The following is a 57,127-nucleotide window of genomic DNA, read 5'->3' as shown; positions in this document are numbered from 1 at the left end:
GCCGCGCAGGCGATCGCCAGCACCTCGGCCGTCCCCGCCGTGCCCGCCGCGTCCGCCTCCCCGTCCGGCCAGGCCACCCGGAGCACCCCGCCCGCGGCCAAGCCGGTCACGGCTCCCCCGAGCCCGCCGCGCGGCGCCGCCCCGTCGGCACCGACCGTCGAGGCCCCGGTCGCGGTGGCGAGCAGCCCGGCGCCCGGCAGCGCGGCGCCGACGGCCCCGGCCGCCACCCCGTCGAGCTCTCCCACCGCCCCGGCCTCGCCGATCGCCGCCGCACCGCCGGCCGCCAAGCAGCCTGCCAGCGCCGCGCCGGACCTGCTGACCGGAACGGCCGAGCGCCGGCCGCTCGGGCCCTCCGGCACCCGGCACACCCTGGAGCTGACGGTGACCGCGCCGGTCACCGCGCTCCAGGTCGAGTTCCGGCTGGAGCGGCCGGCCGCCCTGCCCGGCACCCTGCCCTGGAGCAACGTGCCCGGCGCGGTGGTGACCGTCCTCCAGGAGCGCGGCACCGTGGTCTACCGCTTCACCCTCGCCCCGGGCCTGGACGTCGGGCCCGGTGCGTACGTCTTCGCCGTGCACGGCGCCGGCACCGCGCCGGACCGGTCGGAGGTCCGGAAGGACCGGGCCGCGGTCGAGGAGAGCTGGACCGCCTCGGCGTTCGGTCTGCTGGACCGGCCGCACGCGGTGGCCGTCCGCGGCCTGTTCGGCTGACGCCCCGAGCCCGGAGCCCGTACGCGGGGGCCCGGGTGGGCCCCCGCGCGGCGGAGCGTCAGCCCCGGATCCGGGCGGCCCGGGCCAGGTCGTCCAGCTGGTCGGCTAGCACCCGGCGCAGCACCGGGGTCAACTCGCCCTCGGCCAGCGTCCGTTCGGCCAGCGCGACGGCCTCAGGGGTGGACCGGCCGGCCGGGAACAGGTGGGAGCCGAGCGAGCGGGCGACGATGTCCCCGCGCCCGCCGGCGGCCGGGATCTCGGCGAAGTACCGCTCCAGGTAGGCGTCCTGCAGCTGCTCCGACCCCGACTGCCAGAAACCCTGTGCAGTCGCGGTGAGTTGGGCGTTGGAGAGCCCGCTCGCCGGGTCGAACAGCGACTGCCAGGCCCGCTCCTTGTCCTCGGCGCCGGACAGTGCGGCCCGGGCGCGCGCCGCGCCCTCGGTCGCGGTCACCCCCGGGTCGGCGGCCAGCTCGACCGCGATCCGCTCCGCGCCGATCACCCCGTGCACCGTCAGCCGGAGCAGCGCGGCCCAGCGGAGCGCGGCGCTGAGCTCCTGCCCGTACGCCCCCTCGGCGAGCCACTGCTCCAGCTCGGCCAGCTGCTCCGGGCCGCTCGCGTTCTCGACCGCGGACTTCAGTGCGGCCTGCCGCAGCCCCTGGTCCGCCTCCGGGCGGGCCAGCAACTCCCGTGCGGCCGAGGCCAGTCGGGCCTCGGCCGCCGGACGCTCGGCCGGTGCCAGGTACGGCAGCAGCCGGAGCCGGCCGAAGGTCAGCACCGCCTCCACGATCGCGTCCACCGGCTCGCCCGGCAGGTGCGCGGCGACCAGGTCCAGGTAGGCCGAGGGCGGCAGTTCGCCGTCCCGGGTGAGGTCGCGGGCGTGCTCCCAGAGCACCGCGCGGGTCAGCGGGTCCTCGAACCGGGAGAGCGCGGCGGCGACGGTCCGCCAGGAGGTCTGGTCGAGCCGGACCTTGGCCCAGCTGAGGTCGCCGAAGTTCGGCAGCAGCAGCGCGGGGGCCGGTGCGCCGGCCAGCTGCGGCAGGGCGGTCGGACGGCCCGGCCCGACCTCCACCTCGAAGGACTCGCGCAGCACCGGCCGCCCGTCGTCGGCCAGGTCGAAGACGCCCAGCCCGACCAGGTGCGGGCGGCTGCCGGTCGGCACCAGCTCGGCCGAGGCGATCCGCTCGCCGCCGTCCTGGTACGCGACCTGCACCCGCAGCGTGTCGACGCCGCTGGTGCGCAGCCAGCTCTCGGCCCAGCCGTGCACGTCCCGGCCGCTGCTCTCCGCCAACACGTCCAGGAACTCCGCGAGTTCGGCGTTGCCGAAGCGGTGCCGGGCGAAGTGCTCGTTGATCCCGGCGAAGAACGCCTCGTCGCCGAGCCAGGCGACCAGCTGCCGCAGCGCGGCGGCGCCCTTGGCGTAGGAGATGCCGTCGAAGTTGCTCATCGCCTCGGCGACGCTCTCCAGGCCGTTCGCGGCGATCGGGTGGGTGGTGACGCGCTGGTCGGCGTCGTAGCCCCAGCCCTTGCGCTTGACCGCAAAGCCGCTCCAGGAGTTGGTGAAGCGGGTCGCCTCGGCCGCCACCCGGAAGCCCAGGTACTCGGCGAAGGACTCGTTCAGCCAGATGTCGTCCCACCAGCGCAGCGTGACCAGGTCGCCGAACCACATGTGCGCCATCTCGTGCGCGACCACCATGGCCCGGCCGGCCCGCTCCGCCTCGGTCGGCGCGGAGTGGAACAGCATCTCCTCGGCGAACACCACGCAGCCCGGGTTCTCCATCGCGCCCCAGTTGAACTCGGGCACGAAGGCCTGGTCGTAGCGGCCGAACGGGTAGCGCTGGTCGAAGAGTTCGTGCAGCCGGTCGAAGGAGGCCCGGGTCACCTCGAACAGCTCGACGGCCTCCCGGTCCAGGTCGGCGGCCAGCGCGCGGCGGCCGTGCAGGCCGAGCGGGATGCCGTCGTGCTCGGAGTACACCGAGTGCAGCGGGCCCGCGACCACGGTGAACAGGTAGGTGCTGATCGGCAGCGTGGGCTCGAACTCCCAGCGCCCCTCGGCGACCTGCTTGCCCGCGCCGTTGCCGAGCACCGTCCACCCGGCGGGTGCGGTGGCGGCGATGGCGAGCGGCGCCTTGAGGTCGGGCTGGTCGAAGCAGGGGAAGACCAGCGGCGCCAGGTCGGGGCCGCAGGTGGCGTACAGGTAGACCTCGCCGTCGGCGGGGTCGGTGTACCGGTGCAGGCCCTCGCCGGTGCTGGAGTAGTTCTGGTCGGTCTCCAGCAGCAGCTCGTTCTCGGCCAGCAGGCCGGTCAGCGGGAGCCGGTTGCCGTCCAGTGCGGCCGGGTCGAGCTCGGTGCCGTTCAGCACCGCCCGGCGCAGGGTCTGCGGCCGGAGGTCGAGGAAGGTCGCGGCACCGGCCTCGGCGCTGCCGAACCGGATCACGGTGGTGCAGCCGAACACGGTCTCGCCCCGGGTGAGGTCGAGATCGATGCGGTAGCCGTGCACCTGGAGCAGTCGGGCACGGGTGCGTGCCTCGGTACGTTGAAGAGCTGGCATCCCTGCATGCTTCCCCAGCTCGACGGCCCGTTCAAGAGCATTCCGCTGAGAGCGGTACGCCGCCGCCACATGCCTTCGGGCCGGGTCCGACGGGCCCTCCGTTGGCTAGGCTCAGGGACAACACCGGCCAGTTGAGCGCGCATCAGGAGGAGCACAGTGACGACGGTCCTGACTCAGGGCGGCAACGCGCCGTTGACCGCAGCACGGGTGACGGTCGAGGTGACCGCGCCCAAGGCGCTGGACGTCTCCGGCCTGCTGCTGACCGAGTCCGGCAAGGTCCGCTCGGACGCCGACTTCGTCTTCTTCAACGCGCCGAACGGCCCCGGGGTGACGCACCGTCCGGCCGCCGGCGGCTCCCCCGACGCGATCACCGTGGACACCGGTGCGGTGCCCGCCGGGATCGACAAGATCGTGGTGACGGCCAGTCTGGACGACGCGGGCGCGACCTTCGCGGGCACCGAGCCGACCGCCACCCTGCGGGACGCCGACACCGGCGCCGTCCTGCTCACCTTCACCCCGCCCCGGCTGACCCGGGAGACCGCCCTGGTGGTGGTCGAGGTCTACCGCCGCTCCGGCGCCTGGAAGGTCCGCGCGGTCGGCCAGGGCTACGCCAACGGCCTGGCCGGGATCGCCACCGACTTCGGCGTCTCGGTGGACGACTCCCCCGCGCCGCCGCCGATGCCGACCACCGCGCCGGCCGAGGCGCCGCCCAAGCCGGTCACCCCGCCCGCCGTCCCGGCCTCGCTCACCAAGGTCACCCTGGACAAGGGCAAGGTCAGCCTGACCAAGGGCGGCTCGGTCTCGCTGGAGAAGAACGGCAAGCCCTTCCTCTCCGCCGTCCGGATGGGCCTGGGCTGGGAGCCGGCCGCCGGCGGCCGCAACGTCGACCTGGACGCCTCCTGCATCGCCTTCGACGCCAAGCGGAACAAGATCGAGACCGCCTGGTTCATGAAGCTCTCGATCTTCAACGGCGCGATCGCCCACTCCGGCGACAACCTCACCGGCGAGGGCGCGGGCGACGACGAGTCGATCACCGTCCACCTGGAGGGCCTGCCGCCCGAGGTCTGCGGCCTGGTCTTCGTGGTGAACTCCTTCTCCGGCCAGAAGTTCACCGCCGTCCAGAACGCCTACTGCCGCCTGCTGGACGCCGGTTCGGGCCAGGAGCTGGTCCGGTTCGACCTCACCTCCTCCGAGGCCCAGACCGGCGTGGTGATGTGCAAGCTGGTCCGCCAGTACTCCGGCGAGTGGGTGATGACCGCGATCGGCGAGTACGTCAGCGCCAAGACCGCCCGCGCCATGGTCAAGCCGGCCGGCGCGATGCTCTAGCCGGACCCGGCAAGCCCGAAGGGGGCGAGATTGCATCTCGCCCCCTTCGGGAAGGCTCGTCCGCCGAGCCCGGCCTGACCGCCCGTCAGCCCCGGGTGGCCATGGCGCGGAGGAAGAAGACCAGGTTGGCGGGGCGCTCGGCGAGGCGGCGCATGAAGTAGCCGTACCACTCCTCGCCGTACGGGAGGTAGACCCGCATGGTGTTGCCGGCCTCGGCGAGGCGCAGCTGCTCCTCGGGGCGGATGCCGAACAGCATCTGGTACTCGAAGCTGTCCCGGCTGCGGCCGTGCCACTCGGCCAGCTGGCCGGCGATCTTGATCATGTTCGGGTCGTGCGAGGCGACCATCGGGTAGCCCTCGCCGTTCATCAGGACCTTGAGGGCCCGGACGTACGCCAGATCGACGTCGTGCTTGCCCTGGAAGGCGACCGACTCGGGCTCCTTGTAGGCGCCCTTGCAGATCCGGACCCGGGACCCGGCGCCGGCCAGGTCGCGGCAGTCCGCCTCGGTGCGGCGCAGGTACGCCTGGAGCACCACGCCGAGCCACGGGAAGTCGGCCCGCAGCTCGCGGGCGATCGACAGGGTGGAGTCGGTGGTGGTGTGGTCCTCCATGTCCAGGGTGACCGTGGTGCCCGCGTCGGCGGCCGCGGCGCAGATCCGCCGGGCGTTCTCCAGCGCGATCTTCTCGCCGTCCGCCGGCAGGAACTGGCCCACCGCCGAGAGCTTGACCGAGACCTCGGCGTCGGCGGCCAGGCCGGTGTCCTTGAGCGCGGTGAGCAGGTGCTCGTACGCCTCGGCGGTGCCGGCCGCCTGCTCGGCGTCCTTGGTGTCCTCGCCCAGGTGGTCCAGGGTTACCTTGCGGCCGGTGGCGATCAGTTCGTCGGTGGCGGAGACCGCCTGGTCGAGCTGCTCACCGGCGACAAAGCGCTCGACTATCGCGTGGGTGGGCGGGAACTTCTCGACGACCGTGCGCACCTGCGGGGAGCGGGAGGCGGCGAGGAGGGCGGAACGGAGCATCGGTACTCCTGGAGACGGTTCAACAGGGGGAGAAGAGGGGGTGGGGCGGCGGCAGGGGGTGTTGCCGCCGCCCCGGTACCTGGGCTGGTCAGCCCATGTGCGGGTAGCGGTAGTCCGTCGGCGGGACGAAGGTCTCCTTGATGGAGCGGGTCGACGTCCAGCGCATCAGGTTCTGCTTGGCGCCGGCCTTGTCGTTGGTGCCGGAGGCCCGGGCACCGCCGAAGGGCTGCTGGCCGACCACGGCGCCGGTCGGCTTGTCGTTGATGTAGAAGTTGCCCGCCGCGTTGCGGAGCTTCAGCATCGCGTGCTGCACGGCCTCACGGTCCTGCGAGATGATCGCGCCGGTCAGCGCGTAGCTGGAGACCGACTCCATCTGGGTCAGCATCGCGTCGTACTCGTCGTCCTGGTAGACGAACACCGAGAGGATCGGGCCGAAGTACTCGTCCTTGAAGTACTCGGAGGCCGGGTCCGAACAGACCAGCACGGTCGGGCGGACGAAGTAGCCGACCGAGTCGTCGTACGTGCCGCCGGCCAGCACCTCGACCTGCGGGTCGGCCTGGGCGCGGTCGATCGCGGCCTTGTTCTTGGCGAACGAGCGGTCGTCGATGACGGCGCTCATGAAGTTGCCGAGGTCGGTGACGTCGCCCATGGTCAGGCCGTCGACCTCGTCCCGGAACTCGTCCTTGAGCGACGCCCAGAGCGAGGCCGGGACGTAGGCGCGGGAGAGCGCCGAGCACTTCTGGCCCTGGAACTCGAACGCACCGCGGGTCATCGCGGTCTTCAGCACGGCCGGGTCGGCGGACGGGTGGGCGACCAGGAAGTCCTTGCCGCCGGTCTCGCCGACGATCCGCGGGTAGCTGCGGTAGTTGGCGATGTTCGCGCCGACCTCGCGCCACAGGTGCTGGAAGGTCGCGGTGGAGCCGGTGAAGTGGATGCCCGCCAGCTCGGGGCGCTTGAGCGCGACCTCGGAGACGTCCCTGCCGTCACCGGTGACCATGTTGATGACGCCCTTGGGCAGACCGGCCGCCTCCAGCAGCTGCATCAGCAGGTGCGCGGAGAACTGCTGGGTCGGGGAGGGCTTCCACAGCACCACGTTGCCCATCAGGGCCGGGGCGGTGGGGAGGTTGAGCGCGATGGCGGTGAAGTTGAAGGGCGTGATCGCGTAGACGAAGCCCTCCAGCGCACGGTGGTCGCTGCGGTTCCAGACGCCCTCGGAGGAGATCGGCTGCTCGGCGATGATCTGCCGGGCGAAGTGCACGTTGAAGCGCAGGAAGTCGACCAGCTCGCAGGGGGTGTCGATCTCCGCCTGCTGCGCGGTCTTGGACTGGCCGAGCATGGTGGCGGCGGCCAGCGTCTCGCGCCAGGGGCCGGCCAGCAGGTCGGCGGCCTTGAGGAAGATCGCGGCCCGCGAGTCGAAGGAGAGTGCCTGCCAGGCCGGGGCAGCGGCCAGGGCAGTGTCGATGGCCTCGCGCGCGTCGTCCTGGGTGGCGTTGCGCAGCGTGCCGAGCCGAGCCGCGTGGTTGTGCGGCTGGACGACGTGGAACTCGGAGCCGCCGCCCATCCGGCGCTCCCCGTTGATCGTCATGGTCAGCTGGATCGGCTCCTGGCCGCCCAGCTCCTTCAGCTTCGCCTCCAGCCGGGCCCGTTCGGGGCTCCCGGGGGCGTAGCTGTGGACCGGCTCGTTCACCGGCGCGGGGACCTGGGTCACAGCATCCATGAGCGCGCGCTCTCCTTCGAATCTGGGGAGCCGGTGCGGGTCGCACGCCGGCCATGGGAAGACGCTATCCGTGCGGAGGGGTCCGGCTGTTTGGCCGGGCGGCCAAAGTCATCCGTTCGGAGTTGTCGGACCGGATGAACGCGTGTCCGGAAGGCGACTAAAGTCGGTTCCGTGCCGAGACAAGCCCGTGGTTCCGAACGAGCCGGCCCGCCGGCCCGGGTCCGCCCGTGACCGCCGCCGGGCTGCCGCTGCGCCAGCTGCTGATGTCCCTGGGCGAGCCGCTGGTGGAGCTGCAGGCCGCCCCGCGCGGTCTGGACGTACCGGTCCGCGACGTGGCGATCCTCGACCCGGAGGACCCGGCGACCGCCTCGGCCGGGGAGCTGGTGCTGGCGATCGGGGCCCGGGGCCGGGCCGCGCTGCCCGCGCTGCGGGCGGCCGGGAAGGCGAAGGCCGCGGCGGTGGCGGTGAAGCTGGACGCCCCGGGCCAGGCCGACGCCCTGCGGGAGGCGGCCACCGAGGCCGGGGTGGCACTGCTGAGCGTGCGCCGGGAGACCCGCTGGGAGCACCTGGACTCGCTGGCCCGGGCGATCATCGCGGGCCCGGACGCGCCGGAGACCGCCGAGCACAACACCGGTGACCTGTTCTCGCTGGCCCAGACGGTGGCGGTGCTGACCGGAGGGATCGTCAGCATCGAGGACACCTCCAGCCGGGTGCTGGCGTACTCGCGCTCCTCCGACAGCGACGAGGTGGACGACCTGCGGCGGCTCTCCATCCTCGGCTGGCAGGGCCCGGAGCCGTACCTGTCCAAGCTGCGCGAGTGGGGCATCTTCCAGCACCTGCGCAGCTCCGACGCGGTGATCGGGATCGACCCGCACCCGGAGCTGGGCATCCGACGGCGGCTGGCGATCGGCATCCGGGCCGGGGCACAGCCGCTCGGCACCATCTGGGTGCAGGAGGGGGCCCGGCCGCTGGCGCCGCTGGCGGATCAGGCCCTGGTCGGTGCGGCCCGGGTGGCCGCCGCCCAACTGGTGCGCAGGAGGCGGGAGTTGTCGGCCGACGTCCGGCTCACCCAGACCCTGCTGACCGGGCTGCTGGAGGGCTCCACCGGGCCGCAGTCGCTGGCCACCCACCTGGGGCTGGACCTGCGCCGCCCGGCCACCGTGCTGGCGTACGCGGCGGGCTCGCCGTCCGAGGGGTCCGACCTGGAGCTCACCCGGGCCGAGGTGACCGGCCTGATCTCGGTGCACACCGCCGCCCGGCACCGCTCCGCGCTGCTCGCGCCGATCGACTCCCGGGTCTACGTGCTGCTGCCGGAGCTGCCCGCGGCGCTGCCGATGGCCACGGTCAGGGACTGGGCGCAGGAGGTGGTGGAGGCGGCCAGGGAGCACCTCGGGGTGCCGCTGCGGGCCGCGATCGGCTCCACCGTGGACGGGCTGGGCGCGGTGCCCGACTCCCGGGCGCAGGCCGACCGGATCCTGGACGCGATGGGGCGCGGCGGGGTGGCCACCGAGGTCGCGGCGCTGATCGACGTACAGGCCGAGGTGCTGGTCAGCGAGGTGCTGGCGCTGCTCCAGGAGCGCGGCGGCCTGCGCGATCCGCGGCTGACCGCGCTCACCGGGTACGACCTGCGGCACGGCACCCGGCTGGCCGAGTCGGTGCTGGCCTGGCTGGACGCGCTCGGCGAGGTCAGGCTGGCCGCCGACGCCCTGCACATCCACCCCAACACCCTGCGCTACCGGGTGCGCCGGGCCGAGCAGTTGACCGGCATCGACCTGGCCCAGCCGCAGCAGCGGCTGCTGGCGATGCTCCAGCTCCGGCTGCCGGCCGAATCCGACTGAAGCCGGCCCCCTACCGCGCGAGCGGCAGGCCGGCCGGGCCGGTGGTCGGGTCGGCGGAGAGCCGGTGCAGTCGCCGTCCGGGCCCCGCGCGGTGCCGCCGCAGGCCGGCTCGGCAGCTCGCTGCGCACCTGCCGTCCGGCAGGTGCGCGCTGCCGGAGCCCCCGGGGAGCGGCGTCCCGGGCCCGGACGACGGCTGCCCGCCGACCGGAGACGGTCGACGGGCAGCCGGGGTGACGCAGGATCAGTCGTTGTAGCCGTGGCCGCCGCGGTGGCGCAGGCGCCACCACGGGCCGGTGATGGCGACCAGGATGCCGGGCACCTGGATGTTGGCGAACAGGGTCTCGCCGTCCTCGGAGAAGTTCACCCCGGTGAACTCGCTGAACTCCGGCTCCTCGGCGGTGCCGATGTTGAGGTCGTTGCGGGCGATCGGGTAGGTCCGCCCCTCCTCCGTGGTGCCGAACAGGTGCGAGACGCCGGCGCCGTCCTCGGCGATCACCAGGCCGCCGTACGGCGAGACGGTGATGTTGTCCGGGCCGTCGTAGTTGCCGTGGTCGCCCATCACGTCGGTGTTGACGCCCAGCAGCAGCTTGAGGGTCATGGTGCGGCGGCTCGGGTCGTAGAACCAGACCTGGCCGTCGTGCGCCGCGCCGGGGCTCTCGGTCCGGGCGTAGCTGGAGACGAAGTAGAAGCCGTTGTCGCCCCACCACATGCCCTCGAGCTTGCGGGCGCGGGTGACCTGACCCTCCGTGAACTGCTTGCGCACGGAGACCGTCTTGGCGTCGCGGTCCGCGACGTTCACCCAGTCCACACCGTAGGTGGTGCCGACCTTGGTGACCCGGGACAGGTCGTCGATGAAGGTGCCGCGCGAGTCGAAGACCTTGAACGCCTCCAGCTTGCCCGCGTCGGCGGCGAGCTTGCGGAGCTTGCCCTTGCCGTGCTTGAAGCCGGCCGGCGGGGTCCAGCGGAACAGCAGGCCGTTCGGGTTGGAGGCGTCCTCGGTCAGGTAGAGGTGGCCGCGCTTCTGGTCCACCACGACCGCCTCGTGGGCGTACCGGCCCAGCGCCTTGATCGGCTGCGGGTCGCGGTTGGCCTCCTGGTCGTACGGGTCGACCTCGAAGATGTAGCCGTGGTCCTTGAGGAAGCCGTTCTTGCCGGCCTTGTCCTCGGTCTCCTCGCCGGACAGCCAGGTGCCCCACGGGGTGGCGCCACCGGCGCAGTTGGTCGCGGTGCCGGCGATGCCGACCCACTCGCGCACCTCCTTGCCGCCGCGCTTGACCTCGACCACGGTGCAGCCGCCGGCCGCGCCCGCGTCGTAGACGTGGCCCTCCAGCAGCGGCACCGGGTGCGGCCAGCTGGCGCGGGCGCCGGCCAGCTCGTGGTTGACCACCAGCAGGGTGGCGCCGTGCCGGCCCTCGAAGGAGGCGGTGCCGTCGTGGTTGCTCGGGGTGAACTCGCCGGTGACCAGCTTGGTCTCACCGGTGCGGGTGATCACCTGGTACTTGAAGCCGCGGGGCAGCGCGAGGATGCCCTTCGGGTCCGCGATCAGCTCGCCGTAGCCGGTGGCGCGGCGGGCGGCCTCGACCGACTCGGCGGCGGGGGCCTCGCCGCCGGACGGCGCGGCGATGGCACCGGGAGCGGTGGCCAGCACCTCGGCGCTGCCGGCGATCAGGACGCCGGCCCCGATGACGGTGGAACGGTTGACGAAGTCCCGACGGGACAGCGACATGGAGTCACTCCTGTGAGGTGGGGCGGCAGTCCGGACGGTCCCGGCCGCTGCGCACTCGGCGCCGGCGGAGTGGGCCGCCGACGACCAGCAGACTCCGCCCCGCCGGTGAACCCCGGGTGAACCCGGCACCGCTCCCCGGTGGTGATTTGCCGACCGTATCCGAACAACCGGACGGGACTCCGTCAGATCGGGTACGGCTCTTGACAGTTGACCGTCAGCGCTCGACCCGCTCGACCCGCCACTGCTCCCACGCGGTGAGCCAGGCCTCCTCGGTCACCGGAGCACTCCCCGGGGTCCGCGGCGCACCACCCAACCAGAGCCGCTCCCAAGCCCGTTGGGCCGGGAGGCTGGGCACCTCGCTGGCGAAGGCGGTGTACCGGATCACCTCCTCGACCGCGGCCTGGCCCTCCGGTGTGCCGATCGCCCACTCGGTGTTCTGGGCCAGCCTGGTCAGGTGGTTCACCATCGCGGTGACGGCGTCGCCCGCCTCGTCCCTGGTCTCCGAGGCGAGCCGCATCTGCTGCCGGACGGCCGCCTCCCAGCGCACCGCGCCCGCCTCGCCGCGCAGCCGCCGGGGCAGCCTCGGCACCCGGCGGGCCCGGGCCTGCGCGGCCAGCGCCACCGCCTCGTGCACCGCGTGCTCGACCACCGCCCGGTGCGCCTCCAGGCCCGCCACCGGCGGGAGTTCGCGCTCCTCCAGCACCGCCCGCCGGTCCTGCTGGCGGGCCAGCTTGCGCATCAGGTCGGTGCGGCCGAGCACGTACTTCTCGAAGTCCTCGATCCGGCGCAGCTCCACCCCGCCCGGCGGGACGCCGCGCCCGGTCACCTGGACCGTGACGCCGTCCACCCGCAGCCGCCCGGCCCAGACCGGGGCCGGCGGCTCGCCGTCCGGGCGCCGGTCCTCGTGGATCTGCACCGCCCGGGGCTCGCCCTCGACCGTGATCCACTCCCGCAGGGCCCGGACCGCACCCGGGCCGTCGCCCTCGTCGATCTCCAACTGCTCGTAGACCCGGTCGCGTTCGTCCTCGACCACGTCCTCCAGCTCGGGCAGCGGCTGCTGCTCCGCGCCGGGGCGGTAGGTACGGACCGTCACATAGGGGCCCTCGGCGGAACTCCAGTCGCCCGAACGGACCTCGACCCAGCCGAGCCGGCCGTTCTGCACCTCGTACTCGGCGAGCGCGTCGCTGTCCTCCGGCGCATCGGGGGCTGACGGGGGCGCGTGTCCGGCGTCGTGCGCCGGTTCGGCCCGGTGCAAGCCGGGACCGCGCTCCGACCGGTCGACCCCGAAGACCGGGAAGTCGGCGTCCGCGAGCACCCGACGGCTGTGCTCCTCGTGGTCGGCGTAGTAGTCCTCGGGCTCCTGGGGCCTGGTCGCGTTCTGCCTCGTCATCCTCTGCCGCACCCCCGCGTGCTCGCCTCGCCGTCGTTCCCGGCCCACTGCACCGGGCCCTGCCCGGCACCCCGCGCCGCGTCCGCCCCACGATACGGGGCCCGGACCTGCTGGGCCATCAGCTTCGCTCGTACGGTTGGCAGCCCGCCGTCCCGGCCCCGTCCGCCGCCGATAGTCAGTAGCCTTGCCTACTCTGGGAGGCATGACCGCAGCCACCCCGGCCTTCCCCGCCCGGATCAGCATCGTCACCCTCGGGGTGACCGACCTGGCCGCCAGCACCGCCTTCTACCAGGCGCTCGGCTGGTCCCGCTCCAGTGCCTCCAACGACAGCATCGTCTGGTTCCGCACCGCCGACTCGGTGCTCGGCCTCTTCCCCACCGAGGAGCTGGCCGCCGACGCAGGCATCCCGGCCACCGGCGAGCCGTCCTTCCGCGGTGTCACCCTCGCGGTGAACCTGGAGTCCACCGCCCAGGTCGACGCCGCCCTGGCACTCGCGGTCGAGGCCGGCGCCACCGTGGTCAAGCCCCCGGCCGCCACCGAATGGGGCGGCTACTCCGGCTACTTCGAGGACCCGGACGGCCATCTCTGGGAGCTGGCCCACAACCCCTTCTTCCCCTTCACCGAGACCGGCCAGCTCGACCTGCCGTAGCCCCGGTCCGACCACCGGCGCCGGAACGGCCATCGTCGCCGGAACGGTCGTCGGCGCCGGATCGGGGTCGGAACGGCCCGCCAGGCCCTAGCCTCGGTGCCGTGGACGCCAACCTGTACCACCTGGTCTCGACCTGGCTGCTCCCCGTCCCCCCGGCGCCGGTGTACTCGGCGCTGCGGGACGTCGAGCGCTACCCGCAGTGGTGGCCGCAGGTGCGGTCGGTCCGCCGGCTGACCGACCGCAGCGGGGAGCTGGTGATCCGGTCGGTGCTGCCCTACCGGCTCCGGCTGACCGCCACCGAGCAGGAGCAGGACCCGGTCGCCCTGACCCTGGCCGCCGGGCTGACCGGCGACCTGGTCGGCTGGTCCCGCTGGACGGTCCACCCCGACGGGGCGGCGGGCAGCCGGGCGGTGTTCGAGGAGGAGGTCCGCCCGGCCAAGCCGCTGATGCGCCGGCTCGCCCCGGTGGCCCGCCCGCTCTTCCTGGCCAACCACGCCGCCATGATGCGCGGCGGCCACCGCGGGCTGCTGCGCCACCTGACCGGGCGTCAGTGAGACGGGGCGTCAGCCGTTCTGCTGCGACCGCGCCTTGAACGCGGCCTTCCTGGCCTCCTTGGCCACCGTCCGGTTCAGGTGCAGCTCACCGATCGCCTCCAGCACGTCCGCCGTGTACGGGTGCCGGACCCGCCACAGCTCGCCGAAGTAGCTGGCCGGGTTGTCCGTCACTGGCAGCTCCGAGACCAGCCGGTGCAGCACCTCGGCCTCGCCCTCGCTGGTCAGCAGCTGGGCCGCGAAGCCGTCCACCACCGTCCACAGCACCACCGCCCGCTCCGGCGCCGCCACCTCCTGGCCCTGCCCGCGCAGCCAGGCCCGCACCGCGCCGCCCAGCTCCACGTCGTCCACCACCTCGGCCGCGGCCGGGCGGGCCGCCTCGCCGATCACCTCCAGCGCCTGCACGGAGAGCATCCGCCGGACCGGGCTGTACGCGTCGGTGCCCCGGGCCGCCTCCAACAGCTCGCGGGCGGCCGCCTCCGGCTCCCGGCCGGCCAGCCAGATCAGCACCTCGCGCTCCGGCAGCACGTTCGCCGTCTCGGAGACCCCGCGCAGCAGCGCCTCCGCGTCGCCCTGGGCCAGCTCGCCCACCAGCGGCGCGTCGTAGCCCTCCTCCAGCAGCCACTGCCGGACCCCGTACTGGCCCAGCGGAGTCAGCCGGACCAGGCCGAACCGGGCCGACTCCTCGTCGCTCAGCTCGCCCTCGCCGACCGTCGCCTCCTCCTCCTCGAACAGCTCGGGGTCGATCGGCCGGTGCTCCAGCAGGCCCAGCTCGGCCAGGTCCGCGAGCATCGGGTCCAGGGTGACCATCAGATCGGTGATGTCGCCGAGCAGCTCCTCGTCCGGCTCCTCGCCCTCGGGCACCACCAGCAGCGCGGCCAGCACGCCCAGCGGCACCGTCTCCTCGCCCGGCTCGGCGAAGGCGGTGGTCTCGTAGAGCACCTGGAGCGCCTCGTCCAGCAGCTCGGCCGCCGCCCGCCGGGACTCCTCCACCGCGGCCAGCCGGGCTTCGTCGTCCTCCTCGGCCTCGGCCTCCTCGTCGTCCAGGTCCAGCGAGTCCGCCTCGGCGGACAGCTCCCGGACGATCCCGGCGGCGGTCAGCCACAGCTCCAGGACGGTCTCCTCGTCCCCCGCCTCGGCCGGCTCCAGGTCGGGGCCGGGGATCGCGACGTGCTCGCCGGCCTCGGTGGTGCCGATCTCCACCAGGTCCAGGTCGCAGGCCAGCGACCAGGCCCGCATCGCCTCGACCTCGCCGTCCTCGTCCGCCCCGAGCCCGAGCAGCTCGGCGGCCGGGGCCCGGTCGCTGCCGAGCAGGTCGCCGAACTCGTCCACCGGCCGGTGCGGCGCGGCCCAGCGGGCCAGCTTCAGCGCGTGGGCGATCAGCGGTACGGCCAGCGCCGCGTCGGCCAGCTCGCGCTCCGAGGGCAGCAGGACCGGCGGCACCAGCACCGCCGCGTCGTCCTGGTCCTCGTCCTGCCCGTGCGCGGCGAAGGCCCCGTACAGGTCGGCCAGGTCGTAGTCGGCGGGCAGCAGGCGCTCGGCAGCCGCGTTGTCCGACGGGTTGTCAGGGGTGCTGCTGCTGCGTCCGGACATCGTTGCGAGGTCTCCCGAGGTGGCGGTGGTCACTGCCGGATGAACCGTCTGGGTGGCGGTCCATCAGCTCAGCGTATCCGCAGCGGAGCCGCCCCGCCGGAGTCGCACGCCGAGACCTGACGCAGTACCCCCGCCATCAGGTGACGTGGCGCAGCCGACACCCGGGACGGGCCGACCCCCCTCGTTCCAGCACGTATCCTGCACAAGGCCCGGTGCACACCCTCGCACCGGCCGCCGGGCAACGAAGCCCACCCCTCACACCCCGCCCCACCAGGGCTCTCGTCTGGCCACACCCCGGTCCGGGCCGGTCCCGGTGGTGCCCGGCCACAGGAGACCCCTGCCATGGCGGACCTCTCCCCCGTCGGCGCCGGACTGTCCACCGCACAGTTCGAAGGACGCCGACTCTCGGAGGCCCTGCTTCCCCTGGAGCTCGCACCACGCACGCAGCTCCAGCTCGCCGCGATCAGCCGCTGGAACGCGCTGCGCGGCATCCGTGTCGGCCTGGTGGCCGCCGCCCTGCTGCTCCTGCTGATCGGGGCCAACCTGGCCACCCCGATCTACCCGGTGCTCCAGCGGCAGCTCGGCCTGACCCCGCTCGACACCACCGTGCTCTTCACGGTCTACGTGTTCGCCCTGGTCCCGGTGCTGGCCGCGGTCGGCCACTGGTCCGACCACCTCGGGCGGCGCGCGATGATCCTGCCCGCCGTGGCGCTGGCCGCCGGCGGCGACGTGCTGTTCGCCACCGCGGGCAGCTTCTGGCAGCTGGCCCTCGGCCGGGCCGTCCAGGGCGTCGCGGTCGGCTTCGCCACCGGCGCCGCCGGTGCCGCCCTCGGCGACCTGCTGCCGGACCACCCGACCCTGGCCGCCAAGCTCACCCTGGCCTGTTCGGCCGGCGGCGTGGCACTCGGCCCGATCGTCGGCTCCGCCCTCTCCTCCGGCGAGCACCCGCTGCTGACGCCGTTCCTGCTGCACGCGATCGCGCTGCTGGTGCTCTGCGTCCCGCTCGCCGTGGTCCACCCCCGGATGCCCGGTCGGCGCCGGGCCCCCGCCGCGCCGCCGCGCATCACCACGCCCGCCCACCTGCGGCCGCAGCGGCTGCGGCTGCCGCGTACCGGGCGGCGCGAGTTCCTGCTCGCCTCCGGCGCCGGCTTCGCCTCGTACGCGGTCTTCGGGGTCTACCTCAGCCTGGCCCCGGCGTTCTCCGCCAAGCTGCTGGACACCACCTCCACCATGACCGGTGCCGTGGTGGCCGCCCTGCTGCTCGGTTCCTCCGCGATCGCGCAGCTGCTGGTGCCGCCCACCGCCGACCGCCTGGTGGTCGCCCTCGGCATGACCGGCCTGGCGGCCGGCCTGGCCCTGGTGGTCACCGCCCTGTACACCCGCACCCCGGCGCTGCTCTTCCTCGGCAGCGTCCTCGGCGGCGCCTGTCAGGGCGTGGCCTTCCGCTCGCTCTTCACCACCGCGGTCGCCGCGATGAACCCGGAGCGCCGGGGCAGCGAGCTCTCCACCCTCTGGGTGATCGTCTACCTGGGCTCCTCGCTCCCGATCGTGGCCGTCGGCGCGCTCACCCAGCACTACGGCCTGCTGCCCGCCGTCAGCGGCTTCGCCGCCGTGGCCGCGCTGGCCTGCCTCGGCCTGGCCGGCGTGGTGCTGCGCTCGAAGAAGGCCGAGTAGCAGCAGGCAGCAGAAAGGGCCCGACCCTCCGGAAGGAGGATCGGGCCCTTTCCGACGTCCGATCAGACGTTGAAGCCGAGGGCGCGCAGCTGGTCGCGGCCGTCGTCGGTGATCTTGTCCGGGCCCCACGGCGGCATCCAGACCCAGTTGATCCGGAGGTCCTGGACCAGGCCGTCGGTGGCGGTCCTGGCCTGGTCCTCGATCACGTCGGTGAGGGGGCAGGCCGCCGAGGTGAGGGTCATGTCGATGGTGGCCACGTCGGACTCGTCGATGTGAATGCCGTAGATCAGGCCCAGGTTCACCACGTCGATGCCCAGCTCGGGGTCGACGACGTCCATCAGGGCCTCGGTCAGGTCCTCGACGGAGACGGTGCCGGCGGTGGTGCCGACGATGACGGTCGGGCCCTCGGTCGAGGGCGCCGCCGCCTCGACCGGCGCGCCGGTCTCGGTGTCGCTCATGAGTGCTTCCTTAACAGTCGTCAGACGGCGGGGTGTTCGGCGAGCGCCTTGGCGGTGGCGTCCTTCCAGGCCATCCAGCTCAGCAGCGCGCACTTGACCCGGGCGGGGAACTTCGAGACGCCGGCGAACGCGACCGCGTCCTCCAGCACCTCCTCGTCGCCCACGCCCTTGCCCTTGCTCTGCATGAGCTCCAGGAAGGCCTCCTGGATCGCCTGCGCCTCGCCCACGGTCTTCCCGACCACCAGGTCGTTCAGCACCGAGGCGCTGGCCTGGCTGATCGAGCAGCCCTGGGACTCGTAGCTGACGTCCGCCACCACGGCGCCGTCGAGCCGGACCCGCAGGGTGATCTCGTCACCGCAGGTCGGGTTGACGTGGTGCACCTCGGCGTCGCCGTCCCGCAGCCCCTTGCCGTGGGGGTTCTTGTAGTGCTCCAGGATGATCTCCTGGTACATCGAGTCGAGCTTCATTCCGCGCTCACCCCTCAGCCGAAGAAGTTCCGGACGTGGTGCAGGCCGTCGATCAGTGCGTCGACATCGGCCGGCGTCGAGTACAGGTAGAACGACGCCCGCGTGGTCGCCGGAATTCCGTACCGCAGGCAGACCGGCCGCGCGCAGTGGTGGCCGACCCGGACCGCGATGCCCTGCTCGTCGAGCACCTGGCCGACGTCGTGCGGGTGGATGTCGCCGAGCACGAAGGAGATCGCCGCACCCCGGTCCACGGCGTCGCGCGGACCGATGATCCGAAGGTCGGGGACCTCCAGCAGCCGCTGCACCGCGTACTCGGTGATGGTGTGCTCGTGGGCGGCGATCCGCTCCATGCCGATGTTCGACAGGTAGTCGATGGCCGCACCGAGTCCGACCGCCTGGGCGATCGGCGGGGTGCCCGCCTCGAACTTGTGCGGGGCCGGGGCGTAGGTCGAGGCGCCCATGGTGACGGTCTCGATCATCTCGCCGCCGCCGAGGAACGGCGGGAGGTCCTCCAGCAGCTCCTGCCGGCCCCACAGCACGCCGATGCCCGTCGGGCCCAGCATCTTGTGGCCGGTGAAGGCGACGAAGTCGGCGCCCAGCTCCTGCACGTCCAGCACCATGTGCGGGGCGGCCTGCGAGGCGTCGATCAGCACCAGGGCGCCGACGTCCTGGGCGCGCCGGACGATGGCCTCGACCGGGTTGACCGTGCCCAGCAGGTTGGAGACGAGCGTGAACGAGACGATCTTCGTCTTCTCGTTGATCAGCTCGTTGATGTTCGACAGGTCGAGCCGGCCCTCGTCGGTCAGGCCGAACCACTTCAGCTTCGCGCCGGTGCGCTGCGAGAGCAGCTGCCACGGCACGATGTTGGAGTGGTGCTCCATCTCGGTGATGACCACCTCCGCGTCGGCATCGACGCGGTACGGCTCCTCGGCCCAACCCAGCATGTTGGCCACGAGGTTGAGGGACTCGGAGGCGTTCTTGGTGAAGATCACCTCGTCCCGGCTCGGCGCGTTGATGAAGGCCGCGACCTTGTCACGGGCGCCCTCGTACAGCGCCGTGGCCTCCTCGGCGAGCACGTGCACGCCGCGGTGGACGTTGGCGTTGTGCCGCTCGTAGTAGCCGTTGAGCGCGTCCAGCACCTGACGGGGCTTCTGCGAGGTGGCCGCGTTGTCCAGGTACACCAGCGGCTTGTCGTCGTGCAGCACCCGCTGCAGGATCGGGAAGTCCTTGCGGATCGCGTCGCCGAACTGCTGTGCGTCGGCGAGCAGCCCGGTCAGGGCCGAGCCGGGATGGGTTGTCACTCGGAAGCGCCGCCCTTCACGTATGCCGCGTAGCCCTCGTTCTCCAGCTTGTCCGCGAGCTCCGCGCCGCCGGACTCGACGATGCGGCCGGCGGAGAAGACGTGGACGTGGTCGGGCTTGATGTACTTCAGGATCCGGGTGTAGTGGGTCACCAGGAGGGTGCCGACCTCGCCGGAGGAGGCGACCCGGTTGATGCCCTCGGAGACCTGGCGGAGCGCGTCGACGTCCAGACCGGAGTCGGTCTCGTCCAGGATCGCGATCTTCGGCTTGAGCAGCTCCAGCTGGAGGATCTCGTGCCGCTTCTTCTCGCCGCCGGAGAAGCCCTCGTTCACGTTGCGCTCGGCGAAGGCCGGGTCCATCTGGAGCGCGGCCATCGCCTCCTTGACCTCCTTGACCCACGTCCGCAGCTTGGGGGCCTCGCCGCGGATGGCGGTGGCGGCGGTGCGCAGGAAGTTGGAGACCGAGACGCCGGGGACCTCGACCGGGTACTGCATGGCCAGGAAGACGCCGGCCCGGGCGCGCTCGTCGACGGACATCTCCAGCACGTCCTCGCCGTCCAGCAGCACCGTGCCGCTGGTGACGGTGTACTTCGGGTGACCGGCCAGCGTGTACGCGAGGGTGGACTTGCCGGAGCCGTTCGGGCCCATGATGGCGTGGGTCTCGCCCTGCTTGACCGTCAGGTCGACGCCCTTGAGGATCTCGCGGGGGCCGCTCTCGGTCTCGACGGAGACGTGCAGGTCACGGATTTCAAGCGTTGCCATATGTACTCAGGACTCCTGGTTGACGGAGACGAGCACATCGTCCCCTTCGATCTTTACGGGGTAGACGGGGACCGGCTTGGTCGCGGGCAGGCCCGAGGGCTTGCCGCTGCGCAGGTCGAAGCTGGAGCCGTGCAGCCAGCACTCGATCGCGCAGTCCTCGACCTCGCCCTCGGAGAGCGAGACGTTCGCGTGCGAGCAGATGTCGTTGATCGCGAACACCTCCCCCTCGGTGCGGACGATCGAGACCGGGACACCGTTCAGCTCGACGCGCTTGGGGGTGTCCTCCGCCAGGTCCGCCAGCGAGCAGGCACGGAGAAAGCTCATCGGCTCAGACCGTCGCTTCCAGCTCGGCCTCGATCTTCGCCATCAGCTGGTCCTGGATCTCGGCGACGCCGATCTGCTGGACCAGCTCGGCGAAGAAGCCGCGGACGACCAGGCGGCGGGCGTCGTCGGCCGGGATGCCGCGGGACTGCAGGTAGAACAGCTGCTCGTCGTCGAAGCGGCCGGTCGCGGAGGCGTGGCCGGCGCCGACGATCTCGCCGGTCTCGATCTCCAGGTTCGGGATCGAGTCGACCCGGGCGCCGTCGGTGAGCACCAGGTTGCGGTTGTGCTCGTAGGTGTCGGTGCCCTCGGCGGCGGCGCGGATCAGCACGTCGCCGACCCAGACCGCGTGCGCGTCCTTGCCCTGCAGGGCGCCCTTGTAGACCACGTTCGACCGGCAGTGCGGGGTGTCGTGGTCGATCACCAGGCGGTGCTCCAGGTGCTGGCCGGCGTCCGCGAAGTACAGGCCGTACAGCTCGGCCTCGCCGCCGGGGCCCGCGTAGTTGACCCGCGGGTGCAGCCGGACCAGGTCGCCGCCGAAGGTGACCACGACGGACTTGAGCGAGGCGTCCCGGCCGATCAGCGCGGTCTGCTGGGCGGCGTGCACCGCGTCCCGGTCCCAGTCCTGGACCGAGACGAAGGTGAGCTTGGCGCCGTCGCCGAGCAGCAGCTCGACGTTGGCGGCGCGGACGCCGGTGCCGGTGTGGTTGAGCACCACGACCGCCTCGGCGAACGGCTTGACCTCGATCAGCACGTGGGCGAAGGCGACGCCGCCCTCGCCGTGCACGTCGATCTTCACCGGCTCGGTCAGCACCGTGTCCTTGGGCACGGTGACGACCAGCGCCTGGCCGAAGGCGCTGAACGCCTGCGCGGCGACCCGGTCGACCGGCTTGCCGGCCTTGCCGAGCCGCTCGTCGTCACGGCCGACGGTCTCGGCGGTGACGCCCTCGGGCAGGCCGAGCTCGACCTTGTCGGTACCGGACGCGCCCTCGGCGGCGGTGCCGTCGTGCAGGCCGAGGAGGCGGTGCATCGGCGTGAAGCGCCAGTCCTCCTCGCGGCCGTGCGGCACCGGGAAGTCGTTGACGTCGTACGAGGGCTTGACCGCGACGCGGGCGTCGATCGGCTGCTGCACGGTGGCCCGGCCGGTGCCGGGACCGGCCAGCTGCGCACCGGCCCCGGCCGTACCGACCTCGATCGAACCGGCAGTCGTCGAGCCAGTGGTGTTCTGAACGTCAGCCATGGCTGTCGTGATGCTCTCTTCCTTGGGAATGCGGATCTGGACTTCGTGCGGCCGGGTCAGCCGACGGAGCCTTCCATCTGCAGCTCGATCAGCCGGTTGAGCTCCAGCGCGTACTCCATCGGCAGCTCACGCGCGATCGGCTCGACGAAGCCGCGGACGATCATCGCCATCGCCTCGAACTCGGTCATGCCGCGGCTCATCAGGTAGAACAGCTGGTCCTCGCTGACCTTGGAGACCGTCGCCTCGTGGCCCATCGACACGTCGTCCTCGCGGACGTCCACGTAGGGGTAGGTGTCGGAGCGCGAGATGGTGTCGACCAGCAGCGCGTCGCAGAGCACGTTGGACTTGGCGCCCTTGGAGCCCTCGCCGATCTCGATCAGACCGCGGTACGACGTCCGGCCACCGCCGCGGGCCACCGACTTGGAGACGATGTTCGAGGAGGTGTTCGGCGCCATGTGCACCATCTTGGCGCCGGCGTCCTGGTGCTGGCCCTCGCCCGCGAAGGCGATCGACAGCGTCTCGCCCTTGGCGTGCTCGCCCATCAGGTAGACGGCCGGGTACTTCATGGTGACCTTGGAGCCGATGTTGCCGTCGACCCACTCCATGGTCGCGCCCTCGTACGCCACGGCGCGCTTGGTGACCAGGTTGTAGACGTTGTTCGACCAGTTCTGGATCGTCGTGTAGCGGCAGCGGCCGCCCTTCTTCACGATGATCTCGACCACGGCGCTGTGCAGCGAGTCCGAGGAGTAGATCGGGGCGGTGCAGCCCTCGACGTAGTGGACGTAGGCGTCCTCGTCGACGATGATCAGCGTCCGCTCGAACTGGCCCATGTTCTCGGTGTTGATCCGGAAGTAGGCCTGCAGCGGGATCTCGACGTGCACGCCCTTCGGCACGTAGATGAACGAGCCGCCGGACCAGACCGCCGTGTTCAGCGCGGCGAACTTGTTGTCACCGGTCGGGATGACGGTGCCGAAGTACTCCTTGAACAGCTCCGGGTGCTCCTTGAGCGCCGTGTCGGTGTCCATGAAGATCACACCCTGAGCCTCGAGCTCTTCGTTGATCTGGTGGTACACCACCTCGGACTCGTACTGCGCGGCGACACCGGCGACCAGGCGCTGCTTCTCCGCCTCCGGGATGCCGAGCTTGTCGTACGTCGCCTTGATGTCGGCGGGCAGGTCCTCCCAGGACTCGGCCTGCTTCTCGGTGGAGCGGACGAAGTACTTGATGTTGTCGAAGTCGATGCCGGTGAGGTCCGAGCCCCAGGTCGGCATGGGCTTCTTGCCGAAGAGCTTCAGGCCCTTGAGGCGGAGGTTGAGCATCCACTCGCTCTCGGACTTCTTGGCCGAGATGTCGCGGACGACCTCCTCGCTCAGCCCTCGCTTGGCGGCGGCACCGGCGGCGTCCGGGTCGGACCAGCCGTACTCGTAGGTGCCGAGACCATCGAGCTCGGGGTGCGAAACGGTGTCAGTCATGCGAGGTTCCTCCGCGCGGACGCAGGTTCGGATGGAGTAGACGTACCGGCAGTCGGCACTGCACCGGACAGCCGGCGCGAGCCGGATGACGATGCGGCACCGGGTGCCGGCACATACGTGGTGCAGACCCCGTCGCCGTGGGCGATGGTGGCCAGCCTTTGCACATGGGTGCCCAGGAGCTGGGAGAAGACCTCGGTCTCCGCCTCGCAGAGCTGCGGGAACTGCTCGGCGATGTGCGCGACCGGGCAGTGGTGCTGGCAGAGCTGGGCGCCGGCCGGGGCCGCCGAAGCGGCCGCAGAGGGCACTCGCCGCACTGTGGCAGCGTACCCGTCGGCGCTCAGCGCCTGCGCGAGAGCCTCGGTGCGGAACTCCGCACCGGCCTGCTCCAGCGTGCTCAGGTACCGCTCGCCCTGGCGCTCGAAGCGGGCCCGGGCAAAGGCGGCGACCGCCTCCTCGCCCGCCTTGCCGCCGCCGACCGCCTCGGAGATCCAGCGCAGCGCGTCGGCCGCGAGCTGGTCGTACGCCTGGTAGAAGGCGTCCCGGCCGGACTCGGTGAGGGCGAAGACCTTGGCCGGGCGGCCCCGGCCCCGGCTGCCGTAGACCCGCTGCTCGCGGACGTCGACCAGGCCGGCGGCGGCCAGTGCGTCCAGGTGGCGGCGGACACCGGCCGAGGTCAGACCCAGTCGGGTCGCCAGGTCGGCGGCGGAGGACGGGCCGTGGTCCAGGATCGACCGGGCGACCCGGTCGCGGGTGGCCCGGTGGCCGTCCGGCTCGCCCGCGGGCACGGCAGAGCCGGGGGCCTGGTCGGCCTCCGGCAGCTGGGCGTGCTCGCGCATGTTTTTCACAACACGATTGTTGCGTAATTCATTCCGGAAGGACAAGCCGTGATCCACGACGCACCGGTGGTGTCAATCACGCAGGTAAGGCTTACCTGACCTGCGGAAACGATCAACGGAGCCCGGTCGGGTCGCCCGGAGGCCGCCTCATAGACTCCCGGGTATGCAAAGCGATCCCGCCGTCCGGGTTACCGGGCTGGTCAAGAGGTACGGCGGCAAGACCGCCGTGGACGGGCTCGACCTGACCATCGGGCGCGGCACCGTCGCCGCGGTGCTCGGGCCGAACGGTGCCGGCAAGACCACCACGATCGAGACCTGCGAGGGCTACCGCCGCCCGGACGCCGGGACGGTCCGGGTGCTCGGCCTCGACCCGGTCGCGGACGCGCAGGCACTGCGGCCCCGGATCGGCGTGATGCTGCAGTCCGGGGGCGTGTACGCGGGCGCCCGCGCGGTGGAGATGCTGCGGCACACCGCGAAGCTGCACGCCCACCCGCTCGACGTGGACGCCCTGGTCGAGCGGCTCGGCCTCGGCTCCTGCGGCCGCACCGCCTACCGCCGGCTCTCCGGCGGCCAGCAGCAGCGGCTCGCGCTGGCGATGGCCGTGGTCGGCCGCCCCGAGCTGGTCTTCCTGGACGAGCCCACGGCCGGCCTCGACCCGCAGGCCCGCCGGGCCACCTGGGAGCTGGTCCGCGACCTGCGCCGGGACGGCGTCACCGTGGTGCTGACCACCCATCACCTGGACGAGGCCGAGCAACTGGCCGACCAGGTGGCCATCGTGGACGGCGGCCGGGTGATCGCCGAGGGCAGCGTCGAGCAGCTCTGCCGGGGCGGCTCGGAGAGCAGCCTGCACTTCGACGGCCCGGCCGGGCTCGACCTCGGCTCGCTGCACAAGGTGCTGCCGGACGGCGCCTCGGCCACCGAGCCGTCCCCCGGCTCGTACCGGGTCGAGGCCCCGCTCGACCCCGCCCTGCTCGCCACCGTGACCGCCTGGTGCGCCGAGGCGGGCGTGCTGCCCGAACGGCTGACGGTGCGTCGGCGCAGCCTCGAAGACGTCTTCCTCGAACTGACCGGACGGGAACTGCGATGACCAGCTACGAGCCGATGCCCGGCGCCGCCCCGGTCGGGCGGATGCTGCTGGCGCAGACCGCGTTCGAGACGAAGATGCTGCTGCGCAACGGTGAGCAGCTGCTGCTCACCGTGGTGATCCCGACCGTGCTGCTGGTGCTGTTCAGCGCGGTGGACGTGGTCGACGTGACCGGGCCGGGCAAGCGGGTCGACTTCCTGGCGCCGGGGCTGCTGGCGCTGGCGGTGATGTCCACCGCGTTCACCGGGCAGGCGATCGCCACCGGCTTCGAGCGGCGGTACGGGGTGCTGAAGCGCCTGGGTGCCAGCCCGCTGCCGCGCTGGGCGCTGCTGACCGCGAAGACCGGCTGCGTGCTGGTCACCGAGGTGCTCCAGGTGGCGCTGCTGTCGGTGATCGCGCTCGGCCTGGGCTGGTCCCCGCAGGGCAGCCCGCTCGCGGTGGCGGCGCTGCTGGTGCTGGGCACGGCCGCGTTCTCCGGTCTCGGGCTGCTGATGGCGGGCACCCTGCGGGCGGAGGCCACCCTGGCCGCCGCCAACCTGGTCTTCGTCCTGCTGCTGCTGGCGGGCGGCGTGGTCGTCCCGCTGGCCAAGTTCCCGGCGGCGGTGCAGCCGGTGCTGGAGCTGCTGCCGATCAGCGCGCTCTCGGACGGCCTGCGCTCGGTGCTGCAGACCGGCGCCGGGATGCCCTGGGCGGACCTGGGCATCCTCGGCGCCTGGGCGGCGCTCGGCCTCGGCCTGGCCGCCCGGTTCTTCCGCTGGGAGTGACCGCTACCGCGAGCGGCGGCGGCTGATCAGGACCAGGGCGCCACCGACCACCAGCACCCCGGCCCCGGCCGCCGCGATCACGCCGGCGTGGCTGCCGCCGCCGGTCTCGGCCAGCTGGGGGGCGGACGGCTTCGGCGACGGCTTCCGAGTCGGCGTCGGGGTCGGAGCGGGAGTGCGGCTGACCGACGGCGAGGGGGTCGGGCTCGGCGAGGGCGGCGGGCAGGGCTTGACGGTGCCGGTCCTGGTGACCGGGTTCTTCGGCTGCTCGTCGGTGGTCACGGACAGCTCCACCGCCAGGTCGCCGGTGTGCGCCTTGACCGGGAAGTCCTGGCTGAACGCGGCGCCGAACGCCTGGTGGTCGAGCAGCTTCTCGCCACCGACCGTGAGGGTGATCCGGTTGCTGTACTGGGGGTCGTAACCGGTCACCCTGAGGCTGACCCGGTCGCAGTCCAGGGTCCACTCCGAGGTGTGCGCCGCCGCGCTGCCGGCCAGCAGCAACGGGGTCAGCACACCCAGCCCCACCGCGCCCGTGATCAGCCCACCGGGTAGTGCGCGCAGCCCTGCCATCTGAACCCGTCCCTCCCGAACGACCTTGCCCGGCAAGGGTCTTGAGCCTCGCGCGGACCTTCGGGGGCGGACTCTACCGGCGGTGGGCGGACGACCGACCCTAGTTGACGAAAAACGCACACCCGCCGATCAGGAGCGATCGGCGGGTGTGCGTACGGTTCCGGCGGGGCGTCAGGCGTTGCGGGCCGAGCGGCGGCGCACGGCCACCGCGATGCCGACGCCGGCGCCGAGCACCAGCACGCCGCCGACGGTCAGCGGCAGCAGGCCGCTGGCGCCGGTGAAGGCCAGGCCGCCGCCACCGGTGCCGCCGGGGGCCGACGGGCTCGGGGTGGCACCGGCGGGCGCCGAGGCGGACGGGCTGCCGCTGCCGCCCGGGGTGGGCGTACCGGACGGGGACGGCGTGCCGCTGGTGCTCCCGGACGGGGTGCCCGAGGGCGTACCGCTGGGGCTCGGCGAGGTCGAGCCGGACGGCGTCGGCGAGGTCGAGACCACGGGCGTGGTCGGCAGGCAGCCGGTGAACGGGTAGTGGTGGGTCTCGGCCCCGCCCCGGCCGGTCAGCGACTTGGCGATCACCGAGCCGTTGACCGGGCCGCCGCTGCCCAGGTCGAAGGCGGCGTTCGGGGCGAGCACGCTGCCCGGCCAGGCGTTGCCGCTCTTCTTGACCACCTTGGTGGCGTTCGGGAAGTTCCAGAGCAGCTTCTCGCGGATCTTGCCGCCCGCCGCGCTCTGCAGCTTGTCGTCGTTCAGGTAGCTCTTGCTCGCCTCGTCCCAGAGGAAGAAGCCGGTGGTGCCGGCCTGGTCCTGGTCATAGGCGTCCTCCACCGAGCTGATCACGGTCACCGAGCCGACCGGCACCTTGAGGAAGAACTCCTTGGCCCCGGTGAGCATCTGCTTGGTGAGGACGAAGCTGTTCAGCGTCGCGTCCGTACCGGTCAGGGTCACCCGGCCGCCGTCCAGGGACATCGTCCCCGCGCCGGGCCTGACCAGCTCGGCGGAGAGCGAGCGGAGCTTGGCGAACTCGGCCGCGAAGTCGATCGGCGACGGGCCCTTGGTGACGGTGCCCGCGTGCGCCTCGGCCTTGCCGTTGAGGGTGCCGGCGTAGACGCCGTTGCCCTTCATCACCTGGACGTTGCCGGTGAGGTTGCCGCCGACCACCAGGGCGTTGCCGCCCGGCAGCTTGGCCACCTGGTCGGCGGTCAGCTCGTTGCCGACCGAGAAGCCGCCGGTGAAGTCGGCGTTGCCGCCGATCGCGACCGCGCCCTCGGCATCGGGGGTGTGGGTGTCGTTCCCCTCGATGAACTCGCCGTAGAGGTTGGCCGTGCCGAAGGTGCGGCAGTTCTCGGCGGCCGGGGCGGCGAGGGCGGTCGGGACGGCCAGGACGCCGAGGGCGAGGGAGCCGCCGAGCGCGAGCGCGGCGGCGGGTACGGATATGCGCATGTGCAGGATCTCCGCTGTAGGTGCGGCCAAACAGGTATGGCTCAAGCCGCACTCTGTCGACCCGACCGCGCACTGGTCAAGACCAATGTCCGCTCTGTCCACAAGATCCGAGTTCGTCGGCGGACGGCCGGGGGGTGTACGTAATTTCGATCCGATTACAAGGTTTGCGCAGACCCGCACAGACCGGACATTGATGCCGAATCAGGTCGTCCGGCTCGACTACCGTCGGCCCAGCAGGGTCCTGTCGCGGCTTTCCCGACGCCTGCCGTGAGCACCCGGAGCACCCCGTCAGGAATTCCATGTCCCACCATCAGCGCCCCCGGCGGTCCGTCCTGGGCCCGTGCCGTCCGGCCCCCGTCGCGGAGGTGTGACGTGTCCTCGTTCCCGCAGCACATCGAGACCATGCAACTGCGCGTTCCGCCGCCCCGGCAGCCCGAACCGCAGGCCGTCGAGCCGGTGGCCGAGGAGCCGCCCGCGCCCAGGCCCCGCTCCGGCGGCCGGGACCGCTACCTGGACCTGCTGCGCGCGCTGGCCCTGGTGCGCGTGGTGATCTACCACAACTTCAGCTGGGCCTGGCTGCCGCTGGTCTTCCCCTCGATGGGCGTGATGTTCGCGCTCGCCGGATCGCTGATGGCCCGTTCGCTGAACCGCCCGGCGCTCTCGGTGATCCGCGGCCGACTGCGCCGGCTGCTGCCGCCGCTCTGGCTGTTCGGCATCGTCACCATCAGCCTCAGCCTGCTGGACGGCTGGGGGCCCAATTCCGAGGGCCACCCCGGCTGGTGGTGGGGCAAGCTGGTGCTCTGGCTGGTGCCGCTGAGCACCCCGCCGTTCGCGGAGCACGGGCTCTCCGGCTTCGGCGGTCTGATGGAGGCCAACTGGGCCGAGCAGGTCGGGGTGCCGCTCTGGTACCTGCGGGCCTACCTCTGGTACGTGCTGCTCTCACCGCTGATGCTCAAGGCGCTGCGCCGCTTCCCGGTGATCACCATCCTCACCCCGCTGGCCCTGACCTTCTGCTCCCCGCTGCTGCCGGACGACGGCCGGATCTGGGAGACCTTCTCGGACTTCACCATCTTCGGCTCCTGCTGGATCCTCGGCATGGCCCACCAGGAGGGCCTGCTGCGCAAGCTGCCGCAGTACGTGGCGCCCTCGATCGCCCCGCTGGTGATGGTGGCCGGCTACTGGTGGCTGTCCAGCCGTCCGGTGCTCGACCCGACCGAGGTCGGCGACCTGGAGAGCGTGCCGATCGCGCAGGCCGTCTGGTCGTTCGGCTTCGTGCTGCTGCTGCTCCACCTGAGCCCGTCCTGGGGGACCTGGCCCGGGCCGCTGCAACGCTTCAACGGCCTGATCAGCCTGCTCAACGCCCGCGCGGTGAGCGTCTACCTCTGGCACACCCTGGCGCTGGAGCTGTCGGTGCCGATCGTCGACCTGGCCTGGCGCAGCGACTGGGCCAGCGGGCACCTGTCCTGGCTGCTGACCACCCGCTACCCGCAGCTGCTGGTGGCCGTGCCGCTGCTCGCGCTGTTCGTGCTGACCTTCGGCTGGATCGAGGACCTGGCGGCGAAACGCTCGCCCCGGCTGTTCCCCTGGCCCCGCCGCTCCCGCGGCCGCCGCCGCGCCCTCAGCTGAGGGGGGTGTGCGCCGGCCCGGTGTGAGGAGATTTAGAGTGATTCCCGTGCTTACCCCCTCCGCTCTCCTCGCCGAACGCTGGCACCCGACCGCCGCGACCGTCCGGCGGGCCGCGCTCGCCGCCCTGGTGATGAGCGTGGTCATCGTGGTCACCGGCGGCGCCGTCCGGCTCACCGCCTCCGGCCTCGGCTGCTCGACCTGGCCGCGCTGCACCGCCGACAGCCTGACCCCGACGGCGGAGATGGGCCTGCACGGCATCATCGAGTTCACCAACCGGATGCTCACCTACGTGCTCTGCGCGGCGGTCGCCTGGGTCACCCTGGCGGCCCGCTGCAACGCGCCGTGGCGGCGGAGCATCACCCGGCTCGGCTGGGCGCAGTTCTGGCTGGTGATGAGCAACGCCGTGCTCGGCGGCATCACCGTGCTGACCGGCCTCAACCCGTACATCGTCTGTGCGCACCTGATCGCGGCCATGGGCCTGGTCTGGGTCGCGGTGCTGACCTGGGAGCGGGCCAAGGAGGGCGACGGCCCGCCGGAGCCGCTGGTGGGCCTCCAGGTGACCCGGCTGGCCCGGCTGCTGGTGCTGGTGATCGGCCTGCTGGTGGTCGCCGGGACCCTGGTCACCGGCGCGGGCCACCACCCGGGCGCCTCCAGCTCGGACGGCAAGCCGGTGCACCGGATCCCGATCGACTACGACCGCCTGGCCCAGCTCCACACCGACCTGGCCTTCCTCTCCTTCGGCCTGGCCATCGCGGCGGTCTTCGTGCTGGCGGCGGTCAAGGCCCCGGCGGCAGCCCGGGCCCGGGCCAAGGAGCTGCTGGTGGTGCTGCTGGCGCAGGGCCTGATCGGCTTCGTCCAGTACTTCACCGACGCCCCGGAGATCCTGGTCGGTCTGCACATGCTGGGCGCCGCGCTGGTCTGGATCGCCGCGCTGCGGATCCCGCTGGCCCTGCGCAGCCGGGCCACGCTGGCGGCGCCGGCCGTCCCGGCCCAGGAGCTGCAGGACGCCTGACGGTACGTCGAAGGCCCGGACCCCCGCACGGGGTCCGGGCCTTCTGCCGTACGGTCAGCCGCCGAGCTGGATGCCGGCCATCCGCTTCCACTCGTACGCGCTGGTGCGCACCTTGAGCGCCAGCTCGCCCTCGAAGTCGTCGTGCAGCTTGAGGCCGGCCAGCTCGGCGGCCCGCTTGCCGACGGCGAAGGTCGGGGCGACCTGGTCGCCCCAGGAGCCGTCCGCGCCGACCAGCACGATCCGGGTGGCGGTGCGGCCGACGTACTCGACCACGCCCTCGGCGCTGCCGCCGTGCTGCTTGGCGAAGCTCTCGATGTGTCGGGCGATGCGCTTGGCGCGGCGCTCGGCGCGGGCGTCCGGCGCGGCGGTGGTGGCGGTGTCTGCGCTGCTCATGTCCGGCATGCTACCGATGAGTAGTCGCACTGGCGACGGGAGCGGCGTGTGGAGCCCAACACACCGCCGGAGTACCTAGGCTGGCGGTGTGACCTTCCATGGCTGGCCCGCCGAGGCCCTCGAGTTCTACGAGCAGTTGGAGACCGACAACTCCAGGACGTTCTGGCAGGCCCAGCGCGCCCGCTACGAGCGGGACGTGCGCACCCCGATGGTCGAGCTGCTGGACGCGCTGGAGCCGGAGTTCGGCCCCGGCAAGATCTTCCGGCCGAACCGCGACGTCCGCTTCAGCGCCGACAAGTCCCCGTACAAGACCCACATCGGCGGCTACCTGGAGGGCGGCGGCTACATCCAGCTCTCCGCCGACGGGCTGGCCTGCGGCAACGGGATGTACCAGCTGGCCACCGACCAACTGGCCCGCTACCGCGCCGCCGTGGCCGAGGACCTGAGCGGCGCCGAGCTGCAGCGGGTGATCGCCGCGGTCGAGGCGGCCGGGCCCGGGGTGCACGGGCGGGACGCGCTGAAGACCGCCCCGCGCGGCATCGCCAAGGACCACCCGCGGATCGAACTGCTGCGCAACAAGGGCCTGGTGGCCTGGCAGGAGTGGGAGCCGGCGGCCTGGCTGGGCACCGCGGCGGCGCTGGAGCCGATCGTCGGCTTCCTCCGCGCCTCGCAGCCGCTGATGTCCTGGCTGGACGGGCACGTGGGCCCGAGCGAGCTGCCCGAGCGATGAGAAAGGGCCCTGCCTCGACGAGGCAGGGCCCTTCTCCGAAGGTCCGTCAGGGGATGAACGGGTCCACCGCGATGACCACGAAGAGCAGGGTCAGGTAGGTGATCGACCAGTGGAACAGCCGCATCTCCTTGAGCTTGGCCCCGACCAGCCCGGCCTTGGCGCGGGCGTGCAGGCCGTGCGCCTCCTTCAGCCAGAAGGCGCCGAGCAGCACCGCCGAGACGGGGTACAGCCAACTGGTGTGCGCCAGCGGCCAGAGCGCCAGCGAGACCAGCACCATCACCCAGGAGTACGCCACGATCTGCCGGGCCACCGCGAGGTTGCCCTTGATCACCGGCAGCATCGGGACGCCGGCCCGGGCGTAGTCGTCCCGGACCTTCATCGAGAGCGGCCAGTAGTGCGGCGGCGTCCAGAAGAAGATCACCAGGAACAGCACCAGCGCGGACCAGGACACCGTGTTGGTGACCGCGGCCCAGCCGACGAAGACCGGCATGCAGCCGGCGATGCCGCCCCAGACGATGTTCTGCGCCGTCCGCCGCTTCAGCCCGAGGGTGTAGACGAAGACGTAGAAGAGCAGTGCGGTCAGCGCCAGTCCGGCCGCGAGCGCGTTGACCAGCAGCCCGAGCCAGACGGTCGAGCCGATCGCCAGTGCGATGCCGAAGACCAGCGCCTCGCGCGGCGAGACCATGCCGGTCACCAGCGGGCGGCGCTCGGTGCGGGTCATCACCGCGTCGATGTCGCGGTCGATGTACATGTTGAGCGCGTTGGCGCCGCCTGCGGACAGGTAACCGCCGATCACCACCCAGAGCACCAACAGCAGATCGGGGACACCGCGCTGGGCCAGGAACATCACCGGGACGGTGGTGATCAGCAGCAGCTCGATGATCCGAGGCTTGGTCAGTGCGACGAACGCCCCGACACGGGCCCCGAGCGGCCGGCGCGCGGGAGTCGTCCCCACCACCCCGGCAGGGCGGGATTCAACGGCGGTCACGGACACCCCAACTCACGATGAATCTTCACAGGCGTCCTCGGGACCAGTCGGCGCCGATCTGTTCGCGCTGCGCGTACCACGCCACCTTAGACGCTCCGTATCTCGCGACCGGCCCCGGGGTCCTCCGGCGAGGCGGAACCGCACACCGGCGGGTGAATCACCGCAAACCGGCCGCGTCCCCCGTCTTGGTGCGTGGACGCGCCGCACCGGCCGTTCCGGGTGAGGGTAGGACAGGCGCAGGTGACACGGTATTCGGGTAATCCGGCCCGGAGAGCGACCGTTGTCCCGCCACGCAGGGTGAAGTACCGCACGGGCGGTAGGCTCGCACAGAGAAGCGGGATCAACCCTCCGTGACCGGAACCGACGAGACGTCAGGTCCACAGCGCCGTGGCCGACCCGGTCCCTCACGGGGTCACTCTTCATATACGGAAGGAGCCCTGAGACAGGGTGAGCACCACGCCGAACGTTTTCGAGTGGACCGAGCTGGATCAGCGGACGGTCGACACCGCCCGGGTCCTGGCCATGGACGCGGTCCAGAAGGTCGGCAACGGACACCCGGGGACGGCCATGTCCCTGGCCCCCGCGGCATACCTGATCTTCCAGCGCTTCCTGCGCCACGACCCCACGGACCCGGCCTGGGTGGGCCGCGACCGCTTCGTGCTCTCCCCCGGGCACACCTCGCTGACCCTCTACACCCAGCTCTACCTGTCGGGTTACGGGCTGTCGCTCGACGACCTGAAGGCGTTCCGGGTCGCGGGCAGCCGCACCCCGGGCCACCCGGAGCACGGCCACACGGCCGGGGTCGAGACCACCACCGGCCCGCTCGGCCAGGGCATCGCCAACGCGGTGGGCATGGCGATGGCCGCCCGCTACGAGCGCGGCCTGTTCGACCCGGAGGCCGCCCCGGGCACCTCCCCGTTCGACCACACCATCTGGTCCATCGTCAGCGACGGCGACCTGGAGGAGGGCATCTCCGCCGAGGCGTCCTCGCTGGCCGGCCACCAGAAGCTGGGCAACCTGGTCGCGCTGTACGACGACAACCACATCTCGATCGAGGGCGACACCGACACCGCCTTCTCCGAGGACGTGCTGGCCCGCTACGAGGCGTACGGCTGGCACGTGCAGCGGGTCACCCCGAAGTCGGACGGCGACATCGACGTGCTCGCGCTGGCCGCGGCGCTGGACGCGGCCAAGGCCGAGACCGCGCGCCCGTCCATCATCGCGATGCGCACGATCATCGCCTGGCCCGCCCCCGACGCGCAGAACACCGCGAAGGCGCACGGCTCGGCGCTCGGCGAGGCCGAGATCGCGGCCACCAAGAAGGTGCTGGGCTTCGACCCGCAGAAGACCTTCGAGGTCACCGACGCCGTCATCAACCACGCCCGCGAGGTCGTCCAGCGCGGCAAGGCCGCCCGGCACGAGTGGGAGCAGGGCTTCCACGCCTGGCGCGAGGCCAACCCGGGCCGGGCCGCCGAGTTCGACCGGATCAGCGCCGGCGAGCTGCCCGACGGCTGGGAGAAGGCCGTCCCGGTCTTCCCGGCCGGCAAGGAGGTCGCGACCCGCAAGGCGTCCGGCGACACCCTCAAGGCGCTCGGCGCGGTGATCCCGGAGCTGTGGGGCGGCTCGGCCGACCTCGCGGAGTCCAACCTCACCACGATCGACGAGGGCAGCTCCTTCCTGCCCGAGGGCAACCCGCTGAAGTCGGCCAACCCCTACGGCCGGACGATCCACTTCGGCATCCGCGAGCACGCCATGGGCTCGACCATGAACGGCATCGCGCTGCACGGGAAGACCCGCGTGTTCGGCGGCACCTTCCTGGTCTTCGCCGACTACATGCGCCCGGCCGTCCGGCTGGCCGCGCTGATGAAGATCCCGGTCACCTACGTCTGGACGCACGACTCGATCGGTCTCGGCGAGGACGGCCCGACGCACCAGCCGGTCGAGCACCTGGCCTCGCTGCGCGCCATCCCGGGCCTGGCCATGGTCCGCCCGGCCGACGCCAACGAGACCGCGGTCGCCTGGCACACCATCCTGGAGCGGCACACCAGCCACCCCGGCCCGGTCGGCCTGGCGCTCACCCGCCAGAACGTGCCCACCTGGGACCGCGAGGTCTTCGGCTCCGCCGAGGGCACCGCCAAGGGCGGCTACGTGCTGGCCGAGGCCTCCGACTCGGCGCCGAAGGTGATCCTGATCGCCACCGGCTCCGAGGTCCAGCTCGCGGTCACCGCGCGCGAGGAGCTGGAGGCCGACGGCATCCCCACCCGCGTGGTGTCGATGCCGTCGATCGAGTGGTTCAACGAGCAGGACCAGGCGTACCGGGACAGCGTGCTGCCGCCGAACGTCCGGGCCCGGGTCTCGGTCGAGGCCGGGATCGCGCAGGGCTGGCGCGAGCTGGTCGGCGACGCCGGCCGGATCATCAGCCTGGAGCACTTCGGTGCTTCCGCCGACTACAAGGTGCTCTTCCGCGAGTTCGGCCTGACCGCCGACGCGGTGGCCAACGCCGCCCGCGCCTCGCTGCGCACCGTCGAGGCCATCTCGCGCTAGTCGTACCCCGGGGGGTCGGGTGCCTTCGGGCGCCCGGCCCCGTCTGACTGACTGCCCAACGGAAAAAAGAGGAAGTAGCACCATGACTGACGCACTGAAGCGCCTCAGCGACGAGGGCGTGGCGATCTGGCTGGACGACCTGAGCCGCGACCGGCTGAACTCCGGGAACCTGGCCGAGCTGGTGCAGAGCAAGCACGTGGTCGGTGTCACCACCAACCCGACCATCTTCCAGAAGGCGATCGGCGGCGGCAGCTCCGCCTACGACGGCCAGCTGCGCGACCTCGCGGTCCGCAAGGTGACCACCGACGAGGCGATCCGCATGATCACCACCTCGGACGTGCGGGACGCGGCCGACGTGCTGCGCCCGGTCTACGACGCCAGCAACGGCCGCGACGGCCGGGTCTCGATCGAGGTCGACCCCCGCCTGGCGCACCAGACCGCACCGACCGTCGCCGAGGCCAAGCAGCTGTGGTGGCTGGTGGACCGTCCGAACGTCCTGATCAAGATCCCCGCCACCAAGGCCGGCCTGCCCGCCATCGCCGAGGTGCTCGGCAAGGGCATCAGCGTCAACGTCACGCTGATCTTCTCGCTGGAGCGCTACCGCGCCGTGATGGACGCCTACCTGACCGGTCTGGAGCAGGCCAAGGCCGGCGGCCTGGACCTGTCCGGGATCGAGTCGGTCGCCTCGTTCTTCGTCTCCCGCGTGGACACCGAGATCGACAAGCGCCTCGACAAGATCGGCGGCGACGCCAAGGAGCTCCGCTCCAAGGCCGCGCTGGCCAACGCCCGCCTCGCCTACCAGGCGTACGAGGAGGTCTTCTCCTCCGACCGCTGGAAGGCGCTGGAGGCCGCCGGCGCCAAGCCGCAGCGTCCGCTCTGGGCCTCGACCGGCGTCAAGGACCCGAACCTGCCGGACACCCTGTACGTGACCGAGCTGGTCGCCCCCGGCACCGTCAACACCATGCCCGAGGGCACCCTGGACGCCACCGGCGACCACGGCGTGGTCACCGGGGACACCATCACCCCCAACTACGCCGACGCCAAGGCCGTGATGGACGCCATCGCCGCCGCCGGCGTGGACTACGACGACGTGGTCCAGGTCCTGGAGGACGAGGGCGTGGAGAAGTTCGAGCAGTCCTGGATCGAGCTCCTCGACACCGTCACCGCCTCGCTCGCCGCATTCTCCGACGAGAACTGACACCTGCTCACAAGCACGTCCACGGAAGCGGAGCACCAACCAGTGAGCAACGAATACCCAGAGGTCGAGCAGGGCGATCCCCCGCTCCCGCCCTCGAATCCGCTGCGTGACCCCGCAGACCGACGGCTCCCGCGCATCGCGGGGCCGTCGGGCCTGGTCATCTTCGGGGTCACCGGCGACCTGTCCCGCAAGAAGCTGATGCCCGCCATCTACGACCTGGCGAACCGGGGCCTGCTGCCGCCGGGCTTCTCGCTGGTCGGCTTCGCCCGCCGCGAGTGGGAGGACGAGGACTTCGCCGCAGAGGTCCACGACGCGGTCAAGCAGCACGCCCGCACCCCCTTCCGGGAGGAGGTCTGGCAGCAGCTGGCCAAGGGCATGCGGTTCGTCCAGGGCACCTTCGACGACGACCAGGCCTTCGACACCCTGCGCAAGACGATCGAGGAGCTCGACCAGGCCCAGGGGACCGGCGGCAACTTCGCCTTCTACCTCTCGGTGCCGCCGAAGTTCTTCCCCAACGTCGTCCAGCAGCTGAAGAAGCACGGCCTGGCCGACCCGCCGCAGGGCTCCTGGCGCCGTGCGGTGATCGAGAAGCCGTTCGGCCACAACCTGGAGAGCGCCCAGGAGTTGAACCGGATCGTGCACGAGGTCTTCCCCCGTGACGAGGTCTTCCGGATCGACCACTACCTCGGCAAGGAGACCGTCCAGAACATCCTGGCGCTCCGCTTCGCCAACACCATGTTCGAGCCGATCTGGAACCGGTCGTACGTCGACCACGTGCAGATCACGATGGCCGAGGACATCGGCATCGGCGGCCGGGCCGGGTACTACGACGGCATCGGCTCCGCCCGTGACGTGATCCAGAACCACCTGCTCCAGCTGATGGCGCTGACCGCCATCGAGGAGCCCGCGTCCTTCCACCCGAAGGCGCTGGTGGCGGAGAAGCTCAAGGTGCTCAGCGCCGTCCAGCTCCCCGAGGACCTGGGCAAGCACACCGTGCGCGGCCAGTACGCGGCCGGCTGGCAGGGCGGCGAGGAGGTGGTCGGCTACCTCGACGAGGACGGCATCGACCCCAACTCCAAGACCGACACCTACGCGGCCATCAAGCTGGAGATCAACAACCGCCGCTGGGCGGGCGTCCCGTTCTACCTGCGCACCGGCAAGCGGCTCGGCCGCCGGGTGACCGAGATCGCGGTGGTCTTCCAGCGCGCCCCGTACCTGCCGTTCGACTCCTACGCCACCGAGGAGCTGGGGCAGAACGCCCTGGTGATCCGGGTGCAGCCGGACGAGGGCGTCACGGTGCGGTTCGGCTCCAAGGTGCCGGGCACCTCGTTCGAGGTCCGGGACGTGACGATGGACTTCGCCTACGGCGAGTCCTTCACCGAGTCCAGCCCCGAGGCGTACGAGCGGCTCATCCTCGACGTGCTGCTCGGCGACGCCAACCTGTTCCCCCGGCACCAGGAGGTCGAACTCTCCTGGGACATCCTCGACCCGATCGAGCAGTACTGGGACACCCACGGCAAGCCCGCCCAGTACTCCTCGGGCACCTGGGGCCCCGCTGAGGCGGACGAGATGCTCGCACGAGACGGCAGGAGCTGGCGTCGCCCATGAAGATCGACCTGACAAGCACCACGTCCAGCAAGATCAACGCGGCCCTGATGGACGCCCGCCGGGCCAGCGGCTCGACCGCGGCCGGCATGGTGCTCACCCTGGTGATCGTGACCGACGAGGGCAGCGCGTACGACGCCCTCAAGGCCGCCAACGACGCCTCCCGCGAGCACCCCTCGCGCACCCTGGCCGTGATCAAGCGGGCCGGGCGCTCGCCCCGGGCCCGGGCCGAGACCCGGCTCGACGCCGAGATCCTGGTCGGCTCCGACGCGGGCTCGGGCGAGACCGTCATTCTCCGGATGCACGGCGAACTCGTCGCCCACGCCCAGTCGGTGGTGCTGCCGCTGCTGCTCCCGGACGCCCCCGTGGTGGTCTGGTGGCCGGAGAACGCACCCCGGCACCCGGCCCAGGACCCGCTCGGCGCGATCGCCCAGCGCCGGATCACCGACGCGGTCACCGCCGAGTCGCCGGTCGGCCAGCTCGCCCAGCGGGCCGAGAGCTACACCCCCGGCGACACCGACCTCGCCTGGACCAGGATCACCGGCTGGCGCTCGATGCTGGCCGCCGCCCTGGACCAGTACCCGGTCACCATCACCTCGGCCGTGGTCGAGGGCGAGTCGTACAACCCGAGCGTCGAGCTGCTCGGCCTCTGGCTGACCACCCGGCTGCACGTCCCGGTCGAACGGGTCGTCACCGGCGGGCCCGGCATCACCTCGGTCACCCTGCGGAGCAAGGACGGCGCCATCGTCCTGGACCGTCCGGACGGCCTGATGGGCACACTGTCGATGCCCGGTGCGCCGGACCGCCAGGTCGCGCTCAAGCGCCGCGAGACCTCGGAGCTGATCGCCGAGGAGCTGCGCCGGCTCGACCCGGACGACATCTACGCGGCCGCGGTGCGGACCCCGGTGGACCGGCTCAAGGAGCCCGCTGCGGAGGCCCCTTCGGCCCCCGCCCCGGTGGTCGAGGCGGCCGTGGCCGCCCCGCCCCGGGTGACCGCCAAGGTGCCCGCCGAGGCACCGGCCACCAAGGCACCGGCCGCCGCGAAGAAGGCCGCCCCGGCCAAGAAGGCGGTGGCGAAGAAGGCCCCGGCCAAGCGCGCCACCAAGAAGGCGGGCTCGTGACGAGCGTCCCACAGCTCGTCGTCCACCGGGACAAGGAGCTGATGGCGCAGGCCGCCGCAGCCCGCCTGATCACCCGGATCGTGGACGCCCAGGCCGCCCGCGGCACCGCCTCGGTGGTGCTGACGGGCGGTCGGAACGGCAACGCCCTGCTCGCCGCGATCGCCGCCTCCCCGGCGCGCGACGCGGTGGACTGGGCCAGGCTCGACCTGTGGTGGGGCGACGAGCGCTTCGTCCCCGCCGCCGACCCGGACCGCAACGCCGTCCAGGCCAGGGCCGAGCTGCTCGACGCCGTCCCGCTCGACCCGGCCCGGGTGCACGAGATGCCCGCCTCGGACGGGGTCGACGGCTCGGACGTGGAGGCCGCCGCGGCCCGCTACGCCGAGGAGTTGGCCAAGGCTGCCGAGCGCGGTCCGGTCCCCGCCTTCGACGTGCTGCTGCTCGGCGTCGGACCCGACACCCATGTCGCCTCGCTCTTCCCCGGCCACCCCGGTGTCCGGGAGACCGAGTTGACCGTGGTCGGCGTCCGGGGTGCCCCCAAGCCCCCGCCCACCCGGGTCTCGCTCACCCTCCCGGCCATCCGGGCGGCCCGCGAGGTCTGGCTGCTCGCAGCCGGCGAGGACAAGGCCGACGCCGTCGCCCTGGCCCTCACCGGCCCGGGCGAGATCCAGGCCCCGGCCTCCGGCGCGTACGGCACCGCCCGCACGCTCTGGCTGCTCGACCGGACGGCAGCCGCCAAGCTCCCGCCCCAGCTCTACCCGCCCGCCTCCCCCTGAGGCAGCGTCCCGAAGGGCCCGGTTCCGCCTCGCGGAACCGGGCCTCTTTGGTAGAACTCCCCTGTGGGAAACACCATCAGCGGCGGCGAGTTCGAGCACGTGATCCAGGCCGACACCGTGAACCTCACCAACTCCCGTCGCCACCCCACCCCTTCGGGCCTGCCCCCGCGCTCGCTCTTCGTCGGCCGCGAAGCACTGCTGACCGAACTCCTGACTGCCCCGGGCACCTGCCTGCTCGCCGGCCTCGGCGGCATCGGCAAGACCGCACTCGCCGTCGAGGCCGCCCACCGACTGCGCGACCGGTACCCCGGCGGCACCCTCTTCGTCGATCTGCACGGCTACGACAGCGCCCGCCTCTCCCCCGAACAGGCCCTGGACGCCCTGCTCCCCGCCCTCACCGACCTGCCCACTCCCCCGGGCCTCGGCGCCAAACAGCAGCTCTACCGCTCCCTGCTGGCCACCCACGAGCCGGTCCTGATCGTCGCCGACAACGCGGCCACCCCAGACCAGGTCACCCCGCTGCTGCCCAACGACCCCCGCCACCGGGTCCTGGTCACCAGCCGCCACCTGCTCACCGACCGCACTCTGACCCCCCGCCACTTCGTGGTGGACGTCCTCCCCGAGTCGGTCCCCCTCCTCACCGAACTGGCCGGCCCCTCCGAACACCACCCCGCCCTGGCCGAACTCTGCGGCCACCTCCCCCTGGCCCTGCGGATCGCCGCCGCCCTCCTCACCGAACGCTCCCCCGAGGAACTGGTCGAGGACCTGACGGACGCCCAGGAACGCCTCACCGAACTCGACTACGGCCCCGACCTCGCTGTCCGGACCGCGTTCGACCTCTCCTACCGCCGGCTCCCCGAAGCGGAGGCCCGTCTCTTCGCCCTCCTCGGACACAACCTGGGCCCGGACATCGGTCTCCCCGCCGCCGCTGCCCTGGTCGACCTCCCCCCACGCGAAGCAGCCCGCCTGCTACGGTCGTTGACCCGCGCACACCTGGTCATCGCCGAGCACGGACGTTATCGACTGCACGACCTGGTCAAGCTCTTCGCCGCAGAACTCGCCCTTGACGACACAGAACCCGCCTTGCGTCGCCTGCTCGACCACTACTGCAACGTCGCCGCTCACATCCAGACCGGCCCCGGTGACTGGCGTTCCGCCCAGTGGCTGGCCGAGGAGGACCACAATCTGGTGGCAGCCCTCCTCCTCGCAGGCGGGACAGATCAGGGCGAATCAATCCCGACCCTGCTTCGGGCGCTTCACGACCGTCTCGACCAGCTCACCCTGAGCCTTGCGATCAACGAGCTCGGTCCAGCCGTACGAACGCTCCTGCTCTGGTGCGCCGTCAGGCAGGCCTTCCCCGACAGGCCGGAGGTGTGGGCGCAACTCGACGAGATGTGGAGCCTCCCGGCCCACTTCACCGAGCCCTTGTCGGGATATCAGCGGATGACCGATCGCGACCCTGTGCTGGATACCAGCCGATGGGCAGCCCTGCATCGGGAAGCGGTCACCCGCGTCGTCTCCCACGGCCGCGCATTGTACGAGATCGCCCAGCAGGCCCGAGACGGCGACGGCACACCGATGACGACCCAACTTGACCGTGCTCTGGACGAGTTGCTCCGCCTCGAGGATGTCGGGCGGACCATCGGCGCCCCACAGTTCCAGGGCATCGTCCTGCAGTACCAGGCCGAGTGCCGGTTGCTGCTCGGGCAGCAGGAACTCGCCGCCGCCGCGCTCGAACGCGCCGTTGCCGCCTTCGAAACCGTCTCCGACGACAGGCGGCTGACTCAAGCCCGCGGCCGCCTGGCCGATCTGGTCAAGTAGCCACCGGGCATCTGCGGTGGCCATGAGGCAACGGGAAGCACGAACGAGGTCGGACCGTCGCAACGATCCGACCTCGTCGGGTGGCTCTCAGATCTCGCCGCGGAGCTTGGCCAGGGCCTCGGCGAGGATCGCCTCGCCGTCGGCGTCGGTGCGGCGCTCGCGGACGTAGGCGAGGTGGGTCTTGTAGGGCTCGTTGCGGGACGGGGCGGGCGGGTTGTGCTCGTCCTGGCCGGCGGGGAAGCCGCAGCGGGGGCAGTCCCAGGTGTCCGGGATGACCGCTTCGGCAGCGAAACTGGGCTTGGTCTCGTGCTTGTTGGCACACCAGAAGGAGATCCGGTTTCGGGGGGCGGACTCGCCGCGCTCCGCCTCGCCCATCGGCCCGGCGCCGACTCTGCTGCCACGAATGGCGTTGCCACTTGCCACGGTCTGACTCCCTGCGTGCTGGTGCGATGCGATCTCGGCCGCTGCCCGAAGAGGGGCGTTCACCCGTGCCCGGAGTGACGGCAGGGCGGCAGCCGGTATCCACTGCCGCCATGCCGAAGCCGGCGGACGGTGGCGAAGTCGTCCTAGTGTAAGCAGCGGTTAAGGATCTGTCCGCACCACTTCAGGCACTTCACCGTTCCGAGCATAAGCGGCGGACCGACGGAGCGTCAGATGTGTGGCAGAAGCCGGGATCAGCTCTTGTACTTGAGCACCAGGCCGAGCACGACGATGGAGGCGAACCAGCCGATCCCGACGATGATGGTGATGCGGTCGAGGTTCCGCTCGGCCACGGCCGAGCCGCCACCGGTGGACATCGCGCCGCCACCGAACATGTCGGAGAGACCGCCGCCCTTCCCCTTGTGCAGCAGCACCAGGAGGATCATCAGCAGGCTGAAGACGATCAGGGCAATCGTGAACCCGAGAACCACAGCGGGACCAATCTCTCGTATCTTCGGCGAAGGGCCGGGCCGCTCGATGCGGTCCCGGCCCCAAAGCCTACGTTGCTGGAGCGGCGTTAGCCTACTGCCTGCTCACGGTAGCGCACGATCTTGACGAACTCGTCGGCGTCGAGCGAGGCTCCGCCGATCAGCGCTCCGTCCACGTCCGGCTTGGCCATCAGGCCGGCCGCGCTGGAGGACTTGACCGAACCGCCGTACAGCACCCGGACCTTGTCGGCCAGCTCGGCCGAGTACAGCTCGCCGAGGCGGACCCGGATCGCGGCGCAGACCTCCTGCGCGTCCTCGGGGGTGGCCACCTCGCCGGTGCCGATCGCCCAGACCGGCTCGTACGCGACCACGATCGACTCGGCCTGCTCGGCCGAGACCTCGCGGAGCGCGCCGTCGAGCTGGGCCAGGGTGTGCGCGACGTGGGTGCCCGCCTTGCGGACCTCCAGCGGCTCGCCGACGCAGAGGATCGGGGTGATCCCGTTGCGGTAGGCGGCCTTGACCTTGGCGTTGACGATGTCCTCGTCCTCGCCGTGGTACTGGCGGCGCTCCGAGTGGCCGATCGCCACGAAGGTGCACTTCAGCTTGGACAGCATCGGGCCGGAGATCTCGCCGGTGTAGGCACCGGAGTCCTGCGCCGAGAGGTCCTGGGCGCCGTACTTGATCTTCAGCTTGTCGCCGTCGACCAGGGTCTGCACGGAGCGCAGGTCAGTGAACGGGACCAGGACGGCGACCTCGACGGCCTCGTAGTCCTTGTCGGCCAGCGCGAAGGCCAGCTTCTGGGTGTGCTGGATGGCCTCAAGGTGGTTGAGGTTCATCTTCCAGTTGCCCGCCATCAGCGGGAGACGCTCGGTCATGTACTCAGCCTTCCAGGGCGGCGAGACCGGGAAGGGTCTTGCCCTCCAGGTACTCGAGGCTCGCGCCACCGCCGGTCGAGATGTGCCCGAACTTCGTCTCGTCGAAGCCCAGGATGCGGACGGAGGCGGCGGAGTCCCCGCCACCCACCACGGTGAACGCGTCGCTGTCGAGCAGCGCCTGCGCGACGGCCTTGGTGCCCTCGGCGAAGGCCGGGTGCTCGAAGACGCCGACCGGGCCGTTCCAGAACACGGTCTTCGCGTCGGCCAGCTTCTCGGCGAACAGCTCCCGGGTCTTCGGGCCGATGTCCAGGCCCTCCTTGTCCGCGGGGATCTTGTCCGCGTCGACGACCTCGAAGTCCTCGACCGGGGCGAAGGTCTTGGTGTCGGGGAAGCTGGCGGAGATCGCGACGTCCACCGGGATGACGAACTCGACGCCGTTGGCCTTGCCCCGCTCCAGGTACTCCAGGACGACCGGGATCTGGTCCTTCTGCAGCAGCGAGATGCCGACCTCGTGGCCCAGGGCCGCGAGGAAGGTGTAGGCCATGCCGCCGCCGATCAGGATGCGGTCGGCCTTGCCGAGCAGGTTGTCGATCACGCCGACCTTGTCGGAGACCTTGGAGCCGCCGAGCACCACCACGTACGGGCGCTCGACCTCGTCGGTCAGGCGCTTGAGCACGCCGACCTCGGTGGCGATCAGGTCGCCGACCGCGTGCGGCAGGCGGGCCGGGAGGTCGAAGACCGAGGCGTGCTTGCGGTGCACCGCACCGAAGCCGTCGCCGACGTAGAGGTCGGCCAGCTCGGCCAGCTGGTCCGCGAAGGCGCCGCGCTCGGCGTCGTCCTTCGCGGTCTCGCCGGCGTTGAAGCGCAGGTTCTCCAGCAGCGTGACCTCGCCGTTCGCCAGGGCGGCGACGGTGGCCTTCGCGCTCTCGCCCACGGTGTCGGTCGCGAAGGACACGGACCGGCCGAGGATCTCGCCGAGGCGGACCGCGACGGGGGCGAGCGAGTACTGCGGGTCGGGCTCGCCCTTGGGGCGGCCCAGGTGGGACGCGACGATCACCTTGGCGCCGGCGGCGACCAGCTTGGCGATGGTCGGGGCGACGGCGCGGATCCGGCCGTCGTCGGTGATCCGGCCGTCCGAGAGCGGCACGTTCAGGTCGGCCCGGACGAACACACGCCGGCCGTCGACCTGGAGGTCTTCGATGGTCTTCACGGTCTTCGAATCTCCTGGGGGAGCAAGAGTGGTGGAGGCACGTCAGCGGGCCGCCGGTTGGAGCCAGAGGGAACGCAGAGCGAGGGCCCGAACGGCTTCGTCCGGGCCCTCTCCCTCACATCACGTCAGCTTCCGCTGCGTCAGAGCTGGCCACCGACGAGGGTGGTCAGGTTGACCAGGCGGTTGGAGTAGCCCCACTCGTTGTCGTACCAGCCGAAGATCTTGACCTGGTTGCCCTGGACCATCGTCATCAGCGAGTCGAAGATCGTGGAGAACGGCGAGTTCACGATGTCGGAGGAGACGATCGGGTCCTCGGTGTACTGCAGGATGCCCTTGAGGGAGCCCTCGGACGCCTTCTGGAAGGCGGCGTTGACCTCCTCGACGGTGACCTCGCGCTCGAGGGTGACGACCAGGTCGGTGATCGAACCGGTCGGGACCGGGACGCGCAGCGAGGTGCCGTCCAGCTTGCCCTTGAGCTCCGGCAGGACCAGCGCGGTGGCCTTGGCGGCACCGGTCGAGGTCGGGATGATGTTGATGGACGCAGCGCGCGCACGACGCAGGTCCTTGTGCGGGAAGTCGAGGGTCACCTGGTCGTTGGTGAACGCGTGAACCGTCGTCATCAGGCCCTTGACGATGCCGAAGTTCTCCTGGAGAACCTTGGCCATCGGCGCCACGCAGTTGGTGGTGCAGGAGGCGTTGGAGATGACGGTGTGGTTCGCCGCGTCGTACTTCTCGTCGTTGACACCCATCACGATGGTGACGTCTTCGTCGGTCGCGGGGGCGGAGATGATGACCTTCTTGGCACCGGCGGTGACGTGCTTCTTCGCAGCGTCGGCCTTGGTGAAGATGCCGGTGGACTCGATCACGATGTCCACGCCCAGCTCGCCCCAGGGCAGGTTGGCCGGGTCGCGCTCGGCGATCACCTTGAAGGTGTGGCCGTCGACGGTGATGCTGTCGGCGGTGTGGCTGACCTCGGCCTGGAGGGTGCCCAGGATCGAGTCGTACTTGAGCAGGTGAGCCAGGGTCTTGGTGTCGGTGAGGTCGTTGACACCGACGATCTCGATGTCCGCGCCCTGGGACTTAACCGCACGGAAGAAGTTGCGGCCAATGCGGCCGAATCCGTTGATGCCTACCCGGATCGTCACGAACCGATCTCCTCGTTAGGTGCGCCGGACTGTGCCGACGGGGTGGAAATGGGATGTCCCCGACCACCCATGACCCTACCTCTCCGAGGGTCACCGGGGCACATCGCCTCACCGTCCCGAGCCCGGTACTACGGGCCGAACGCCACTTTGATGGCTTAGGTCCGCACCCCGTACGGCAGTTGGTCCCGGTGCCCGGACGGGCCGGTCGGGGGCTACCGGCCGGTTCGGACGCGGAACGGCCGGTGCCCGCGATGCGGACACCGGCCGTTCGAAGGGTGAGACTACGTCAGCTCATCGCCATCTCGTCGGTCAGATTGGCCTCGGTGCTCGGCAGGCCGAGCTCGGAGGCGCGCTTGTCGGCCATCGCCAGCAGGCGCCTGATCCGGCCGGCCACCGCGTCCTTGGTGAGCGGCGGGTCGGCGAGTGCGCCCAGCTCCTCCAGCGAGGCCTGCTTGTGCTGCATCCGGAGCTGACCGGCCGCCGCCAGGTGCTCCGGCACCTCCTCGCCCAGGATCTCCAGCGCCCGCTGCACCCGGGCCCCGGCCGCGACCGCCGCGCGGGCCGAACGGCGCAGGTTGGCGTCGTCGAAGTTGGCCAGCCGGTTGGCGGTGGCCCGCACCTCGCGCCGCATCCGGCGCTCCTCCCAGGCCAGCACCGACTCGTGCGCGCCGAGCCGGGTCAGCAGGGCGCCGATCGCGTCGCCGTCCCGGATCACCACCCGGTCCACCCCGCGCACCTCGCGCGCCTTGGCCGGGATGCCCAGCCTGCGGGCCGCGCCGACCAGGGCCAGCGCCGCCTCCGAGCCCGGGCAGGTGATCTCCAGGGAGGAGGACCGTCCCGGCTCGGTGAGCGAGCCGTGCGCCAGGAAGGCCCCGCGCCAGGCGGCCTCCGCGTCGCAGGTCGCCCCGGAGACCACGGCCGGGGGCAGGCCCCTGATCGGCCGTCCACGCCCGTCCACCAGCCCGGTCTGCCGGGCCAGCAACTCGCCGTCCTTCACCACCCGCACCACGTACCGGCTGCCGCGTCGCAGCCCGCCGGGGGCCATCACCACCAGATCCGAGGAGTGTCCGAAGATCTCCAGCAGGTCCTTGCGCAGCCGCCGGGCCGCAATGCCGGTGTCCAGCTCCGCCTCGATCACGATCCGGCCGCTCACAATGTGCAGCCCGCCCGCGAATCGGAGGATCGCCGAAACCTCAGCCTTGCGGCAGCAGGCCCGGGTGACGGGGAGCCGGCTGATTTCGTCCTTCACCGCTGCCGTCATCGCCATGGGCCGATCCTTCCATGTGTCCGGAAAATCCGGTCGTACGCAGCCGCCAGAAGCTCCCGGTCGTGTCGCGGCGTCCCGTCCGCGGCGGCGACCCGGTCGAGCACCAGTACGGCACCCATCCGTTCGGCGGCCCGCTCCAGCCCGGCCAGGTCCGCCTGGCCGAAGGCGCCGCCGGTGACGGCGCGCTCGTCCACCAGGATCGCATCCACCGCCAGCTCCGGAGCGTGGTCGGCGACCACCTCGAGGTGGCGCTGCGGGGTGAAGCCCTCGGTCTCGCCCGGCTGCGGGGCCAGGTTGAGGGTGAGCAGCCGCCGGGCCCGGGTCTTCACCAGGGCGTCGGCCAGCTCGGGCACCAGCAGGTGCGGGAGCACGCTGGTGAACCAGGAGCCGGGGCCGAGCACCACCCAGTCCGCCTCCAGCACCGCCGCCACCGCCTCGGGGACGGCCGGCGGCTGCTCGGGCAGCAGCCGGATGGACTGCACCGTGCCGGGGGTGACGGCCACGTTGGCCTGGCCCCGGACCGAGCTCAACTCACCCGGCAGCTCCGGGTCGTGGCCCCGGACGACGGCCTCGATGTCCAGCGGGACGGCCGACATCGGCAGCACCCGGCCGTGCACGTTGAGCAGCCGGCCGACCCAGTTGAGCGCCTCCACCGGGTCGCCGAGCTTCTCCCAGAGCGCCACGATCAGCAGGTTGCCGACCGCGTGGCCGCCGAGCTCGCCGTCGCCGGTGAAGCGCAGCTGGAGCACCTCGGACCAGGTCTTCCCCCAGTCGTCGTCCCCGCAGAGCGCGGCCAGCGCCTTGCGCAGGTCGCCCGGCGGCAGCACCCCCAGCTCGCTGCGGAGCCGGCCGCTGGAGCCGCCGTCGTCGGCGACGGTGACCACGGCGGTCAGCTCGGTGGTCAGCCTGCGCAGCGCGGAGAGCGAGGCGGACAGCCCCTGACCGCCGCCGAGCGCGGTGATCCTGGGCGCACCGCGGCCCCTGCCGCTGACGTTCTGGACCCGGTCGGCGGTCCTGTGCTGCCGCGCTGGCGAGTATGCCGTCACACCGACCCCACGTTCTGCTCTCGGCGCCGCCCTGTACCGGCCGCGCCCCGTCCTGTACCTGTGTGAGCGACGGCCGGGGCGCTGGTGTCACTCCCCGCGGGTCACTCCCGGCCCATGTCTCGGTGGACCAGCACCGTCTCGACACCGTCCGCGATCAGACGCTTCGTCAGCCGCTCCGACATCGCCACGCTGCGGTGCTTTCCACCGGTGCAGCCTACGGCAAGCGTCATGTAGCGCTTGCCCTCCCTGCGGTAGCCCTCGGTGATGATCCGGAGCAGCTCGGTGTAGCCGTCCAGGAACTCGTTCGCCCCCGGCTGCTGGAACACGTAGGCGGCCACGTCGGTGTCGGTGCCGGTGCGGGCGCGCAGCTCCGGGACCCAGTGCGGATTGGGCAGGAACCGGCAGTCCACCACCAGGTCGGCGTCGACCGGCAGGCCGTACTTGAAGCCGAACGACATCACGGTGGCGCGCAGCTCGGGCTCGTCGTGGTCGGCGAACTGGGCGTCCAGCTTGGCCCGGAGCTGGTGCACGTTGAGGTTGGAGGTGTCGATCACCAGGTCGGCCTCGCCGCGCAGCTCGCGCAGCAGGTCGCGCTCGCGCTCGATGCCGTCCACGATCCGGCCGTCGGCCTGGAGCGGGTGCGGGCGGCGGACCGACTCGAACCGGCGGACCAGGGCGTCGTCGGAGGACTCCAGGTAGACCACCCGGAGCCTGACGCCGCGCTTCTCCAGCTCGTCCAGCGAGGTCAGCAGGTCGTCGAAGAACTTCCGGCCGCGGACGTCGACCACGACGCCGATCCGGGGCACCGCGCCCTGCGAGCGGGCGCCGAGGTCCACCATGGTCGGGATCAGGGCGGGCGGCAGGTTGTCCACCACGAACCAGCCCAAGTCCTCCAGGCACTTGGCCGCGGTGCTGCGGCCGGCTCCGGACATGCCGGAGATGATCACCAGCTCCGGGGCACTCTCTCCCACATCGGACACTGTCACTTCTGGTCCCCGCTCTCGGTGGTTCTCTGCCGGTGAGCCCGACGGACGGCGTCGGCCGTCAAGGCGTCTCCTCAATGATCTCGCCGGTGGCGGTGTTCACGGCGGGGGCGGCCGGTGTACGGACCGCCAACGCCGCGACAACAGTCTCCGCCGTGCGCAGGCCGATACCCGGCACCTCGCAGATCTCCGCCACGGTGGCCGCCCGAAGCTTCTTCAGTGAGCCGAAGTGCTTGAGCAGAGCCTGGCGGCGAGTCTCGCCGAGGCCGGGGACCGAGTCCAGTTCCCCCGCCGTGAGGCGCTTGGCCCGCTTGGTGCGCTGATAGCCGATCGCGAACCGGTGCGCCTCGTCGCGCACCCGCTGGAGCAGGTAGAGGCCCTCGCTGGAGCGCGGCAGCACCACCGGGTCGCTCTCCCCCGGCAGCCAGACCTCCTCAAGTCGCTTGGCCAGCCCGCAGAGTGCGACATCGTCGATGCCGAGCTCATCGAGGGCCCGGCGGGCAGCAGCGACCTGCGGCTGGCCGCCGTCGACCACCAGCAGCTGGGGCGGGTAGGCGAACCGCTTGGGGCGGCCGTCCTCGGTGCGGGGGCCGGTCTGCTCCTCATCCTCCTCCGGGACGGCCCACTCGCCGGTCTGCTCGCGCTCCTGGAGGTAGCGGCGGAACCGACGGGTGATCACCTCGTGCATCGACCGGACGTCGTCCTGGCCGGCGAACCCCTTGATCTGGAACCGACGGTACTCGCTCTTGCGGGCCAGCCCGTCCTCGAACACCACCATCGAGGCGACCACGTCCTCGCCCTGGAGGTGCGAGATGTCGAAGCACTCGATCCGCAGCGGCACCGAGTCCAGCTCCAGCGCGTCGGCGATCTCCTGGAGCGCCCGGCTGCGGGTGGTCAGGTCGGAGGCGCGCTTGGTCTTGTGCAGCACCAGCGACTGCTGTGCGTTCCGCTGCACGGTGGCCATCAGGTCCTTCTTGTCCCCGCGTTGGGGCACCCGCAGGTCGACCTGGGCGCCGCGCAGACCGGACAGCCACTCCTGCACCGGCGCCAGCGGCTCCGGCAGGGCGGGCACCAGCACCTCGCGCGGGACGCTCTCGGTGCCGCCGCCGTACAGCTGCTGGAGCGCGTGCTCGACCAGCCCGGCGGTGTCGACGTCCTCGACCTTGTCGGTCACCCAGCCGCGCTGGCCCCGGACCCGGCCGCCGCGGACGTGGAAGATCTGCACCGCCGCCTCCAGCTCGTCCTCGGCCAGGGCGAACAGGTCCGCGTCGGTGCCGTCGCCGAGCACCACCGCGTTCTTCTCCATCGCGCGCTTGAGGGCGCCGAGGTCGTCGCGCAGCCGGGCGGCCTTCTCGTACTCCATGTCGGCGGCGGCCTGCTGCATCTCCTGCTCCAGCCGGCGCAGGTGGTTGCCCGTCCGCCCGGCCATGAAGTCGCAGAACTCCTCGGCGAGTTCGACGTGCTCGGCGGCCGAGATCTTCCCGACGCAGGGCGCGGCGCACTTGCCGATGTACCCGAGCAGGCAGGGCCGGCCGATCTGCCGGGCCCGCTTGAACACCCCGTTCGAGCACGTCCGGACCGGGAACACCCGGAGCATCAGGTCGACCGTCTCGCGGATCGCCCAGGCGTGCCCGTACGGACCGAAGTAGCGGACGCCCTTCTTGTGCGCGCCGCGCATCACCTGGACCCGGGGGTACTCCTCGTTGAGGGTGACCGCCAGCTCCGGGTAGCTCTTGTCGTCCCGGTACTTGACGTTGAACCGCGGGTCGAACTCCTTGATCCAGGAGTACTCCAGCTGCAGCGCCTCGACCTCGGTGGCCACCACCGTCCACTCCACCGCGGCCGCGGTGGTCACCATGGTCGCCGTCCTGGGGTGCAGCCCGGCCACGTCCTGGAAGTACGAGGAGAGCCGGGGCCGCAGGCTCTTGGCCTTGCCCACGTAGATGACCCGCCCGTGCGCGTCACGGAATTTGTAGACCCCGGGCGAGGTCGGAATGGCCCCGGGAGCGGGCCGGTACGTGGATGGGTCAGCCATAGTCCCCTACCGTACCGACCCGCACCGACAGCCCGGGCCCGACCTGACGTTGTCCGCGCACCGATCGGCGCGGGACCGGACCCGGACGGGGACCGTCAGCCTCCGGTCGCGAGGTTCAGCAGCTCGGTGCCGAGCGGGGTGATGGTGTGCAGGACCGCGCCGCCCCGGCGCTGGGTGGTGATCAGGTTGGCGTTGCGCAGCACGGTGGCGTGCTGGCTGGCCGAGGCCGGGGAGACGTTGAGGCGGCGGGCCAACTCGGTGGTGGTGCAGCCGCCGGCCACCACGTCCAGCGCGGCGGCCCTGGTCCGGCCGAGCAGTGCGGTGAGCGAGTGCCGGGCGGACGGGGTCGCACCCCACAGGCCGGCCCCGACCAGCGGGTCCCGGACGGTGGGGAAGGCCAGCACGGCCGGGGCGTCCGGGTCCATCATGTCGGTCAGCAGCACCGGCGGGTCGGCCAGGAAGACCATCGGCGCCAGCACCAGGCCGCGCCCGGCCAAGTGGACGTCGGCCGGCGGCAGATGGCTGATCTCCAGCACCGGCGACCGCCAGCGGACCACCGGGGCGCAGAAGGTGTCCAGCATCCGCTCCACCCCGCCCTCCAGCAGGGTGCGGGCCAGATCGGCGCGGACCGCGTCCAGGTGCGCCTGGAGCCGGCTCCAGTGCGGCCCCACGGTCAGGCGGTAGCAGGCCTCCACCGAGTCGGTCAGCCGCTGACGGGCGGTCAGGTCGCCCTCCAGCAGAGCCTTCAGCCAGCGCGGGTCGGCCCGGGGCGTCTCGATGTGGCCGAGCTCCAGCCGGACCAGCCGGTCCGGAGCTCCCAGCAGCCGGTCCAGCCCGGTCTCGACCGAGAGGTCCGTCCCGGTCAGCGCCCCCAGGTCGAAGCAGGGGCCCCGGCCGGGGATCAGCGAGGCCAGCGGACGGAGCTCGGCGGCCAGCGGGCCGGTGAACTGCTGCCGCCACGGCCGGAACTGGGCGCAGCGGCCGGGCCCGGTCAGCAGGTCGAGGCTGTGGTACGCCTCGGCCAGCGGGCCCACCGTCGGCGCCACCCGGACCCTGGCCAGGTCGTCGGCGGTCAGATGGATACGCAGCACGGCTTCCCCCCGTCCTCCCGGCACCTTTAAGGCACCGCCGAAACCCCTGTCCGTTGCCCCCGTGTGGCCCGCACGATGGTTCGAACGCCGGTGCCCGGCACGGGGGTCCGGGCACCGCCGGGGACCGACTGCGGCTTGCAGCCGTCGGCCGAGCGCCTTCGGCGGAGCGCCGTCAGCTCTTGGTGACCTCGAACGCCCCGTCCTTGAGCGCGACCCGGTAGGCCGGGAGTGGGCTGGGCGCCGGGCCCGCGCTGACGGCGCCGTCCGCGATGCCGAAGTGGCTGGCGTGGCAGGGACACTGGATCTGGGCGTCCTTCACCACGTCCACGATGCAGCCCGCGTGGGTGCACTTGGCGCTGAAGGCCTTGTACTCACCGGCCGTCGGCTGGGTGATCACGATCTTGGCGTCGCGGTACACCTTGCCGCCGCCGACCGGCACGTCGGCCGCCGCGCCGACCGTGACCGGGGCCACCGCCGTGCCGCCGGAACCGGAACCGGAGCCGGAGTCGGCGGAGGACGAGCTGCAGCCGGCCACCGCGACGCCACCCGCCCCGGTGGCCAGGACGGCGGCGGCACCGCAGAGCACGGTCCTGCGGGTCGGTACGGGGGTGGTCTCGGTCATCGGTGACACTCCCTCAGCGGGTGATCGGGATACGGACGGAACCGGCCGCAGTCTATGCCGGGAAGCTGAGAGAGCCGCCGCCCCCGGACAGTTCGGGGACGACGGCTCTGCGACGGCGCTGCGGGCGCTGCGTCTTCTCGCTACTTCTTCTCCGCTACTTCTTCTTCGCCGTCTTCGCCGCGGCCCGCTTGCGCGGTGCCTTGGCGGGTGCCGCGTCCGCCGCGGGTGCGGCGGCGTCCGAGACCCGGCCCGCGAGGATCTCGCGGAGGAACTTGCCGGTGTGGCTGGCCGGGATCGCGGCCACCTCCTCGGGGGTACCCTCGGCGACCACCATGCCGCCGCCACTGCCGCCCTCGGGGCCCATGTCGACGACCCAGTCGGCGGTCTTGATCACATCGAGGTTGTGCTCGATGACGATGACCGTGTTGCCCTTCTCGACCAGCCCGTCCAGCACCTTGATCAGCTTGCTGATGTCCTCGAAGTGCAGGCCGGTGGTGGGCTCGTCGAGCACGTAGACGGTGCGGCCGGTGGAGCGCTTCTGCAGCTCGGAGGCGAGCTTGACGCGCTGCGCCTCGCCGCCGGAGAGCGTCGGCGCGGACTGGCCGAGCCGGACGTAGCCGAGGCCGACGTCGTTCAGCGTGCGCAGGTGGCGGTGGATCGCGGGGACCGCCTCGAAGAAGTGCATGCCCTCCTCGATCGGCATGTCCAGCACCTCGGCGATGGACTTGCCCTTGTAGTGGACCTCCAGCGTCTCCCGGTTGTAGCGGGCGCCGTGGCAGACCTCGCAGGGGACGTAGACGTCGGGCAGGAAGTTCATCTCGATCTTGATGGTGCCGTCACCGGAGCAGTGCTCGCAGCGGCCGCCCTTGACGTTGAAGGAGAACCGGCCGGGCAGGTACCCCCGGACCTTGGCCTCCTGGGTCTCCGCGAAGAGCTTGCGCACGTTGTCGAAGACGCCGGTGTACGTCGCCGGGTTGGACCGCGGGGTGCGGCCGATCGGCGACTGGTCGACGTGCACCACCTTGTCCACCAGGTCGGTGCCGGTGACCCGGGTGTGCCGGCCGGGGACGCTGCGCGCCCCGTTCAACTCGCGGGCGAGGTGGGTGTAGAGGATGTCGTTGACCAGCGTCGACTTGCCGGAGCCGGAGACACCGGTGATCGCGGTGAAGGTGCCGAGCGGGAAGCCGACCGTGACGTCCTGCAGGTTGTGCTCGCGGGCGCCGTGCACGGTGATCTGGCGCTTCTTGTCGCGCGGGCGGCGGACCGCCGGGGTCGGGATCGAGCGGCGGCCGGAGAGGTACTGGCCGGTGATCGACTCGTCGTTGTCGAGCAGCTCCTTGAGCGAGCCGGAGTGCACCACCTTGCCGCCGTGCTCACCGGCGCCGGGGCCGATGTCGACCACCCAGTCGGCGACCTTGATGGTGTCCTCGTCGTGCTCGACCACGATCAGCGTGTTGCCGATGTCGCGGAGCCGGACCAGGGTCTCGATCAGCCGGTGGTTGTCCCGCTGGTGCAGGCCGATCGAGGGCTCGTCCAGCACGTAGAGCACGCCGACCAGGCCGGAGCCGATCTGGGTGGCGAGCCGGATCCGCTGGGCCTCGCCGCCGGACAGGGTGCCGGCCGCGCGGTTCAGCGAGAGGTAGTCCAGGCCGACGTCGACCAGGAAGCGGAGCCGCTCGTTGACCTCCTTGAGGACCCGCTCGGCGATCTGCTTGTCGCGGTCGTTGAGCTTCATCGCGCCGAGGAACTCGGCGCAGTCGGCGATCGACATCCCGGAGACGTCCGCGATCGACTTGTCGAGGATGGTGACCGCCAGGATCACCGGCTTGAGCCGGGTGCCGTGGCAGGAGGGGCAGGGCACCTCGCGCATGTAGCCCTCGAAGCGCTCGCGGCTGCTGTCGCTCTCCGACTCGGAGTGCCGGCGGGTCACGAACGGGATCGCGCCCTCGAACGGCGCGGTGTACGAACGCTCGCGCCCGTAGCGGTTGTTGTAGCGGACCTCGACCTGGGTCTTGTGCCCGTACAGCAGCGCCTTCTTGGCCCGGACGGGCAGCCCGGCCCAGGGCAGGTCGGTCCGGAAGCCGAGCTCGCCGGCCAGCGCGTCGGTCAGCCGCTGGAAGTACTCCTTGGTGTGGCCCTGGGACCACGGGTGGATGGCGCCCTCGTCGAGCGACTTCTCCTCGTCCGGGATCACCAGCTCCGGGTCGACCTCCATCCGGTTGCCCAGGCCCGAGCAGTCGGGACAGGCGCCGAAGGGCGAGTTGAAGGAGAACGAGCGCGGCTCCAACTCCTCGAACGAGACGTCGTCGTACGGGCAGTACAGGTGCTCGGAGTACATCCGCTCGCGCTCGGGGTCGTCCTCGGGGAGGTCGACGAAGTCGAGCACCACCATGCCGCCGGCCAGCTTGAGCGCGGTCTCCACCGAGTCGGTCAGGCGGCGCTTGGCGCTCTCCTTGACCGTCAGGCGGTCGATGACCACCTCGATGGTGTGCTTCTCCTGCTTCTTGAGCGTGGGCGGCTCGGTCAGCTGGACGGTGGCGCCGTCCACCCGGGCCCGCGCGTACCCCTTGGACTGCAGGTCGGCGAAGAGGTCGACGAACTCGCCCTTGCGCTCCCGGACCACCGGGCTGAGCACCTGGAAGCGGGTGCCCTCGGTGAGCTCCAGCACCCGGTCGACGATGGCCTGCGGGGACTGCTTGGCGATCGGGCGGGCGCAGTGCGGGCAGTGCGGCTTGCCGATCCGGGCGAACAGCAGCCGGAGGTAGTCGTAGACCTCGGTGATGGTGCCGACGGTGGACCGCGGATTCCGGTTGGTCGACTTCTGGTCGATCGAGACGGCCGGGGAGAGGCCCTCGATGAAGTCGACGTCGGGCTTGTCCATCTGGCCGAGGAACTGGCGCGCGTAGGAGGAGAGCGACTCGACATAGCGGCGCTGGCCCTCCGCGAAGATCGTGTCGAAGGCGAGCGAGGACTTGCCCGAACCGGAGAGGCCGGTGAAGACGATGAGGGAGTCGCGCGGCAGGTCGAGCGAGACGTTCTTGAGGTTGTGCTCGCGAGCACCGCGGACGATGAGGCGGTCGGCCACTGCTTCTGGCGCCTTTCTCCGGAGGAGGGTGGCTGGGGAAGGGCTGCGTGGCCCACTCCGGGACCAACAAGCGCAATCGGGTGAATTCTTCCAGTGTGCGCCCGTCAGCCTACTAGCTCACGCGTTCGAATATCGACGCTGTCCAGCCGAGTCCACCCGAACGGGTGACAACCGGTCCGGATCCGGACCGTGGTCGCCCGGAAAACCCCCTGCTCAGCGCCGAACCCGCCGGTACCGTCGCAGTGTCAACGAGCCGTGCCCCACCGGGGCAACGCCCGAGAGCACACCGATTCGGAGGCCGCACACCATGACCGACGCCAGTATCGACGCCACCACTGACAACGCCGACACCGCAGCTGCCGCGGAGATCGCCGCCGCCCATCTGCGCGCCGTCGACGCATCCGCCGCGACGCTGCTGCGGGTGGCCGCCGCACTGGCCCCGGCGGCGGTCGCCGAGCCGTCCGCCCTGCCGCGCTGGACCAAGGGCCACGTGCTGACCCACATCTCCCGCAACGCCGACTCGCTGGTCAACCTGCTGGACGGCGCCCGGACCGGCGAGGACATCCCGCAGTACGCCACCCCCACCGCCCGCGACGAGGACATCGAGGCCGGCTCGCCCCGCCCGCTGGCCGAGCAGCTGGCCGACCTGGGCGCCAGTCAGGAGCGCTTCACGGCCGCCGCCGCCAAGCTGCCCGCCGAGGCCTGGACGGCGACGATCCGGCACCGCTCCGGCTTCCTCTTCCCGGCCTACGAGCTGCCGCTGAAGCGGCAGATGGAGATCGAGTACCACCTGGTCGACCTCGGCGCCGACTACACCCACGCGCAGTGGCCGGCCGGCTTCGCCGAGGCGGAGTTCCCGCGGCTGGCCGAGCAGTTCGCGAAGGCGGAGGGCCTGCCGGCGCTCACCCTGACCGGCACCGACTCCGGCCAGCGGGCCGCCCTGGGCGACGGCGCCGAGCAGCTCACCGTCGAGGGCCCGGTCCGGACGCTCGCCGCCTGGCTGTCCGGCCGCTCGGACGGAGCCGGCCTGCTGGTCCGGCGCGGTGACCAGGAGCTGGACCACACCGCTCTGCCGGAGCTCCCGCCGATGGGCTGACCCGGCATGATGGCGGCAGAGGTTCAGGCCCAGGGCGAACGAGGAGCAGCGACGCAATGACGTACCACGGAGCAGTGAAGGTCGGCGGCCCGCCGGACGTACGGGAGTTGGCCCATCTGATCATCACCAAGATCGCGGTCGGGCCGTACGAGAACAACGCCTATCTGCTGCGCTGCCGCGCCACCGACGAGCAGTTGCTGATCGACGCGGCGGCGGACGCCCCGGTGCTGCTGGAGACGGTCGGCGACCAGCTCGCCACCGTGGTCACCACCCACCAGCACGCCGACCACTGGGGTGCCCTCGCCGAGGTCGTCGCCGCCACCGGCGCCCGGACGGCGGCCGGCCGGATCGACGCCCCCGGCATCCCGGTGCCGACCGACCTGCTGCTGGACGACGGCGACACCGTCTCCGTCGGCCAGGTCGAGCTGACCGTCCGCCACCTGGTCGGCCACACCCCGGGCGCGATCGTGCTGGTCTACGACGACCCGCAGGGCCACCCGCACCTGTTCA

49 protein-coding genes (2 of these 49 cut by a window edge) are annotated in these 57,127 nt (G+C 71.8%); 19 read left to right on the top strand and 30 right to left on the bottom strand.

Going from position 1 to position 57,127, the window contains the following annotated elements:
* A protein-coding gene (locus ABT118_RS18975) for a hypothetical protein (protein ID WP_350669903.1) crosses the window boundary here: on the top strand, positions 1-708 show its 3' portion. Its footprint begins 300 nt before the window's first position; 708 of the gene's 1,008 nt are visible here — the last part of the coding sequence; its start codon lies beyond the left edge, outside the window; its stop codon occupies positions 706-708.
* Between the two features lie 58 nt (positions 709-766).
* Here ABT118_RS18975 and pepN read toward each other — a convergent pair whose 3' ends face one another.
* A complete protein-coding gene (gene pepN / locus ABT118_RS18970; RefSeq protein WP_350669902.1) occupies positions 767-3,256 on the bottom strand; it encodes an aminopeptidase N in 2,490 nt (829 codons plus the stop codon).
* Positions 3,257-3,424: 168 nt separating this feature from the next.
* On the opposite strand from pepN, the gene ABT118_RS18965 reads away from it, so the two are divergent.
* Positions 3,425-4,582 (top strand): TerD family protein, encoded by a 1,158-nt coding sequence (locus ABT118_RS18965; protein WP_350669990.1) that lies wholly within the window; start codon positions 3,425-3,427, stop codon positions 4,580-4,582.
* An 85-nt stretch (positions 4,583-4,667) separates the two neighbouring features.
* Here the strand turns inward: ABT118_RS18965 and ABT118_RS18960 are convergent, their stop codons facing one another.
* Positions 4,668-5,597 (bottom strand): proline dehydrogenase family protein, encoded by a 930-nt coding sequence (locus ABT118_RS18960; RefSeq protein WP_350669901.1) that lies wholly within the window; start codon positions 5,595-5,597, stop codon positions 4,668-4,670.
* Between the two features lie 88 nt (positions 5,598-5,685).
* Positions 5,686-7,314 carry an L-glutamate gamma-semialdehyde dehydrogenase gene (pruA, locus tag ABT118_RS18955; protein ID WP_350669900.1) on the bottom strand — a complete coding sequence of 543 codons (1,629 nt, stop codon included), beginning with the start codon at positions 7,312-7,314 and terminating at the stop codon, positions 5,686-5,688.
* Positions 7,315-7,541: 227 nt separating this feature from the next.
* On the opposite strand from pruA, the gene ABT118_RS18950 reads away from it, so the two are divergent.
* A complete protein-coding gene (locus ABT118_RS18950) occupies positions 7,542-9,152 on the top strand; it encodes a PucR family transcriptional regulator (RefSeq protein ID WP_350669899.1) in 1,611 nt (536 codons plus the stop codon).
* A gap of 241 nt (positions 9,153-9,393) precedes the next feature.
* On the opposite strand, the gene ABT118_RS18945 is transcribed toward ABT118_RS18950, so the two are convergent.
* Positions 9,394-10,878 carry an alkaline phosphatase PhoX gene (locus ABT118_RS18945; protein WP_350669898.1) on the bottom strand — a complete coding sequence of 495 codons (1,485 nt, stop codon included), beginning with the start codon at positions 10,876-10,878 and terminating at the stop codon, positions 9,394-9,396.
* A gap of 214 nt (positions 10,879-11,092) precedes the next feature.
* Complete coding sequence (locus tag ABT118_RS18940) at positions 11,093-12,268, bottom strand: hypothetical protein (protein ID WP_350669897.1); 1,176 nt, start codon at positions 12,266-12,268, stop codon at positions 11,093-11,095.
* Positions 12,269-12,470: 202 nt separating this feature from the next.
* On the opposite strand from ABT118_RS18940, the gene ABT118_RS18935 reads away from it, so the two are divergent.
* Together ABT118_RS18935 and ABT118_RS18930 are read left to right on the top strand one after the other, a co-directional pair.
* A complete protein-coding gene (locus ABT118_RS18935; RefSeq protein ID WP_350669896.1) occupies positions 12,471-12,917 on the top strand; it encodes a VOC family protein in 447 nt (148 codons plus the stop codon).
* A 101-nt stretch (positions 12,918-13,018) separates the two neighbouring features.
* Entirely contained in the window at positions 13,019-13,471 is a 453-nt protein-coding gene (locus ABT118_RS18930; protein WP_350669895.1) for an SRPBCC family protein, read from the top strand.
* Between the two features lie 9 nt (positions 13,472-13,480).
* On the opposite strand, the gene ABT118_RS18925 is transcribed toward ABT118_RS18930, so the two are convergent.
* On the bottom strand, positions 13,481-15,061 hold the full coding sequence (locus ABT118_RS18925; RefSeq protein ID WP_350669894.1) for a hypothetical protein: 1,581 nt from the start codon (positions 15,059-15,061) through the stop codon (positions 13,481-13,483).
* Positions 15,062-15,403: 342 nt separating this feature from the next.
* On the opposite strand from ABT118_RS18925, the gene ABT118_RS18920 reads away from it, so the two are divergent.
* Positions 15,404-16,735 (top strand): MFS transporter, encoded by a 1,332-nt coding sequence (locus ABT118_RS18920; protein ID WP_350669893.1) that lies wholly within the window; start codon positions 15,404-15,406, stop codon positions 16,733-16,735.
* 62 nt (positions 16,736-16,797) lie between these two features.
* On the opposite strand, the gene ABT118_RS18915 is transcribed toward ABT118_RS18920, so the two are convergent.
* The 8 genes from ABT118_RS18915 to ABT118_RS18880 are packed head-to-tail and all read right to left on the bottom strand — an operon-like array spanning position 16,798 to position 23,591.
* On the bottom strand, positions 16,798-17,193 hold the full coding sequence (locus ABT118_RS18915; RefSeq protein WP_350669892.1) for a metal-sulfur cluster assembly factor: 396 nt from the start codon (positions 17,191-17,193) through the stop codon (positions 16,798-16,800).
* A 20-nt stretch (positions 17,194-17,213) separates the two neighbouring features.
* Positions 17,214-17,660 carry a Fe-S cluster assembly sulfur transfer protein SufU gene (gene sufU / locus ABT118_RS18910; protein ID WP_350669891.1) on the bottom strand — a complete coding sequence of 149 codons (447 nt, stop codon included), beginning with the start codon at positions 17,658-17,660 and terminating at the stop codon, positions 17,214-17,216.
* Positions 17,661-17,674: 14 nt separating this feature from the next.
* Positions 17,675-18,928: a cysteine desulfurase gene (locus ABT118_RS18905; protein ID WP_350669989.1), complete on the bottom strand. Its 1,254-nt coding sequence runs from the start codon at positions 18,926-18,928 to the stop codon at positions 17,675-17,677.
* A gap of 29 nt (positions 18,929-18,957) precedes the next feature.
* Positions 18,958-19,722, bottom strand: a complete 765-nt coding sequence (gene sufC, locus ABT118_RS18900) for a Fe-S cluster assembly ATPase SufC (RefSeq protein WP_350669890.1) — start codon at positions 19,720-19,722, stop codon at positions 18,958-18,960.
* A 6-nt stretch (positions 19,723-19,728) separates the two neighbouring features.
* The gene (locus tag ABT118_RS18895; protein ID WP_350669889.1) at positions 19,729-20,046 is read right to left on the bottom strand and encodes a bifunctional 3-phenylpropionate/cinnamic acid dioxygenase ferredoxin subunit; all 318 of its coding nucleotides are present in this window, start codon (positions 20,044-20,046) and stop codon (positions 19,729-19,731) included.
* A 4-nt stretch (positions 20,047-20,050) separates the two neighbouring features.
* Complete coding sequence (sufD, locus tag ABT118_RS18890) at positions 20,051-21,283, bottom strand: Fe-S cluster assembly protein SufD (protein WP_350669888.1); 1,233 nt, start codon at positions 21,281-21,283, stop codon at positions 20,051-20,053.
* Positions 21,284-21,339: 56 nt separating this feature from the next.
* A complete protein-coding gene (gene sufB, locus ABT118_RS18885) occupies positions 21,340-22,755 on the bottom strand; it encodes a Fe-S cluster assembly protein SufB (protein ID WP_350669887.1) in 1,416 nt (471 codons plus the stop codon).
* Positions 22,752-23,591 carry a helix-turn-helix transcriptional regulator gene (locus ABT118_RS18880; RefSeq protein WP_350669988.1) on the bottom strand — a complete coding sequence of 280 codons (840 nt, stop codon included), beginning with the start codon at positions 23,589-23,591 and terminating at the stop codon, positions 22,752-22,754. The genes sufB and ABT118_RS18880 overlap by 4 nt, the downstream gene beginning before the upstream one ends.
* Before the next feature lie 163 nt (positions 23,592-23,754).
* Between ABT118_RS18880 and ABT118_RS18875 the strand changes: the two genes are divergently transcribed.
* Positions 23,755-24,678, top strand: a complete 924-nt coding sequence (locus ABT118_RS18875; protein WP_350669886.1) for an ABC transporter ATP-binding protein — start codon at positions 23,755-23,757, stop codon at positions 24,676-24,678.
* The gene (locus tag ABT118_RS18870) at positions 24,675-25,439 is read left to right on the top strand and encodes an ABC transporter permease (RefSeq protein ID WP_350669885.1); all 765 of its coding nucleotides are present in this window, start codon (positions 24,675-24,677) and stop codon (positions 25,437-25,439) included. The genes ABT118_RS18875 and ABT118_RS18870 overlap by 4 nt, the downstream gene beginning before the upstream one ends.
* Before the next feature lie 3 nt (positions 25,440-25,442).
* Here ABT118_RS18870 and ABT118_RS18865 read toward each other — a convergent pair whose 3' ends face one another.
* Together ABT118_RS18865 and ABT118_RS18860 are read right to left on the bottom strand one after the other, a co-directional pair.
* Entirely contained in the window at positions 25,443-26,006 is a 564-nt protein-coding gene (locus ABT118_RS18865) for an LAETG motif-containing sortase-dependent surface protein (protein ID WP_350669884.1), read from the bottom strand.
* A 171-nt stretch (positions 26,007-26,177) separates the two neighbouring features.
* A complete protein-coding gene (locus ABT118_RS18860; RefSeq protein ID WP_350669883.1) occupies positions 26,178-27,443 on the bottom strand; it encodes a choice-of-anchor A family protein in 1,266 nt (421 codons plus the stop codon).
* A gap of 372 nt (positions 27,444-27,815) precedes the next feature.
* Here ABT118_RS18860 and ABT118_RS18855 point away from each other — a divergent pair, with 372 nt between their 5' ends.
* On the top strand, positions 27,816-29,069 hold the full coding sequence (locus ABT118_RS18855; protein WP_350669882.1) for an acyltransferase family protein: 1,254 nt from the start codon (positions 27,816-27,818) through the stop codon (positions 29,067-29,069).
* 37 nt (positions 29,070-29,106) lie between these two features.
* The gene (locus ABT118_RS18850; RefSeq protein ID WP_502884589.1) at positions 29,107-30,081 is read left to right on the top strand and encodes a COX15/CtaA family protein; all 975 of its coding nucleotides are present in this window, start codon (positions 29,107-29,109) and stop codon (positions 30,079-30,081) included.
* A gap of 54 nt (positions 30,082-30,135) precedes the next feature.
* Here ABT118_RS18850 and ABT118_RS18845 read toward each other — a convergent pair whose 3' ends face one another.
* Positions 30,136-30,474, bottom strand: a complete 339-nt coding sequence (locus tag ABT118_RS18845) for a hypothetical protein (RefSeq protein WP_502884588.1) — start codon at positions 30,472-30,474, stop codon at positions 30,136-30,138.
* Between the two features lie 88 nt (positions 30,475-30,562).
* Here ABT118_RS18845 and ABT118_RS18840 point away from each other — a divergent pair, with 88 nt between their 5' ends.
* Positions 30,563-31,204 (top strand): DUF2461 domain-containing protein, encoded by a 642-nt coding sequence (locus tag ABT118_RS18840; protein WP_350669879.1) that lies wholly within the window; start codon positions 30,563-30,565, stop codon positions 31,202-31,204.
* A gap of 46 nt (positions 31,205-31,250) precedes the next feature.
* Here the strand turns inward: ABT118_RS18840 and ABT118_RS18835 are convergent, their stop codons facing one another.
* Positions 31,251-32,192 carry a heme o synthase gene (locus tag ABT118_RS18835; protein WP_350669878.1) on the bottom strand — a complete coding sequence of 314 codons (942 nt, stop codon included), beginning with the start codon at positions 32,190-32,192 and terminating at the stop codon, positions 31,251-31,253.
* Positions 32,193-32,639: 447 nt separating this feature from the next.
* On the opposite strand from ABT118_RS18835, the gene tkt reads away from it, so the two are divergent.
* The 6 genes from tkt to ABT118_RS18805 all read left to right on the top strand — a co-directional run bounded on the left by tkt (position 32,640) and on the right by ABT118_RS18805 (position 41,254).
* Positions 32,640-34,736, top strand: coding sequence for a transketolase (gene tkt, locus ABT118_RS18830; RefSeq protein ID WP_350669877.1), 2,097 nt, complete (start codon positions 32,640-32,642; stop codon positions 34,734-34,736).
* An 82-nt stretch (positions 34,737-34,818) separates the two neighbouring features.
* Entirely contained in the window at positions 34,819-35,934 is a 1,116-nt protein-coding gene (tal, locus tag ABT118_RS18825; protein WP_350669876.1) for a transaldolase, read from the top strand.
* Positions 35,935-35,976: 42 nt separating this feature from the next.
* Positions 35,977-37,542 (top strand): glucose-6-phosphate dehydrogenase, encoded by a 1,566-nt coding sequence (zwf, locus tag ABT118_RS18820; RefSeq protein ID WP_350669875.1) that lies wholly within the window; start codon positions 35,977-35,979, stop codon positions 37,540-37,542.
* Positions 37,539-38,660, top strand: coding sequence for a glucose-6-phosphate dehydrogenase assembly protein OpcA (opcA, locus tag ABT118_RS18815; protein ID WP_350669874.1), 1,122 nt, complete (start codon positions 37,539-37,541; stop codon positions 38,658-38,660). Before zwf ends, opcA begins: the two co-directional genes overlap by 4 nt.
* Positions 38,657-39,433 carry a 6-phosphogluconolactonase gene (gene pgl / locus ABT118_RS18810; RefSeq protein ID WP_350669873.1) on the top strand — a complete coding sequence of 259 codons (777 nt, stop codon included), beginning with the start codon at positions 38,657-38,659 and terminating at the stop codon, positions 39,431-39,433. Before opcA ends, pgl begins: the two co-directional genes overlap by 4 nt.
* A gap of 63 nt (positions 39,434-39,496) precedes the next feature.
* Positions 39,497-41,254, top strand: a complete 1,758-nt coding sequence (locus ABT118_RS18805; RefSeq protein WP_350669872.1) for a hypothetical protein — start codon at positions 39,497-39,499, stop codon at positions 41,252-41,254.
* Positions 41,255-41,341: 87 nt separating this feature from the next.
* Here the strand turns inward: ABT118_RS18805 and ABT118_RS18800 are convergent, their stop codons facing one another.
* The 12 genes from ABT118_RS18800 to uvrA all read right to left on the bottom strand — a co-directional run bounded on the left by ABT118_RS18800 (position 41,342) and on the right by uvrA (position 55,521).
* Entirely contained in the window at positions 41,342-41,629 is a 288-nt protein-coding gene (locus ABT118_RS18800; protein ID WP_057240347.1) for an RNA polymerase-binding protein RbpA, read from the bottom strand.
* 299 nt (positions 41,630-41,928) lie between these two features.
* On the bottom strand, positions 41,929-42,165 hold the full coding sequence (secG, locus tag ABT118_RS18795) for a preprotein translocase subunit SecG (protein WP_350669871.1): 237 nt from the start codon (positions 42,163-42,165) through the stop codon (positions 41,929-41,931).
* Between the two features lie 86 nt (positions 42,166-42,251).
* Positions 42,252-43,037, bottom strand: coding sequence for a triose-phosphate isomerase (gene tpiA / locus ABT118_RS18790; RefSeq protein WP_350669870.1), 786 nt, complete (start codon positions 43,035-43,037; stop codon positions 42,252-42,254).
* A 4-nt stretch (positions 43,038-43,041) separates the two neighbouring features.
* On the bottom strand, positions 43,042-44,247 hold the full coding sequence (locus tag ABT118_RS18785; RefSeq protein WP_350669869.1) for a phosphoglycerate kinase: 1,206 nt from the start codon (positions 44,245-44,247) through the stop codon (positions 43,042-43,044).
* 140 nt (positions 44,248-44,387) lie between these two features.
* Entirely contained in the window at positions 44,388-45,392 is a 1,005-nt protein-coding gene (gene gap / locus ABT118_RS18780) for a type I glyceraldehyde-3-phosphate dehydrogenase (protein WP_350669868.1), read from the bottom strand.
* A gap of 286 nt (positions 45,393-45,678) precedes the next feature.
* The gene (gene whiA / locus ABT118_RS18775) at positions 45,679-46,659 is read right to left on the bottom strand and encodes a DNA-binding protein WhiA (protein ID WP_057240357.1); all 981 of its coding nucleotides are present in this window, start codon (positions 46,657-46,659) and stop codon (positions 45,679-45,681) included.
* A complete protein-coding gene (locus tag ABT118_RS18770; RefSeq protein WP_502884586.1) occupies positions 46,650-47,705 on the bottom strand; it encodes a gluconeogenesis factor YvcK family protein in 1,056 nt (351 codons plus the stop codon). Before ABT118_RS18770 ends, whiA begins: the two co-directional genes overlap by 10 nt.
* A gap of 101 nt (positions 47,706-47,806) precedes the next feature.
* On the bottom strand, positions 47,807-48,685 hold the full coding sequence (rapZ, locus tag ABT118_RS18765) for an RNase adapter RapZ (RefSeq protein WP_502884585.1): 879 nt from the start codon (positions 48,683-48,685) through the stop codon (positions 47,807-47,809).
* A 64-nt stretch (positions 48,686-48,749) separates the two neighbouring features.
* Positions 48,750-50,723, bottom strand: a complete 1,974-nt coding sequence (gene uvrC, locus ABT118_RS18760) for an excinuclease ABC subunit UvrC (RefSeq protein WP_350669867.1) — start codon at positions 50,721-50,723, stop codon at positions 48,750-48,752.
* A gap of 95 nt (positions 50,724-50,818) precedes the next feature.
* Positions 50,819-51,814 (bottom strand): ArsR/SmtB family transcription factor, encoded by a 996-nt coding sequence (locus ABT118_RS18755; RefSeq protein WP_350669866.1) that lies wholly within the window; start codon positions 51,812-51,814, stop codon positions 50,819-50,821.
* 172 nt (positions 51,815-51,986) lie between these two features.
* The gene (locus tag ABT118_RS18750; RefSeq protein ID WP_350669865.1) at positions 51,987-52,436 is read right to left on the bottom strand and encodes a Rieske (2Fe-2S) protein; all 450 of its coding nucleotides are present in this window, start codon (positions 52,434-52,436) and stop codon (positions 51,987-51,989) included.
* 154 nt (positions 52,437-52,590) lie between these two features.
* Complete coding sequence (gene uvrA / locus ABT118_RS18745) at positions 52,591-55,521, bottom strand: excinuclease ABC subunit UvrA (RefSeq protein ID WP_350669864.1); 2,931 nt, start codon at positions 55,519-55,521, stop codon at positions 52,591-52,593.
* Positions 55,522-55,828: 307 nt separating this feature from the next.
* Between uvrA and ABT118_RS18740 the strand changes: the two genes are divergently transcribed.
* Both ABT118_RS18740 and ABT118_RS18735 read left to right on the top strand, forming a co-directional pair.
* On the top strand, positions 55,829-56,617 hold the full coding sequence (locus tag ABT118_RS18740; protein WP_350669863.1) for a maleylpyruvate isomerase family mycothiol-dependent enzyme: 789 nt from the start codon (positions 55,829-55,831) through the stop codon (positions 56,615-56,617).
* Between the two features lie 56 nt (positions 56,618-56,673).
* Positions 56,674-57,127, top strand: the 5' portion of a protein-coding gene (locus ABT118_RS18735) for an MBL fold metallo-hydrolase (RefSeq protein WP_350669862.1). Its footprint extends 197 nt past the window's final position; only the first 454 of its 651 coding nucleotides appear in the window; the start codon lies at positions 56,674-56,676; its stop codon lies off the right edge, out of view.

It is taken from the genome of Kitasatospora sp. NPDC002040 (genome assembly GCF_040296785.1).
Lineage (GTDB): Bacteria > Actinomycetota > Actinomycetes > Streptomycetales > Streptomycetaceae > Kitasatospora.
The sequence above is the reverse complement of the archived record's forward strand: the minus strand, read 5'-3'. Positions and strand labels throughout refer to the sequence as shown.

Bases quoted from the DNA above. Each gene is read 5' to 3' on its own strand.
- ABT118_RS18750 (WP_350669865.1), bottom strand. From the start codon at position 52,436: ATGACCGAGACCACCCCCGTACCGACCCGCAGGACCGTGCTCTGCGGT.
- tal (WP_350669876.1), top strand. From the start codon at position 34,819: ATGACTGACGCACTGAAGCGCCTCAGCGACGAGGGCGTGGCGATCTGG.
- ABT118_RS18865 (WP_350669884.1), bottom strand. From the start codon at position 26,006: ATGGCAGGGCTGCGCGCACTACCCGGTGGGCTGATCACGGGCGCGGTG.
- tpiA (WP_350669870.1), bottom strand. From the start codon at position 43,037: ATGACCGAGCGTCTCCCGCTGATGGCGGGCAACTGGAAGATGAACCTC.
- ABT118_RS18940 (WP_350669897.1), bottom strand. From the start codon at position 12,268: ATGACGAGGCAGAACGCGACCAGGCCCCAGGAGCCCGAGGACTACTAC.
- ABT118_RS18740 (WP_350669863.1), top strand. From the start codon at position 55,829: ATGACCGACGCCAGTATCGACGCCACCACTGACAACGCCGACACCGCA.
- ABT118_RS18920 (WP_350669893.1), top strand. From the start codon at position 15,404: ATGGCGGACCTCTCCCCCGTCGGCGCCGGACTGTCCACCGCACAGTTC.
- sufC (WP_350669890.1), bottom strand. From the start codon at position 19,722: ATGGCAACGCTTGAAATCCGTGACCTGCACGTCTCCGTCGAGACCGAG.
- sufD (WP_350669888.1), bottom strand. From the start codon at position 21,283: ATGGCTGACGTTCAGAACACCACTGGCTCGACGACTGCCGGTTCGATC.
- ABT118_RS18845 (WP_502884588.1), bottom strand. From the start codon at position 30,474: ATGAGCAGCGCAGACACCGCCACCACCGCCGCGCCGGACGCCCGCGCC.
- ABT118_RS18880 (WP_350669988.1), bottom strand. From the start codon at position 23,591: ATGCGCGAGCACGCCCAGCTGCCGGAGGCCGACCAGGCCCCCGGCTCT.
- opcA (WP_350669874.1), top strand. From the start codon at position 37,539: ATGAAGATCGACCTGACAAGCACCACGTCCAGCAAGATCAACGCGGCC.
- ABT118_RS18960 (WP_350669901.1), bottom strand. From the start codon at position 5,597: ATGCTCCGTTCCGCCCTCCTCGCCGCCTCCCGCTCCCCGCAGGTGCGC.
- ABT118_RS18925 (WP_350669894.1), bottom strand. From the start codon at position 15,061: ATGTCCGGACGCAGCAGCAGCACCCCTGACAACCCGTCGGACAACGCG.
- ABT118_RS18870 (WP_350669885.1), top strand. From the start codon at position 24,675: ATGACCAGCTACGAGCCGATGCCCGGCGCCGCCCCGGTCGGGCGGATG.
- sufU (WP_350669891.1), bottom strand. From the start codon at position 17,660: ATGAAGCTCGACTCGATGTACCAGGAGATCATCCTGGAGCACTACAAG.
- ABT118_RS18895 (WP_350669889.1), bottom strand. From the start codon at position 20,046: ATGAGCTTTCTCCGTGCCTGCTCGCTGGCGGACCTGGCGGAGGACACC.
- pepN (WP_350669902.1), bottom strand. From the start codon at position 3,256: ATGCCAGCTCTTCAACGTACCGAGGCACGCACCCGTGCCCGACTGCTC.
- ABT118_RS18945 (WP_350669898.1), bottom strand. From the start codon at position 10,878: ATGTCGCTGTCCCGTCGGGACTTCGTCAACCGTTCCACCGTCATCGGG.
- ABT118_RS18860 (WP_350669883.1), bottom strand. From the start codon at position 27,443: ATGCGCATATCCGTACCCGCCGCCGCGCTCGCGCTCGGCGGCTCCCTC.
- pruA (WP_350669900.1), bottom strand. From the start codon at position 7,314: ATGGATGCTGTGACCCAGGTCCCCGCGCCGGTGAACGAGCCGGTCCAC.
- ABT118_RS18875 (WP_350669886.1), top strand. From the start codon at position 23,755: ATGCAAAGCGATCCCGCCGTCCGGGTTACCGGGCTGGTCAAGAGGTAC.
- ABT118_RS18800 (WP_057240347.1), bottom strand. From the start codon at position 41,629: ATGGGCGAGGCGGAGCGCGGCGAGTCCGCCCCCCGAAACCGGATCTCC.
- ABT118_RS18915 (WP_350669892.1), bottom strand. From the start codon at position 17,193: ATGAGCGACACCGAGACCGGCGCGCCGGTCGAGGCGGCGGCGCCCTCG.
- ABT118_RS18935 (WP_350669896.1), top strand. From the start codon at position 12,471: ATGACCGCAGCCACCCCGGCCTTCCCCGCCCGGATCAGCATCGTCACC.
- whiA (WP_057240357.1), bottom strand. From the start codon at position 46,659: ATGGCGATGACGGCAGCGGTGAAGGACGAAATCAGCCGGCTCCCCGTC.
- sufB (WP_350669887.1), bottom strand. From the start codon at position 22,755: ATGACTGACACCGTTTCGCACCCCGAGCTCGATGGTCTCGGCACCTAC.
- uvrC (WP_350669867.1), bottom strand. From the start codon at position 50,723: ATGGCTGACCCATCCACGTACCGGCCCGCTCCCGGGGCCATTCCGACC.